A 54,961-nucleotide genomic window follows, 5' to 3' on the forward strand; every position below is an offset into this window, starting at 1 on the left:
GCTGGACACGACCCCGTTCTACGCCGAAAGCGGCGGCCAAGTGGGTGACGAAGGTGTGATCACCAGCGGCTCTGCCCGCTTTGCGGTGGGCGATACGCTCAAGATCAAGGCCGATGTGTACGGCCACCACGGCACCCTGGAAGAGGGCACGCTGAACGTGGGCGACACGGTACAGGCCCAGGTGAACACCGCAGTGCGCGCTGCCACCATGCGCAACCACTCGGTCACGCACATCATGCACAAGGCCCTGCGCGAAGTGCTGGGCAGTCACGTGCAGCAAAAGGGTAGCTTGGTCAATGCCGACCGCACCCGTTTCGACTTTGCCCACAACGCACCCGTGACCGCTGCTGAGATCCGTGAGATCGAGCGCCGCGTGAACGAGGAAATCCTGGCCAACACGGCCACCGACGCGCGCGTGATGGACATCGAATCGGCCCAGAAGACCGGCGCCATGATGCTGTTCGGCGAAAAGTATGGCGAAACCGTGCGCGTGCTCGACATCGGTACCAGCCGCGAACTGTGCGGCGGCACCCATGTACAGCGCACGGGCGACATTGGCCTGTTCAAGGTGGTGGGCGAAGGCGGCGTGGCCGCAGGCGTGCGCCGTATCGAAGCGGTGACGGGCGCCAACGCGCTGGCCTATCTGCAGAACCTGGAAGACACCGTGAACCAGGCCGCCAGCACCCTCAAGGCGCCGGTGGCCGAGCTCAACGGCCGCATCAGCCAGGCGCTGGACAATGCGCGCGCTCTGGAGAAGGAAGTCGCTGCGCTCAAGGGCAAGCTGGCCTCCAGCCAGGGCGACGAGCTGGTGAACCAGGCGGTGGAAGTCAAGGGCCTGAAGGTGTTGGCTGCCGCGCTGCCCGGTGCCGACGCCAAGACCCTGCGCGACACCATGGACAAGCTCAAGGACAAGCTCAAGACTGCCGCCATCGTGCTGGCCGCGGTGGATGGCGACAAGGTGCAGATTGCTGCGGGCGTGACGGCCGACAGCGTGGGCAAGCTCAAGGCCGGCGAACTGGTCAACTTTGTGGCCCAGCAAGTGGGCGGCAAGGGCGGCGGCAAGCCTGACATGGCCATGGCCGGTGGCACCGACGCGGCCAAGCTGCCTGCAGCGCTGGCCTCGGTGACGGGCTGGGTCACGCAGCAACTGGGCTGATGTCCCGGGCCACCACAGCGGCACCGGCCGCTGTGGTGTGGCAGCCATGGCTGCCAAAAAGAGGGTGACGGAACGCGGGCTTTCACCCTAAAGTGCAGCGCATGGACACCCTGCGCGACAGCCCCCAAGACCCGCCGCCGTCCGCTGTGCTGCGCGGCACTGGTGCTGCTTTGGCGGGCCAAGGCGGCCACCTGCCGTGGTGGCGCCGTATCACCATCCCCTTTGAGGTCCTGATCGCCACCGTGGTGGTCACCGCCATGCTGTTGCTGACAGCGTTGTTGGTGTACCAGGTCAGCACCAGCGCGCGCCAGGCCATCATTGCGGCGTCGGACGAGAGCGCGCAGCGCATCAGCCAGTTGATCGCCGAACGGGTACACCGCATCGTGGACCCGGCCGATGCCACCATCCGCCTGCTGGCGTTCGACCCGGTCGCCTCGGCGTCCACCCTGCCAGCACGGCTGCGGCGTCTGCCTGTGCTGGCGCGGCTGCTGGAGCAGAACCAGCTGCTGTCGGCAGTGTTCATCGGTTACCCGGACGGGCAGTTTCTGCTGGTGCGACCGGTGCGCAACGAGGCCTTGCGGGTGCGGCTGGATGCACCGCCCAAAACGGCGTACCTGGTGCAGTCCATGGCGCGGGAGCGCGGCTTGGCGGGCATGGTGGGGCGCTGGAGCTATTACGACGCGGACTTGCGGCTGATCGACTCCGCCGTCCGCCCGGAATACCGCTATGACCCCCGTACCCGTCCCTGGTATGCCGAGGCGCTGGAGCAGAACACCCAGATCCTCACATCGCCCTATGTGTTCTTCACCACGCAGGAAGTCGGCATCACCCTGAGCCAGCCCAGCGAGGACGGGCGTGCGGTGATTGGCCTGGACGTGGCCCTGACCGACCTGGGGCATGAAATCAGTGGCCTGCGCCTGATGCCCCGCACCGAGATTGCGGTGGTGGACAAAGACCGCCGCGTGCTGGCCTACCCCGACATGTCGCGCGTGCTGCTGCGCGATGGCAACACGCCCGGCCTTCGGCTGCGTGCGCTGGACGACCTGGGCGTGCCCAGCCTGCAAGCGCTACAGGCGCTCGGCCTGAAAGATGGCGAGTCGCGCCGTCTGCAGGCCGATGGCGAGGAATGGCTGGGCCGCTCGCTGCCGCTGGCGTCGATGCGCTGGCAGGGGCTGCAGATTCTGATGGTGATTCCCACCAAGGAGCTGCTGGCCGACGTGAACAACAATTTGCGCCAGCAGGTGTGGCTGTCGGTGTCGCTCATCGGTCTGATGCTGCCGTTGGGCTGGCTCGCTGGCCGACGGGTGGGACGCAGCCTGTTCGGGCTCGCGTTGCAGGCCAGGGCGCTGGCGCGGTTTGATTTCCGGCGGCCCGAACGGCGGGTGTCGCCAGTGCGCGAGGTGCGCGACCTGGGGCAGGTGATGGACCGCATGTCCGACACCATCCAGGAGTTCCTGCACATCACCCACCACATCAGCGCCGAATCGCGCACTGACCTGATGCTGTCGAGTGTGCTGTACGAGCTGGTGCGCGCCACCAGTTGCACCGGCGGTGCGGTGTACCTGGTGGACCCGCAACGCACCGGCTTGCTGCGCGCGGCCCGCCATTGCGAGGACCCGGAGCAGCAGTCCCGCTACCCCGAGCACCTGGCCATGGTGCATTTCATCAACCACACCGAGCCCCAGCCCGGCGACCTGCACGAAGACGACGATGACACCGAGCCCGCCCGCGTGCTGCGCGTGCAGCTGCGCACCCGCGACGGACAACCGTTGGGCCTGCTGGTGCTGCGCTACATCGCGGACCAGACGCAGGACGACGCGCATTTCCGGGCCTTTGTCGAAAAGCTGTCGGGCACGCTATCGGTAGCCATTGAGACCCGCAGCCTGATCGAAGGCCAAAAGAAGCTGCTGGACGCCGTCATCCGCCTGCTGGCCGACGCCATCGACGCCAAAAGCCCCTACACCGGCGGCCACTGTGAGCGGGTGCCCGAGCTGGCCGAAGCACTCATGGATCGCATGTGCGCAGCCAAAGACGGCCCGTTTGCCCAGGTCACCATGACCGACGCCGAGCGCTACGAGTTCCGCCTGGGGGCCTGGCTGCACGACTGCGGCAAGGTCACCAGCCCTGAGCACATCATCGACAAGGCCACCAAGCTGGAAACGCTCTACAACCGCATTCATGAGGTGCGCATGCGCTTTGAGGTGTTGTGGCGGGACGCAGAGCTGGACTACTGGAAGCAGCATGTGTCGGGCGTGGACCCGGTGCGCCTGCAGCGCGAGCTGCTGCAGCGGCGCGAACAACTGCAGGACGACTTTGCCTTTGTGGCCCGCTGCAACGTGGGGGGTGAATTCATGGCCGAGGCGGACATCGCCCGCCTCAAGGCCATTGGCCGCCAGATCTGGCAGCGGCATTTTGACGACCGCCTGGGCCTGTCGGCGGCCGAGATGCTGCGGCTTTCGACCGTGCCGGTGCGCCCCTTGCCCGCCAACGAGCCGCTGCTGGCCGACCGGCCGGAGCACATCGTGCCCTGGGGCACCCGCAAGCCGCCGGTGGAGGCGGGCAACCCCGCCAACCGCTGGGGCTTCGACATGGTGTTGCCGCCGTACGAGGCCCACCTGGGTGAGCTGCACAACCTGTCCATACAGCGGGGCACGCTCACCGCCGAAGACCGCTTCAAGATCAACGACCACATCGTGCAGACCATCATCATGCTCAGCGGTCTGCCGTTTCCGCCGCACCTGGCGCGCGTGCCGGCGATTGCCGGGTCACACCATGAAAAGCTGGACGGCACCGGCTACCCTCGGCGGCTGAAGGCGCCAGAGCTGACCTTGGCCGACCGCGTAATGACCCTGGCCGATATCTTTGAGGCGCTGACTGCGGCCGACCGGCCCTACAAGCCACCCAAGACGCTGTCCGAGTCGCTCAAGATCATGACCCACATGGTGCGCGAGCGGCACATCGATGCCGAGGTGTTCCGCTTCTTCCTGACCAGTGGTGTGTGGCGTGACTACGCAGAGCGCTTCCTGACGCCCGCGCAGCGCGATGAGGTGAACGTGGAGGCGATCCTGGCATCGCTGGGCTGACAGGGGGCACGCAGTGCGCACTGCACGGTGGCCGATGGAATCCGGCTTGGTCAGTGCCCGCCTTTGCGTAGCGGATAGTAGAAAGCGGGGGGGCTACGGAGGGCGCAGCCCGCTCAGAACAATTCGACGTCGTCGTTGGCGACCTTGGTCGCCAGGTGCCCGCTGGCCACCAGATCGTCGTAGAAGCAGACCTGGTTGCGGCCATGTTCCTTGGCGTAGTACAGCGCCTGATCGGCCTGGCCCAGGATTTCGACGGGCGAACCGCGCGTGGTACTCACAAAACCCAGGCTCACCGTCACCTGGCCCACCTGCGGGAAGTGGTACTCCTGCACGGCCAGCCGGAAGCGGTTGAACACCTTGTGGGCAGTGCTCAGCGTGGTGGAGCGCAGCAGCACCACAAACTCTTCGCCGCCAAATCGGAAGATGCGGTCGTGGCTGCGGAATGAGCTGCGCAGGATGTTGGCGATCAGGATCAGCACTTCGTCACCATAGAGGTGGCCAAAGCGGTCGTTGACCTGCTTGAAGTGGTCGATATCCACCACCGCCAGCCATTGCTGCACGGGCTCGTTGTCGCTGGCCACGGCGGTTTCTTCGGCCGCAAAGGACTCGGTGACTGCACCAGACCGGCTGGCCAGCCCGCTCATGGTGTAGCGGGAGAATTGCTCGTCAAACGTCTTGCGGTTGAACAGGCCGGTGAGCGCATCGCGCTCGCTGTAGTCGAGCAGGCTCTGGTAGTTCTGGTACACCTGAAACACGCCCATGAGCACGTCGAGCTTGTGGGCCGAGAACGGGCGCGACTGGGTGATCTCCAGGCAGGTACTGACCTTGTCGTGCATCCACACCGGCAGCCAGAGCACATGGCGGCCCCGGCGGGGTGAGGCCAGGGCGCGCTCGCCCCGGTTGTCCACGCAGTCCCGCAGGGCGGGGTACTGGTCCAGCGGCTCCCGGCGAGGGTCGGCTGCGGCTTCGGAGTCGGTGGACACCAGCTGGCCGTTGTCCACCCAAGTGCGGGGGCGCACATGGGGCACGCCGCCCTCCGTGAACAGTTCCAGGGCCCGCACCTCGATGATGCTGCTGAGTTTTTGCAGCGTGGACAGCACCGACACTTCCAGCCGCAGGTGGTCGCGGTGGCCAGTCATCTCCACCAGGTTTTGCAGGATGGGTTTCATAGGCGGTGTGCTGCGGGCCGATCGGGGCATGTCGTTGGGTCAGTTACGGCGCACAAACACCACGTCCCACACCCCATGGCCCAGTCGCAGGCCTCGGTTTTCGAACTTGGTCAGCGGGCGGTAGTCGGGTTGCGGTGCAAAGCCGTCTGCGGTGTTTTGCAGCAGGGGCTCGGCGCTCAGCACCTGCAGCATCTGCTCTGCGTAGGGTTGCCAGTCGGTGGCGCAATGCAGGTAGCCGCCGGGCTTGAGGCGTGCAGCCAGCTTGGCCACCAGCGGGGGCTGGATCAGGCGGCGCTTGTTGTGCTTTTTCTTGTGCCAGGGATCGGGGAAGAAGATGTGCACGCCGTCGAGGACGCCGGGCGGCAGCATGTGGTCGATCACCTCCACGGCGTCGTGCTGCAAGATGCGGATGTTGGTCAGCCCTTGTTCGCCAATGCGCTTGAGCAGGGCGCCCACGCCGGGTTCATGCACCTCGCAGCACAGAAAGTTGTCGTCAGGCCGCACGCGGGCAATATGGGCCGTGGCCTCGCCCATGCCAAAACCGATCTCCAGCACCAGCGGCGCGCTGCGGCCAAAGGCGGCGGTGGCGTCCAGCGGGGCAGCGGTGTAGGGCAGCACAAAACGCGGGCCGAAGTCTTCAAAGGCCTTGGCCTGGCCCGTGGTGGTGCGGCCGGCGCGGCGCACAAAGCTCTTGATAGTTTTGGGGTAGGTCACACCGGCGGGGGCAGATCCCGGTGCGGTGGGCGCTGCGGGGACGGTGGAGGCTGCGGGCGCAGCACTGGCGGGGGCGGAGGCTGTGGTCAATTCGGTCACGGTGGGCCATTGTAGTTTCGTCGCCACGCCGCGACCCACTGTGCCAGTGCGTCGGGTATGCAAATGTTGTGCAGATTTGCCACAGCGGGCAAGCCCAAGGCCAGCGCGGCGTGCGACAAAGCCAGTAACGGGTTGTCCAGGTCCAGCGCGCGCGCGCCGTTTTGTTTGGAGAGCTTTTCACCGTTGTCGCCGCACACCAGCGGGGTGTGCAGATAGCCCGGCGTGGGCAGCCCCAGCGCCTGCTGCAGCAGGATCTGGCGCGGGGTGTTGTCTGCCAGGTCCTCTCCCCGGACCACGTCGGTGATGCCCTGGTCGGCATCGTCCACCACCACGGCCAGCTGGTAAGCCCACAGCCCGTCTGCGCGGCGCAGCACAAAGTCGCCTACGGCGTTAGCCACCTGTTGCTGCTGGCGCCCCAGGCGGCGGTCGCGCCACTGCAGCATGCCATCTGCTACTGAATAGATAGCGATCCAGGCATGATCCACGAGCGCAATAGGCTGTTTTGGCTTGAAGTCTGTGACATTGAATCGCCAGGAGCGTCCCGTGCGGCCGTGCAGCCCCTGCCGGCAGGTGCCGGGGTAGGGCAGCGCGGCATGTCGCTCGCGGGCATGGCCCTGGGCGGCATGGGCGTCTTCGATGTCCTTGCGTGAGCACGCGCAGGGGTAGGCATCGCCCTGCGCCACCAGCTGGTCCAGGGCGCGCTGGTAAAGACTGCTGCGCGCAGACTGCCACTGGGGCGGGGCATCGGGGTGCAGGCCACAGGTGGCCAGTTGCTGCAGGATGAAGGTGTCCGCCCCCGGCACGCAGCGGGGCTGGTCCACATCCTCGATGCGCACCAGCCACCGGCCGTTGTGTGCGCGTGCATCCAGCCAGCTGGCCAGCGCGGCCACCAGAGAACCCGCGTGCAGCGGGCCCGTGGGGGAGGGGGCAAACCGCCCCACATAGCGCCCCACATTGCGCTCCTCTGGGCGTGCTGCGGGGCTGCCCCCGTTGTGCGGCGTTGCTCCTACGCCCCCCGTCATGCCACGGCAAGTGCCAGTTCCAGGCCCGACACAAAGGCATCTTCCAGCCGGTGCCCCAGGCACCAGTCTCCGCAGGCGCCCAGGCCGGCCTTGGCGTCCCACAGGTGGCTCTTGCCCAGCGGGTGGGTGGTCTGCGCATAGCGCCAGCGGCGGGTGTCGGCATGCGCAGGCTCGGCCCGGATACCAGTGACCTCGGCAAATGCCTTGAGCAGCTTGGCCTGCACGCGGGCTTCGTCGTCTTCGAGGTGTTCTGCCGACCAGGCGGGGCTGGCCTGCACCGTCCAGCGCTCCACCACGTTGCGGCCCGGCTTGGACGACTCGCGCGCCAGCCAGGCAATGCGGTGGTGGGTGCTGCGCGCGGCGTTCCATTGCGGGCCGAGCGTGGTCAGGCCGGGGCGCACGGCCTGGGGGTAGGCAAGCATCAGGGTCCAGCAGGGCGCGATGGCGACCTTGCACATGGCGTCGGCCAGCGGGGAGTCGAGCCCGGAGCCGGAAATCAAGGCCTGTGCGGGCACCGAGGGCTGGGCCAGCAGTACCGCGTCAAAGCCCGCATACACATGCTGCTCGCCGCCCGCGCCTTCGGTGCGCAGTTGCCACCCGGGTGCGTTCACGGCGTCGGGTTCGATGCGGGTGACGCGGGTGTGGGTGACCAGCTGGCCTGCCTGGGCCAAGGGTTCCGCCCAGGTGGTCACCAGCGACTGCATGCCCGGGGTGGCGACCCAGTGGGCTTCGCGGTGGGGCAGGCCCACGGCGGCCACCCGGCCTGCGGCGTCCAGCACCTGGACCGAATTGGCGCTCCAGCGCTTGCAGATGCCGGGCACGGTGTCGATGGCTCGGGCAAAGCGGGGGTCGCGCACGGTGAAATACTGGGCACCGGCATCAAAGTTGCCAAAGGGGCTGTCGATGGTGGCGGTGCGGCCGCCAGCCTGGTGGGACTTTTCGAACACTGTCACCCGGTGGCCGGCCTGGACCAGGGTTCGGGCACAGACAATGCCCGCCATGCCCGCGCCAATGATGGCGAAGTGGCGCTGCGGTTTGCCGGAGGGGGTGATAGGGGTGGCGGGCGCTGCGGAAGCTGCAGGGGCCGGGGCGCTGGTGCGTCGGAGCCGTTTGGCGGGGAGAGGATCAGGTTTGCTCATGGGAGGCCTTTCGGTGACGGTCGGCAAAAGAAATGCGATGCAAAACCAACAGCAACCACTCTACACGCGGTGCCGGCCTGTGCGCACTTGATCAGGGTCACAAATGATGGTGGTTTTCCAGCAGAGCGCGGCGTGTGGCGGGGCTTTGCAGCTGGTTCAGCCACCACTGCAGCGCGCGGCCGGGGGCGGTGAAGCCAGGGCCGCCCCAGGCGTAGTGCACGCGCACGTTGCGCTCCGGCCGGGCCACGCGGCGCGCCACCAGGCGGCCGGCCTCCAGGTAGGGGCGCACCATGGGTTCGGGCAGAAAGCCGCCGCCCAGGCCGCGCAACTGCACGCGCACCTTGGCCTGCATGGTGTCCACCGTCAACACGTCCTGTCCGCCCAGCAGGCCCATGGTGGCGCCGCCACGGGTGGCCGAGTCGGCCACGGCCACGGCGCGGTGCTCCAGCAGCGTGGCGTCGGAGATCGGCTCGGGCGCGGTGGCCAGCGGGTGGTGGGGCGCCACCACGTAGATGAAGAGCACATCGCCCAGCAGCCCTTGCTGCAGGCCGGCCACGTTGTTGCTGGCGACCGATACGCCAATGGCCAGGTCGGCGCGGCCGGAGGTCAGCGCCTCCAGCGTGCCAGTCATGATGCCGTCGCGCAGCTTGAGGCGCGTGGGGGGCTTCATGGCGTAGAACGCGTCCACCAGCTCCAGCAGGGTGTGGGGCGAGATGATGCCGTCCACCGACAGCGTGAGCTGCGGCTCCCAGCCCGTGGCCACGCGGCGCACGCGGTGGGCCACGGCGTCGATGTCCTGCAGCAGGCGCGCGCCTTCGCGCAGCAGCTCTACCCCGGCCTCGGTGGGGCGGGCCTGGCGCGCGCTGCGGTCGAACAGCAGCACGTCCAGTGCGTCTTCGATCTGGCGCACGCGATAGGTGAGGGCGCTGGGCACCAGGCCCAGTTGCCGTGCGGCGGCGGCAAAGCTGCCGGCCTCGGCAATCACCTGCAGCATGGTCAGCGCATCGGGGGTGAGGACATCGCGGGCGTTTTGCATGGTGGCGTCATGTTAATTCAGATTATTTGAACATTGCCATCAATCCGTCTGTGCCCGCAGCGGGTGTGGCAGTCCTACAGTCGAGTCTTGAAAGGAGCACTCACATGCTGACTGTTCGTAAATCGCAAGACCGGGGCCACGCCGACCATGGCTGGCTCAATTCCTTCCACAGCTTCTCGTTCGCCGGGTACTACGACCCCGCCCACATGGGCTTTGGCAACCTGCGCGTCATCAACGAAGACCGCATTGCGCCGGGCACCGGGTTTGGAACCCATGGCCACCGCGACATGGAAATCATCAGCTACGTGCTGTCGGGCGAACTGGCCCACAAGGACAGCATGGGCAACGTCAAGGGCATCCCGCCCGGTGACGTGCAGCGCATGAGCGCAGGCACTGGCGTGCAGCACAGCGAGTTCAACCACGCTGCGGGCCAGACCACGCACTTCCTGCAGATCTGGATTGAGCCCAACGTACGCGGCATTCCGCCCAGCTACGAGCAAAAGACCTTTGCCGAGGCGGAAAAGCGCGGCGCCCTGCGCCTGGTGGCGTCGCCCGATGGCGCGCAGGGCTCGGTCAAGATCCATGCCGATGCGGCCTTGTATGCGGGTTTGCTGGATGGGGACGAGTCCGTCACTCTGGCGCTGAACCCCGCCCGCAAGACCTATGTGCACCTGGTGCGCGGCGCGCTGACCGCCAACGGCCAGACCCTATCGGGCGGCGATGCGCTGCTGATGGAAAAGGAAACCACCTTGTCTTTGACCCATGGACACGACGCCGAGGTGCTGGTGTTTGACCTGGCCGCCTGATTTTTACTTCGTAACCACTTTCACTCAGGAGTTCTTCACCATGTTCACATCACTGCAAAACCCCTTGGCCCTGGCATCGCGCCTGCTGCTGGCCGCCCTGTTCCTGCCTGCGGGCATTGGCAAGCTGACCGGCTTTGCCGGTACCGTGGGCTATATCACGTCGGTGGGCCTGCCCATGCCCACGGTGGCCGCAGCCATTGCGGCGGCGGTTGAAGTGCTGGGCAGCCTGGCGCTGATCTTTGGCGTGGGCACCCGGTTCGCCGCGCTGGCGCTGGCCTTCTTCACGCTGGTGGCCAGCTTCTTCTTCCATGCCTACTGGAACCTGCCCGCTGACAAGCAAATGATGCAGCAGCTCATGTTCTTCAAGAACGTGGGCGTGACCGGCGGCCTGCTGGCCCTGGCAGCATTTGGCGCCGGTGCGTGGAGCCTGGACGCACGCCGCTCGGACCGCTGATCCGGTCTGTCGATAAAGGGCCTGCAGCCCGCAGGGGTGCAGGTTCTGGCATTCAATCGCGTGGTTGTTTGTTGTTCTGTAGGCAGTTCGTCGGTCGTTTTTTTGGTTTTTCCCCTGGTCTCGTTCCCTCATCGTTTCAACAGGAGTTATCTCATGGCACACATCGCAGTTGTTTACCACTCGGGTTATGGTCACACGCAGCGTCTGGCACAGGCGGTGGCGGAGGGCGCAGGCGCCCAGCTGGTCGCCATTGACGCAGAAGGCAATCTGCCCGAAGGTGGCTGGGAAACGCTGGCCGCAGCCAGTGCCATCATTTTTGGCTCGCCCACGTACATGGCTGGCCCGAGCTGGCAGTTCAAGAAGTTTGCCGACGCCTCGTCCAAGCCCTGGTTCAGCCAGGCCTGGAAGGACAAGCTGTTCGCTGGCTTTACCAACAGCGCTAGCACCAACGGCGACAAGCAGATCACGCTGGACTACATGTTCCACCTGGCCATGCAGCACGGTGGCATCTGGGTGGGCAACGGCATGATGCCCGCCAACTCCAAGGCGGCCACGCGCAACGATGTGAACTGGATCGGCTCGTTCAGCGGCGCCATGTCCCAGTCGCCGTCCGACGCCTCGGCTGCCGAGATGTTCCCTGGCGACCTGGAGACGGGCAAGCAGTTTGGCCAGCGTGTGGCCGACGTGGCCCGCCGCCTCTCTCGTTAAGGCGCAGCCGCCTTTTGGCGCTACAGTGGCGCGCCCCAATACAACCAGGAGAACACCCCATGGCAGTTGAATTGCGGCGCGTCCCCGGCGCGCCCATGGCCCAGACCGTGCACATCCGTGCGCACGATCTCGTGGCCGATGGCAGTGTGGAAGAGGGCGGCACCGACAGCGGCCCGAGCCCGCACGATCTGTATGACGCTGCCCTGGGGGCCTGCAAGGCGCTCACGGTGTTGTGGTACGCGCGCCGCAAGGGCCTTCCGGTGGACGATGTGCAGACCGTGGTCGAGCGCGACGCCTCGGCCGAGCGTGCGGGCGTCTACCGCCTCGCGACCCGGCTGCAGGTCAGCGGCGACCTCACCGATGCCCAGATCGCCGAGCTGGAAAACGTGGCGCAGAAATGCCCGGTGCACAAGTTGATGACCACGGTGACGACCGAGATCAGCACCGTGGTGGAGCGTGCGGCATGAGCGATACCCCCAGCACTTCTTTTCTGCCCCTCACGGGCCATGCCAAGGACCTGGGCGGCGGTTTCACCGTGCGCCGCCTGCTGCCCGCTGTGCAGCGCAAGGCCGTGGGGCCCTTCCTGTTTTTCGACCACTTCGGTCCGGTGACCGTCGCTCCGGGCGATAGCCACGACGTGCGGCCCCATCCGCACATTGGCCTGGCGACGGTGACCTACCTGTTCTCGGGCGCCATCATGCACCGCGACAGTCTGGGCTATGTGCAGCAGATCGAACCCGGCGCCATCAACTGGATGACGGCGGGGCGGGGCATCGTGCACTCCGAGCGCCGCCCGGAGAGCCTGGCAAACCAGCCGTATGTGAACCACGGCATCCAGCTGTGGGCTGCGCTGCCACTGGCCCACGAAGAAGCCGACCCCTCGTTTGTGCACACGCCTGCTCCGGCCATCCCGCAGGTGCAGGTGGATGGGGCCAGCGTGCGGGTGCTAGTCGGCGAGGCATTTGGTCAGACCTCGCCGGTGGCCACCTACTCGCGCACCTTGTACCTGGACGTGCAGCTGCCCGCTGGCGCCACCCTGGAGATCCCGGCACTGGCGCCCGAGCTGGCGGTGTACACCGTGGATGCTCCGGTGTCATTGAACGGCGGTGAGGTACCTGCGCACATTCTGGCCGTGGCGGAGCCCGGCCAGTCCCTGCGTTTGACGGCAGGTGAGAGCGCCGTGCGCCTGATGGTGATCGGCGGCGAGCCGCTGGATGCGCCACGCCACATGTGGTGGAACTTTGTCTCCAGCCGCAAGGAGCGCATCGTGCAGGCCGCCAGCGACTGGGAGGCACAGGCGATGGGCCAGGTGCCGGGCGAGGTGGAATGGATTCCCCTGCCGGAACACCGCTTCAAGGCGTGATCAAAGCGTGATGTTTAGATAAAAATGGGCTGTAGCGCTAGTGCGTCAAGCGCTGGCAGCTCATGATTTGATAGCGTTTTCTGCGGTCGCTACGACCGCAGAGGGAGCGTCGATGGCAAGCCCCGTGTCCAGCACGCGGCGCTCGTCAAACACAAAGCACCCGCCGTGGTAGTGCGCGCCATCCGTCAGTTCAAAGTACTTCAGGATGCCGCCCTCCAGCTGGTAGACATGGGGCAGGCCTTCCTCGCGCATGAGGATGGCGGCTTTTTCGCAGCGGATGCCGCCGGTGCAGAAGCTCACCACGGTCTTGTCCTGCAGCTCGGCCTTGTGGGCGCGCAGCGCGGGCGGAAACTCGGTGAACTTGTCGATGCGCCAGTCGATGGCGTTGTCGAACGTGCCTGCGTCCACCTCGAAGGCGTTGCGGGTGTCTAGCGTGACCACTTCACGGCCTTCGTCGTCGTGCCCCTGGTCCAGCCAGCGGCGCAGCGTGGCCGGGTCTACCGAGGGCGCGCGGCCTGCGGCAGGGCGGATAGTGGGGTGGTCCATGCGGATGATCTCGCGCTTGACCTTGACCAGCATCTTGCGAAACGGCACCGTGGCCGACCAGCTCTCCTTGGGCTCCAGGTCGGCAAAGCGGGCATCGGTGCGCAGCTGAGCGACAAACCCCCGCACGGCATCGGCCGGGCCCGCCAGAAAGAAGTTGATGCCTTCCTCCGCCAGCAGGATGGTGCCCTTGAGCTGGGCGGCCACCGCACGCTCATGCAGCACATCGCGCAGTGTGGCGGCATCGGGCAGCGGCACAAACTTGTAGCAGGAGATGTTGAGGACGGTGTCGGTAGGGTTCACGGCAGTAAAAAAGCACAAAGGCCCGCTGGCGGGCCTGTGGGTCACAGTGGCCGGGCTGCGCATTGCGCTGCCGGGCGTTTTCGGGTCATGCCGCCGGTGACAGCAGCGTGGACTCGATCTTGTTGGCCAGCTGCGCAATGGCCAGCGCCGCTGGGCAGCCGGGGGTTTGCAGCAGCAACAACTGGCGGCGCATCACGGCATCGCGCACCGAGGGGTCGGCCGGGATGTCGCCCATGTGGATCAGGCGCATGGGTCGGCCGGACTCGGTGCTCACAAAGCGGTCGAGCACCTGCTGCAGCTGGCTGGTGATGGCGCGGCCATCGCCAGGACGCGCGGCCTGGTTGATGACCATGCGCACATGCTGGCGCTTTTGCTGCATGGCCAGTACCTTGATGGCGGCGTAGGCATCGGTGAGTGAGGTGGGTTCGGGCGTGGCCACAATCAGCACCTCGGACGCCAACGACACCGAGAACAGCACCACGTCGGAGATGCCGGCACCGGTATCGAGCAGCACCACGTCGTAGCGCGGCGTGAGCGCCTGGATCACGTTCAGGAACTGGTTGCGCACCTCGGGCGTGAGGCGCGAATACTCCACCATGCCCGAGCCGGCCAGCAGCACGTCAAAGCCTCCAGGCGCGGCGATCACGGCGTCGTCCAGCGCGGCTTTGCCGGTGAACACGTCGTGCAGGGTGATCTTGGGGTGCAGGTTCAGCACCACGTCCAGGTTGGCCAGGCCCAGGTCGGCGTCGAGCACCAGCACGCGCTGGCCTCGGCGGGTGAGGGCTGCGGCCAGGTTGGCCGATACGAAAGTCTTGCCCACACCACCTTTGCCGCTGGTCACCGCAATGATGCGGGCACCAGAAGCGGCCGAGGCCAGGGGGGCGGCAGGGCCTGCAGGGGCTGCAGGCGTGGTGGGTTGGGGGGACAGCGCGTCGCTCATCATCTAACTTTCAGTAGGCGCTGCCTGTTGGGTTGGGGTCCAGTGGAGGCAGATCGCCCCAACCCGAAGGGGTGTAGAGCGGGCCAAACAACAGGCTTTTCTCTTCGGCACTGACGGTGCTGTCGGGTTGTTCCTCGATGCTGACACGGTTGCGGCCCGACGCCTTGGCCTGGTAGAGCTGGTGGTCGGCACGGTCGGTCCACAGCAGGGTGGTGGAGCGGATCCACTGCATGGCGAACGCGCCACCAATGCTCACCGTCACGTTCAGTTCGACTGTCGGGGAGATGCGGATCGGCGTGTTGGCCACTGCGCGCCGAATGCGTTCTGCCACCACCCGGCCAAAGGCGGCCTGGCAGGCGGGCAGCACCACCGCAAATTCTTCGCCGCCATAGCGGGCCAGGGTGTCCATGGGGCGCACACAGGCGCTGAGCGTGCGAGCTACCGACTGGAGCACCACATCGCCAGCCAGATGGCCGTGGGTGTCATTCACCCTTTTGAAGTGGTCGATGTCCAGCATCAGCAGCAGGGCTGCCTCGCCGGAGCGGGTGACGCGATCGATTTCACGTTCCAGCACGGCACGGAAATGTCTGCGGTTCGCCAGTCCCGTGAGCGGGTCTTTGAGCGACAGCTCGCACAGGCCGTCGATCAGGCCCTGCAAATAAAGGGAAGGCACCTCGCGGTGCAGTGCTGCCTCGCTGCCGCCGGCCTGAGCCACCAGTGCGTGGGCAGTATCCAGGCGAAGGTCGCGCAGATCTACCAGATGAGAGGCCGCTGAGTCAGACACAAATTGGAACAAAGAGAGTTGGGCAAGTGTACCAGCGCGTCAGTAAGAACAAGGCCGTGGCACAGCGGTCGCAGCGTAGGTAAAACCCGGCTCACGCCCGCTCCACGGGCGCGGGAAGCTGCTGCAGTGCCACCAGCGCCTCGGCGTCGGTCCGGTACATGGCCAGCCCGGGACGCAGGTCCAGCAGGCCGGCCTGGCGCAGCACCTGCTCCACCGGCAGCTTCAGGCCACTCAGATGCAAGGTGCCGCCCCGCAGTTCCATCTGCGCCAGCAGTTGGGCAAAGGTTTCGACGCCTGTCACATCGATGCGGTTGATGGGCTGGGCCAGCAGGCACAGGTGCACCACGTCGGGGTGGGCGGCCAGGTGCTCGGTCACGCGCCGCTCCAGCGCGCTGGCGGAGGCAAAGTCCAGCTCCGCGTCCATGCGCAACGCCAGCAACCGGGGGGCGAGGGGTGGCAGCTGCCACAGGTGCCGGTCGCGCAGGCTGCCGTCTGGGTGCAGGCCCACCTCGATGATGCGCGGGTGCAGGCGCTGGTACAGGAAGTGGCTCAGGTTCATCAACAAACCCACCAGCACGCCCCAGTACATGCGCGGCGCGGTGGCCAGGGTCAGGGCAAAGGTTACGCCACCGATCACGGCTTCCACGCGCGATACCCGCCACAGCCGCAGCAGGGTGCCCGGCTTGATGAGGCTGGTGACGGCCGTGACCACGACCGCCGCCAGCACCGACTGCGGGACGTGGTACAGCGCGGGCGTCAGCCACAGTAGAACGACCAGCACCAGGCTGATTGCAAACAGCGTGGCCCAGCCCGTCTTGGCGCCGGCGTAGAGGTTGATGGCCGAGCGCGAGAAGGATGCGCTGGTGGCAAAACTGCCGCACAGGCCGCTGCTGATCTTGGCCAGGCCCTGGCCGATGAGGTCCTGGTTTTCGTTCCACTGCTCCTTGGAGCGCTGGCTTTCCACCTTGGCGCTGGACGCGGTCTCCAAAAAGCTCACCAGCGTCACGACCAGCACGGGCATGACCAGTGCGCTGAAGCTGGACCAGTGCAGGGCGCCCGGCCAGTAGGGGGCGGGCAAGCCCGAGGGCAAGGCGCCCACTACGGCACCCCCTGCGTCTGCGTAGCCCAGGGCCCAGCTCAAGGCGCCTGCCGCGCCCACTACCACAATCGCGGCCGGAAACTGCGGCAGCCAGCGGCGCGCCAGCATCAGCAAGCCCAGGCTGCCCAGGCCAAAGCCCGCGGCCGTCAGGTCAAACAGGCCGGGTGAAGGCGTGGAGAGCAGTGCGCCCCAGTCGGCTGCGCGCAACCCGGTCAGCGCCGCCAGTTGCGACCCCAGGATCAGCAGTGCTGCCGCCTGCGTAAAACCATTGAGCACGGGCGAGGTCACGAGGTTGAGCAACCAGCCAAAGCGCGCGATACCCATCACCATTTGCAGCAGCCCCGACAGCAGGGCCATCCACGCGGCCAGGGCCACCCACTGCGCACTACCGGGTTCGGCCAGGCCGGTGAGTGAGGCACCGATCAGCAGGCTGGTCAGCGCGGTAGGGCCCACCCCCAGTCGGGTGGAGGAGCTGAACAGCACTGCGACCAGCGCCGGAATCAGGGATGCGTAAATGCCGGTGACCAGGGGCATGCCCGCCAGCGCTGCGTAGGCCACGCCCTGGGGTACCAACATCAACCCTACCGTCATGCCTGCCCAGAACTCGCCTTTGAGCAGTTGCCGATCCGGGCGGGGCCATTTCAAAAAAGGAAGCCAGCGTGCGAGCGAATGCAGGGTCATGCCCTCGATTGTCGCGCGCCCGGGACCTCGGCGCCCCGGCTCTTCCCAATAGGCAAGGTCAGCGGTGGTGGCGGACCGCAGGCTCCTTCGTCCTACAGGCACTTCGGCCCTGTCCGACCCGCAGGCCTCGACCGGTTGCCTACAGTCTGCCCATGTCTTAACCGCAAGGAGTCAAAGCATGAATTCCCAAAACCTGATGGATCGTCCCGCCCACCGCATCGCCAGCATCTTGGCCGTCAGCGCCCTGGCCTTGGGTCTCGCCGCATGTGGCAAAACCGAAGAGCCCACCGTTGGCCAGCGTCTGGACTCTGCGGTCGAAAAGACCGAGCAGGCCGCTGCCGACGCCCGAGTGAAGGCCGAGAGCGCCATGCAGAGCGCAGAAACCAAGATGGAGCAGGGCGCCGCCAATGCAGAAGCTACCGCCAAGGACGCCGCCAACACCGCCAAGGGCGCGATTGACGACGCCACCATCACCGCCCAGGTGAATGCGGGCTTGGCCAAGGACCCCGATCTGAGCGCGCTCAAGATCAACGTCGACACCGTGAACGGCAAGGTCACCCTGAACGGCCCCGCGCCCTCTACCGTAGCCCGTGACCGCGCGGAAACCATCGCGAAAAGCGTGACGGGCGTGACCTCGGTCAACAACCAGCTGGTCGTCACCGCCAGCTAATGTCGGACCACAGGGCGGGCGGCGTATGCCGCACAGCCCTGATTACCGCACCCACGCGCCGCCCGGTTCACCACCGGCCGGCGCGCTACCATGGCTGGCATGAAAGACCACGACCTTGATCTTGCCACCCACCTCGTCCACCACGACTACCAGCCTCCGGACGGCTTTGTAGCCCCCCAGCCCGGAGTGTTCAAGGCCTCCACGGTCATCTTCCCCAACGTCGCGGCCATGCGCTCGCGGGAGTGGAAGGACAAGAGCGGCTACACCTACGGCCTGCACGGTACGCCCACCACCTTCATCCTCGAAGAACGCCTGTGCGCGCTGGAAGGTGGCCTGCAGTGTGTGCTGGTGCCCAGCGGCCTCGCCGCCATCGCCAACGTGGGGATGGCCTTGCTCAAGTCCGGCGACGAGGTGCTGATTCCCGACAACGCCTACGGTCCCGGCAAGGACTTTGCCAACGGCGAGCTGGCCCGTTTCGGCATCACCCATGCGTTTTACGACCCGCTGGACCCTGCCGACCTGGCTGCGCGCATCACGTCCGCCACCCGGCTGGTGTGGCTGGAGGCTCCCGGCTCGGTGAGCATGGAGTTCCCCGACCTGTGCGAGCAGGTGCGCATCTGCCGCGCACGCGGCGTGACGACTGCGCTGGACAACACCTGGGGTGCGGGCCTGGCGTTTGCGCCGTTTGACCTGACGGGCGACGGCAGCCTGGGGGTGGACATTTCTGCCCATGCGCTGACCAAGTACCCCAGCGGAGGGGGCGATGTGCTGATGGGCAGTGTGATCACACGCGAGCAGGGCCTGCACATGAAGATCAAGCTCACGCACATGCGGCTGGGCCTGGGCGTGGGCGCCAACGACGCTGAGGCGATCTTGCGTGCGTTGCCCAGTATCGGCCTGCGCTACCGCGCCCACGACGAAGCCGCGCGCCAGCTGGCGCATTGGTTGCAAGAGCAGCCAGCCATCGCGCAGGTGCTGCACCCTGCGCTGGAGGGCGCCCCCGGCCATGCCCACTGGAAGGCGCTGTGCGGCGCTGTCGAGGGCGGCCAGGGCGCGGCGGCCGGCCTGTTCAGCGTGATGATTGATACGCGCTACACCCAGCAGCAAGTGGATTTGTTCTGCGACAGCCTGCGCCTGTTCAAGCTGGGCTACAGCTGGGGTGGCCCCATGAGCCTGGTGGTGCCCTACACCATCGCCAGCATGCGCAGCCGCCCGTCGCCCCACCTGAAGCCGGGCACGCTGGTGCGTTTTTCCATCGGGCTGGAGGCGGTGGAGGACCTGCGGCGTGATCTGCAGCAGGCGATGGAGCGGGCCTTCGCCGCCTGAGCTGCTGTTTGGCCCCTTGCCCAGGGTGCAGATGTGGGTCGGGCTACGGGCTTTCCTCAGTGGCGCAGCCGAACGCGCGGGCTTAGTGTGGCGGCATGAACGCGACATCTTCCAAGCCCGGGCCGGACACCGTTGGTACTCCAGACACCTCCGAGGCCCGGCAGGCCGAGGCCATCGCCGACCGCGTAAAGGCCCAGACGGCGCAACCTGTGCAGCTGCAGCCGTTGCATCTGGCCGACCCTTTTCGGTGGCTGATGCGGGGGCTGGACGACGTACGAGCAGCGCCTGGCATTGCGGTGTTTTACGGCGTGTGCTTTTGGGCCATGGCCGTGGTGCTGGGCTGGGTGTTCCGCACGCGACCGGAGTACACCATGTCCATGGCCAGCGGTTGCCTGCTGCTGGGGCCGTTTCTGGCCATGGGGCTGTATGACACCAGCCGTCGGCGTGAGGCCGGCCTCCAGCCGCAGCTGAGCGAATCCCTGACGTGCTGGGACAGCCACATGGGCAGCATGGGCATGCTGGTGCTGGTGCTCGTGGTGCTGGAACTGCTCTGGGGGCGTGCGTCGCTGGTGGTGTTTGCGGTGTTCTTCAACACCGGCATGCCGTCCACCACGGGCGTGCTGCAGGCTGTGTTCAACCCGCAGAACTGGAGCTTTGTGGCGGTGTACACGGTGGTGGGCGGCGTGTTTGCGGCACTGGTGTTTTCCACCTCGGTGGTGTCCATCCCCATGATTCTGGACCGCGATACCGACGCGCTGACTGCGGGCATCACCAGCATGCGTGTGGTGGTCGAAAACCCCGGCGTGATGCTGCTGTGGGGGGCATTGATCACCCTCATCGTGGCTGTCTCGCTGTGGTTCTGGGGCGTGGGCCTGCTGCTGGCGGGGCCTGTGCTGGGTTTTGCCAGCTGGCACGCCTACCGGGCTGCCGTCATCCCGCTGCAGCGCACTGCGGCGATGGGCTAAGAGCCCAGCCTGTTACAGTGGGTCTCAACTTCAGGAAGCAACTACCTTGGCAACACCCAACTACGGATACGAAAAGCGCCAGCGCGAACTCGCCAAAAAGCAGAAAAAAGAAGACAAGCTGAGGGCCAAAGCGCAGCGCAAGCCAAACGATCCGCAGGGGGATGACCTGCCCGCTGACGAGCAGCCAGAGGGCGACGCGGGCCACCCCGAACAGCCTGCGGGTTGAATGACCCGCCTGCGTGGCGGCTAGCGCAGCAGTTTTTTCAACTCTGGCCACACATTGGCCAGCATTTGCGGATGCGCCTCGGCGCGAGGGTGGATGCGGTCGGACTGGAACAGGCGCGTGGGGTCTGGCCCATCTGCCACCCCTTTCAGGAAAAACGGCACCACCGCCGCCTTGTGGGCCTGCGCCACGCTGGTGAACAGGCCCGCAAACTTGTTGGCGTAGTCGGTGCCGTAGTTGGGCGGCACCTGCATGCCCACCAGCAGCACCTTGGCCCCGGCCTTTTGCGCCGTCTGGGTCATCCAGGTCAGGTTCTCCTCGGTGTTCTTCAGCGGCAGCCCGCGCAGGGCGTCGTTGCCGCCTAGCTCGATCACCACATGGCTGGGCTTGTGCTGGGCCAGCAACGCCGCCAGGCGCGAGCGGCCGCCCGAGGTGGTCTCACCACTCACGCTGGCATTGACTACAGTGGCTGTGAGCTTGTCTTGTGCCAACTGCTTTTCCAGCAGCGCCACCCAGCCGGTGCCCCGCGCCAGGCCGTATTCGGCACTGAGTGAGTCCCCCAGCACCAGGATCACGGGCGTGCGCCCCGCAGCCCCCGGCTTGGTGGGGGCTTGCGCAAAGGCCATGGGGGCACAAAGCCCCACCACCAGGCCGATAGATGCGCTCAGGATAAAGTGGCGCCGTTGCTGCAGATTGCGAATCAAAGTAAAGAGCCTTTCATGTCCGAATCCTCCCCACTGCCCCAAACACCGCCAGCCACCCCCATCATTGCCGTGGAGCATGTGTTCAAGTCGGTGACGGATTCCACCGGAACCCTCGACATTCTGCGGGATATCGATTTCCGCCTGGCGGCCAGGGAAACGGCGGCCATCGTTGGTGCCTCGGGCTCGGGCAAGAGCACGCTGCTGTCCATCATCGCGGGGCTCGATACGCCCACCCGCGGCACGGTCCGCCTCGACGGCCATGACCTGTTCGCCATCGACGAAGATGCGCGGGCCGCGCTGCGAGCCCAGAAGGTAGGCTTTGTGTTCCAGAGCTTCCAGCTCATGGGCAACCTGACGGCGCTGGAGAACGTGATGCTGCCGCTGGAGCTGGCCGAGCGCCGCGATGCGCGCAAGGCCGCCACCGAGATGCTGGCGCGCGTGGGGTTGGGCCAGCGCTTGTCGCACTACCCCAAAGTGCTGTCGGGCGGCGAGCAGCAGCGGGTGGCCCTGGCTCGGGCGTTTGTGGTGCAACCGGCCGTGCTGCTGGCTGACGAACCCACAGGCAGCCTGGACTTTGCGACGGGCGAAACCATCATGAAGCTCATGTTCGAGCTCAACCGCGAGCTGGGCACGACCCTGGTGCTGGTGACCCACGACCGCGCGATTGCCGCCCAGTGCGAGCGGCGCATCACCATCGACGCAGGGCGTGTTGTGTAAGGGGTTAGCGGGATTATTCGAGCTTTTTAGGCCGCAGGCGCTAGTGAAGCATACGCTAACAGCTATGAAATTGATAGTGTCCTAATGGATAGTGTCGCGCCCAGCGGATAATCCCCCCATGTCCAGCCCCAAAGTTCTCTTCGGCTTTCACGCCGTGGGCGTGCGTCTGAAGACCGCGCCGCAATCCATCATCGAGATTTACTACGAAGCCACGCGCCGCGATGCGCGCATGCGCCAGTTTCTCGACCGCGCCCGCGAGGCCGGTGCCCGCCTCATCGAAGCCGACAGCGTGCGCATCGCCAAGCTGGCAGGCAGCCATGGCCACCAGGGCGTGGCCGCGCGGGTAGAGCCCGTGAAGGAGGCCACCTCGCTGGATGAACTGCTGGAAGATTTGGAAGCCGTCGGCGTCGAGCAGCCCCTGCTGCTGGTGCTGGACGGCGTGACCGACCCGCACAACCTGGGCGCCTGCCTGCGTGTGGCCGATGGCGCAGGGGTCCATGCCGTCATCGCCCCCAAGGACCATGCCGTGGGCATCAACGCCACCGTGGCCAAGGTGGCCAGCGGCGCGGCCGAGACCATGCCGTACTTTATGGTCACCAACCTGGCGCGCACCCTGAATGAACTCAAGGAGCGCAACATCTGGTGCATCGGCACCAGCGACGATGCGCCCAAGACCATTTACCAGGTGGATTTGAAAGGCCCTGTGGCCCTGGTGCTGGGCGCCGAGGGCGATGGCATGCGCCAGCTCACGCGCAAGACCTGCGACGAGCTGGTCAGCATCCCCATGAAGGGCGCGGTGGAAAGCCTGAACGTGTCGGTGGCCAGCGGCGTGTGCCTGTACGAGGCGCTGCGCCAGCGGACCTGATCCCTGGCCTGCTGCACGCATCAACGAGGGTTCCATGCTGGACACCGTGAAAGCCTGGGTCCGGCAAAGCCAGCGCATCGCCGTGCTGACGGGCGCCGGGGTCAGTGCCGAGTCGGGCGTGCCTACCTTCCGCGATGCGCAGACGGGGTACTGGGCACAGTTCCGCCCCGAAGACATGGCGACGGAGGCAGGCTTTCGCGCCCATCCCCAGCGCGTGTGGGACTGGTACCAGTATCGGCGCGACCTGCTGGCCGGGGTATCGCCCAACGCCGGGCACCGGGCGCTGGCGGACTTTCAGAGCCGCCACCCCGACCGCATCACCCTGATCACCCAGAACGTGGACGGCCTGCACCACCGCGCGGGCAGCACCGGCGTGCTGTGCCTGCACGGCGACATCTTTCAGGACCGCTGGCTCAACACCCCGCGCAACTGCTGCTTCGTCGACCACGCAGTGGCCGGCCACCCGCCGTACTGCGACCGCTGCGGCAACCTGCTGCGCCCGGGCGTGGTGTGGTTTGGCGAGCCTTTGCCGCTGGCGACCTTGGAGGACGCCGAGCAGGCGGCCAAGCAGTGCGACCTGATGCTGGTGGTGGGTACGGCCGGTGCGGTGTACCCCGCCGCAGGCCTGGCCCACCAGGCACGGGCCGCCGGTGCCAGGGTGGTGGTGCTCAACCCAGCGCCCAGTGCGCTGGATGAGGTGGCCCACCAGGTGCTGACGGGCACGGCGGCCACGCTGCTACCCCAGTTGCTGGACGACTGACCGTACGCGGGGCAGAACGTCTTGGTGGGGAGCGCCGCCTCTGGTGTTTCTCAGGGCTCGTGTCTCGGTAGAAACCCTGATTTGATGTGCTGCCGCCACCCTTTGTCGCCCATTGGACAGGTGGAGGGGCGCGGAGCCCGGTAGCCTCCGCCCCTTTGTTTTACCCGCCTTGCACACCATGAGCCGTCGCCAATTTCTTTTGCGTGCCACCCAGGCCGTCGCCGCCACTGGCCTGCCCGCATGGGCCCACACCGCGATGGCGGCCGAAGAGGCGCTGACCGCGCGCTCCGTCACCCTGGGCTGCTCCATCGCGCTGACGGGCCCGCTGGGGCAGGCGGGCATCGAGCAGGTGGCGGGCATGAAGGCCGCGTTTGCCGAGGTGAATGCCGCCGGTGGCGTGCTGGGCCGCGAGATCCGCATGGAGGTCAAGGACGACGGCTACGTGGCTGCACGCACCCTCAAGAACGTGACCGAGATGGTGGAGGCGCAGTCGGTGTTCGCACTGATCTCGCCGCTGGGCACGGCCAACACCGCGTCCATCCTGCCGCTCATCGAGTCCAAGGGCATCCCCACCGTGGGCCCGGTGACCGGCGCTACATCGCTGCGTGCAGCGGCCAACAAGCACGTGTTCTTCCTGCGCCCCAGCTACCGCGAAGAAACCCAGCGCCTGGTCAAGCAGATCGTGGAGATGGGCCTCAAGCGCATTGCGGTGGTGTACCTGGACAACCCGTTTGGCAAAGAGGTGCTCAAGGACATGTCCACCGCGCTGGACGAGATCAAGGTCGAGCGCGGCGGCGAGTTTGCGCTGGCCGTGGACGGCAAGAACGGTGCCGAGCTGGCCGACAAGGTGGCGGCCGAGCGCCCCGGCGCCGTGCTGCTGGCCACCACGGGCACGGCCAACACCGCGTTTGTGCAGGCCTTCCGTGCCAAGGCGCAAGGCGTGCCGCTGGCGGGCCTTTCCGTCACCGTGATCTCGTCGGAGCTGCCCAAGCTGGCGGCCTCCACGCGCGGCCTGGCGCTGGTGCAGGTGTTCCCCGATGCCAATTCGCAAAAGTCGGTGGCGGTGCGCAAGTTCCAGGCCACGATGAAGGCCACGGGTGGGGACCCGGCGTTCCTGAACAGCAACAGCGCGCTGGAGGGCTGGCTCAACGCGCAAATCATGATCGAAGGCCTGAAGAACGCGGGCAAGGAGCCCACACGCGAGCGCCTGCGCGCCGGGCTGACCGCCATCCGCTCGCTGTCGTTTGGCGACTTCAACGTGGGCTTTGGCAACAAGGCGCCCTACATCGGCTCGGACGCCATCTACCTGGCGATCTACGCGGAGAACGGTCGCCGGATCAGCTGATGGGTTGATGGGCTGAGGGGCGTCATTCCGTTCACCCCGCAACCCGTCAAGCCATGCGCCAAGGGCCCGCGCACGCGCGGGCCCTTTTGTTTGGATTCAGCCTTGGGCGCTGGCAGCGTCCAGCTGGGCCAGCGCATCACTGTCCAGTTGCAGCTGGGTGGCCTTGACCAGCTCGTGCAGCTGGGCTACTGACGTGGCGCTGGCAATGGGCGCGGTGATGCCCGGTTGCATCATCTGCCAGGCGACGGCCACCTGGCCGGGCGTGGCGTTGTAGCGTTGTGCCACGGCGTCCAGCGCCGCCAGAATGCGCAGCCCCCGGTCGTTGAGGTACTTGGCCGTGGTGTTGGCGCCGCGTGCGCTCTTGGCGGCGTCGGCCGCGGTGCGGTACTTGCCGGTGAGAAACCCGGCGGCCAGCGCATAAAAGTTGATCACGCCGACCTGCTGCTGTACGCACAGCGGCTGCAGCGCGTCTTCAAACACGGCGCGGTCGTACAGGTTGAACAGCGGCTGCAGGCTTTCGTAGCGCGGTAGGCCCAGGCGTTCGCTGGTCTGCAGGGCCTCCTGCAAGCGCGCGGCGCTGTAGTTGGAGGCGCCAATGGCACGCACCTTGCCGGCCCGGATCAGATCGGCATACGCGCCCAGCGTGTCGGCCAGCGGCACGGTGGTGTCGTCGTCGTGTGACTGGTACAGGTCGATGTGGTCGGTCTGCAGGCGCTGCAGCGATGCCTCTACCGCCTGGCGGATGTAGGCAGGGCGCAGGCCCACCTTGCCGTCCCCCATGTCCTTGCCCACCTTGGTGGCCAGTACGACGTGGTGGCGCTTGCCGCTGCGCTTGAGCCAGCGGCCGATCACCGATTCGGATTCACCCCCTGTGTGCCCTGGCGCCCAGCGCGAGTACACATCGGCGGTGTCGATGAAGTTGAAGCCTGCGTCCACCCAGGCGTCGAGCAGTGCGAAGGAGGTGGCTTCGTCGGCCGTCCAGCCAAACACATTGCCGCCAAAACACAAGGGCGAGACCTGCAGGCCCGAGCGGCCGAGGGAACGGAGTTGCATGGATGTACCTTTCAAAAAAGAGAAAGAAATCGCGCCAGTTGCCGGGGTTGCGCAGCGCACCCCGGCCACCCAAGGCCTCAGACCAGCCCCAGCGCACCCAGCAGTGCACCGGCGCCCAGCATCCACAGCAGGTGCAGCTTGGTGCGCCAGACCAGCACCGTGGCTGTGGCGGTCAGCAGCCACAGGGGCCAGTCGGTGGTCCATTCGCCATGGGCGCGCGCCAGCACCCAGGACGTAGCCACCAGCAGGCCGATCACGACCGGGGCCATGCCCTGCTTGAAGGCGCGCACGCCGCGTCGCTCGCGGTTGCGGTGGCCCCAGCGTGTGGCCGTCCAGGTCAGCAGGCTGCTGGGCAGCATCACGCCCAGCATGCACACCGCCATGCCCAGGGCGCCCAGCAGCCAGCCCATCACGCCCGGGCCGCCGGCGTTGATGCCGACGTTCCAGCCCAGCAGGGCAATGAACAGCACGTTCGGGCCCGGGGCCGCCTGGGCGATGGCGATGGAGGCGTTGAACTGCGGGTCGGTCAGCCACGCCTGGCGTTCGACCAGGAACCGGTGCATGTCGGGCGCGGTGGCAATGGCGCCGCCCACGGCCAGCAGCGACAGCGAGAGGTAGTACAGGAACAGGTTGAACCAGTCGCCGATGCTCAGGGCCATCAGCGGCGCGGTGAGGGGCGCGGCGGTGCTCATGGCGCGAGCTTTCTCCAAGTCAGCAGGCAGGCAGCCCCGCCGATCACCGGCAGGATCCAGAACAGCGGCCAGCGCAGCCAGGCCATGGCGATGATGGTCAGCGCCGTGATGGCCAGGCACAGGGGGCGGCCCAGCGGGTGGTTGCGGATGGAGACAAACAGCTTGATGCCCACCCCCGCAATCAGGCCCGCCGCCACAGCCCCCATGCCACGCAACGCGCCGGCCACGGCCGGTTGGGCTGAGAACTGTGCGTACACCACCGCCAGTGCCAGCACCAGCATGAGCGGAAAGGTCAGCATGCCCGCCAGCGCCGCAAAAGCGCCCCGCAGGCCAAAGTAGCGGTCACCGATCATGATGCTGAGGTTGACCACATTGGGCCCCGGCATGATCTGCGCCACGGCCCAGTCTTCGACGAACTCCTCGTTTGTCATCCAGCGTTTTTTCTCCACCAGCTCGCGCTGCACGACCGCCAGAACACCGCCAAAACCCTGCAGCGCCAGCCAGGTGAAAGACCAGAACAGGTCGGTCGGGTTGCGGGGCTGGGGGCGCGCGGGCGTTTCGGGGGAAGGATGCGAGGCGGTGGCGGGTGCCATGGGTGCAAGATGGAGTGAAAGGTGGCTGATGCGCCGGTAATTCATGCCTCGATAGCTATCATTGTGATAGCTGCTGGGTGAAGCGGCGGCCCCCGTGATGTTACGCGCGCGCCGGGCTGTGTGCTGGCAGCGGGGCGTCGCCATCGGGCAAGTCTGGGGCGGCCAATGGTGCACACGCGCAAGGCGGCGTGCCGCTATGCTGGTGGGTGGTCTAAGAGACACATTCATCCCAAGAGACAAGGACACCCCATGAAACTCATCCGCTACGGCCAGCTTGGTGCAGAATGCCCCGGCCTGGTAGACGCCCAGGGCACGCTGCGCGACCTGTCCATGCTGTTGCCCGATATCGGCCCCGCACAGCTCAACCCCCGCACCTTGTCCGCGCTGGCCGCCATCGACGCCAGCCGCCTGCCTGCGGTGTATGGCTCGCCCCGCCTGGGCAGCCCGGTGGGCGGTGTGGGCAAGATCGTGTGTGTGGGCCTCAACTATGCCGACCACGCCAAAGAAGCGGGCATGCAGCCGCCCGCCGAGCCGGTGCTGTTCATGAAAGCCGTGACCGCTTTGAGCGGCCCCAACGACGATGTGCGTATTCCCCCCGGCGCCACCAAGACCGACTGGGAGGTGGAGCTGGGCATCGTCATCGGCACCCGCGCCCGCCATGTGGCCGAGGCCGATGCCTTGAGCCATGTCGCCGGTTATGTACTGGCCAACGATGTGTCCGAACGCGCCTGGCAGATCGAGCGCGGCGGCCAGTGGGACAAGGGCAAGAGCTACGACACCTTTGCGCCCATTGGCCCCTGGCTGGTGACGGCCGACGAGGTGGCCGACCCCCACGCCATCGACCTGTGGCTGGAAGTGAACGGCCAGCGTGTGCAAAACGGCAGCACGCGCAATTTCATTTTTGGTGTGCCCACCGTGGTGTCGTACATCAGCCAGTTCCTGACCCTGGAGCCGGGCGACCTTATCCTGACTGGCACCCCTGCTGGCGTGGGCCTGGGGCAAAAGCCCGCACCGTGGTTCCTCAAGCCCGGCGATGTGGTGCGCTTGGGCGCCACGGGGCTGGGCGAGCAACTGCAAAAGTACATCGGTGGTTGAGGTCTCCCACAACGGCTCCTGACTTGGCGGAGGAAGTTGGCGGGGGCTGTACACCCGTGCAACCATGCATCCGCATGGCCGGAGGGCTTGGTGGCCGCTTCAGGCGTGTTCGGCGTCGTCAGGCCAATTTGCCCTTGAGCGTATGCCCCAGCGTGCGCCAGCCGGCTTGCTCTGCATGCGCCACCTTGAAGATCCTGAGATCGGCCTGGCTCTCGCGTTTGACCTTGAAAATCTTGAAGCTGGCCTGGTTCTCGTAGTTCACAAAGAACCACAGCGCATCGCCTGTGGCCTGTGTGGCGTAGCCCACCTCGTGCCAGCACAGGTCGGCCTGGCTCTCATAGGCCACTTCGCACACGCGTGCATCGGCCTGGTTCTCGTACTTCACTTCCAGAATCTTGGCCATGGGCGTCCTTTTCGGGGTGTGGGCGGATGATCTTGAAACTGACGGTGTTCAACACGGAGCTTTCAACGCCAGGAACCTGCGTGGCGCTGCCTTGCGAGGTTATCCAAAACTGTGGAGATCGGACAGCCTGCGGTGCAAGAGGATGTAAACAAACTTCAACCAGCAGCGGCGTCCTGGGTGGCTTGGCGTGCCGGGCAGCGGTAAGGTAGGGGCCTGTACACCTCCACCGCGAAAGCCGCTATGCCCCACACCCCGCGCCGTGCCCACACCGAAGGCCACCGTTCTGACCGCATTGGCTGGCTCCGCGCGGCCGTGCTGGGGGCCAACGACGGCATTGTCTCCACCGCCAGCCTGGTGGTGGGCGTGGCTGCTGCGCAGTCCAGCCAGTCCACCATCGTGATGACGGCAGTGGCCGGGCTGGTGGCGGGTGCCATGTCGATGGCGGCGGGCGAATATGTGTCGGTGCACTCGCAGGCCGACACCGAAAAGGCGGACCTGGACCGAGAGCGGGCCGAGCTGGCTGCTGACCCGGCGGCCGAGGCGCGCGAACTGACCGCCATCTACGTCGCCCGAGGCCTGACGCCTGAACTGGCTCAGCAGGTGTCGGTGCAACTCATGGCGCACGATGCGCTGGGCGCCCATGCGCGGGACGAGCTGCAGGTGTCCACGGCACTCGCTGCCCGTCCGGTGCAGGCGGCCCTGACTTCGGCGGCCAGCTTCGCGGTAGGGGCCGCACTGCCACTGGCTGTTGCCGTGGTGTCGCCCGCCAGCAGCCTGCTGTATGCGGTGGCAGGTTCTGCGCTGGTATTTTTGGCATTGCTCGGGGCCTTGGCTGCACACACAGGCGGCGCGGGGATGGTTGTGGGTGCCTGGCGTGTGACCTTTTGGGGTGCACTGGCCATGGCGATCACGGCGGGGGTGGGCGCGTGGTTTGGGGCGCCGGTGTAAGGGCGCCGGAAGAGGCCACCAATGATCCAAAGCCTCAGCGCAAGCACCTTCCGCACTGGGCACGAGTATTTGAACCAGATATTGGAGCCAAATCGGTGTGTAGCGCTAGTGAAATATGCGCTGACAGCTATAAAATTGTGAGCAATCAGCCCCCGCCTGCCGTACCCGGACGGGTGCCCTGGCTGATGCGGACGGCACCGGACAGCCGCTGCTGCACGGTGGTGCGCACTGCAGGTGGCGCATCGTGCAGCAGCAAGGGCCAGTCGGCCTGGGCCTGTTTCACCACATCGCGCAGCAGCGCCAGGTGCCGGGGCACCCGCAGCAGCCCGGCCGATTTCATCAGGCCTTCCATGTCGTCCCAGGTCAGTGCCCGCAGGGTTTTGTCGATGGCGCGGTTCACCGCGTATTGCTGGTCGGGCACGCCTTCAAAAAACGCGGCCACGCACACGGGGTCGTACACCGGGGCCAGTTGGGGCACGCGGCCGTCGGGGTAGACCAGGGCCCAGTTCTTCAGGTGCGCGTCGGTGTTGCCCATCAGGATGAACGCGACCATGCGCGTCAGAAACTCACGCGTGTCCTGCACGGGTTGGCGGCTCAGGCGGTTGAGCACGCGCAGCATGGTGGCCCAGTCGTGCAGCACACCCTTGCCGTGCAATTTTCCGCCTGATTTGCCGTATTTTTGGCGCGGCGTGTAGCCCAGCACCTGGTTGAACTCCTCCATGTGCACGCGGGCGCCGCCGGGCAGGTGGTCAAACCGCTGTACGGCCAATATTTCGTTGAAGGGCACGGCGTCAGGCAGGTCGGCCTCGGCACGGGTGATGACTTGCACATCGGCGCAATGCAGGCCCAGCGCCTTGCACAGCTGGTAGCCCGTGTACTCGTTGGCCACCAAGTCGGGGTGGGCGGTGGTGGGCAGCTTCAGGATGACGCTGCCCGCCGCGCCTCGGCGGTGCACGGTGTAGCGGCGGCCGTCCGGCACCGCGCTGAACTTGGTCACCACGCCCGGCAGCGAGGCCGCGTCTTCCACCGGGAACTCCACAAACCCCGGTTCCAGCACATCCAGCCCCTGGGTGGTGTGCCAGTAGCGCACCACGTCCGGGATGCCGTCTTGCGCGGGCACGGGTTCCACCTCCAGCGCGCCCATCAGGTCGTGGCCTGCTGCAGCCAGCAGCTCGAACTCGTCGTCGGGGCTGCAGCCCCGCTCGCGCGCCAGCCGCTCGCGGTTGTGGCCCTCGGGCAGCAGATTCTGAAAGTACACCGGCCAGCGCCCATCGGTGCGCACCAGCCGCGCATCGCGCGCCGACGCCAGGATCTGCTGCGTGGCCGCCTCGTCCGCGCCCTGGTAGCTGAGCGACAGGGTGGGGCGCTGCGGGTTGCGGATGTAGCTTTCGTCAAACGACACCCGCAGGATGTCGCCGTACTGCGAGAGGTAACCAATCGCTTCACGACGGCTTGCTGTCGTACCCGACTCGCTCGCGCTGCCGTCCGCCTGCGGGGGGCGGTGCAGGTACAGGCGCAGGTAGCGGATGGAGGTGCTCATGGGGCTTGGGTCAGGCAGTACGCTCGGGCGTCGCCAGGCTCAGCGGCGCAGGCTGTCCACGACCGAGGGGGGCGCATCCACCCCCTCGGGCTGGCCCAGAAACTTGCCGCCGGACTGAATGAATGCTTCCAGGCTGGGCCGCAGGCCGCTGGGCACGGCAATGATGTCCATGCCCAGCACCCGCGCCATTTCGGCCAGGGTGGAATAGCGGGGGTCCAGGTCGCCGCCTTCGGTGCGCTGCACCGTCATGCGGGAGAGGCCTGCGCGCTCGGCCAGCTGGGCCTGGGTCATCTGGTGGGCTTTGCGGGCGGCGGCGAGGGTGGGGATGAGATCGGTTAACATGATGCTATTTATACTCTTTTTATAATTAAAGAGTAGAAAAATGCACAAATTATTTGCGCCATGCTCGGTTTAGGGCCAAGCCAATGGAGGCAATACCTCGCTGCGCTCTGCGCAAAACCGCTGCGCTTCCTGTACCAGCCACTCCCGCACCAGCTCCATCGCCGGGCTCGGGTGGGTGGTGGTCACAAACGAATAGGCCGCGCGCGATGGCACGCTGCGCCCCAGCAGCGGCACCAGTCGCCCGGCCTTCACGTCCTGCAGCACCAGCGCGGCGCGGCCCATGGCAATGCCCTGGCCGGCCAATGCGGCGCCCAGGGCCAGTTGCGACAGGTTGAACTGCTGGCCGCCCGCCCAGGGCGGGGGCGGGGCGCCCCTTTGCGCAAACCAGTGCTGCCACTCCTCATAGGTGTCTGCGCCGTCCCAGGCGCTGCCGTCGTGCAGCAGCCAGTCGCCGTGCAGATCCTCGGGCGTAGTGATGGGCGAGTGCCGGGCCAGGAACTCGGGGCTGGCCACGGGGATGAGCCATTCGTCGAGGAACACGGTGGCGTTCAGGTCGCGGTAGCCGCCCAAGTCAAAGCGCACGGCGGCCTCCACGCCGTCGCGCACCATGCGGGTGCGGTCCAGCGTGTGGAACTCGCCAAACACGCGCAGCCCGGTGTGCGGGTGCTGGCGGAAGAAGTCGCCCAGCCGGGGCGTGAGCCAGCTCATGGCGAAGGAGGGCGAGCAGCTCAGCGTGGCCGTGGCGGCTTCTGCCGGTTGGCGCATCTGGGCCAGGGTGCTTTCGATGGCATCAAAACTCTCGCGCAGCACCACGGCCAGCCATTTGCCCTCGGGCGTAGGCACCAGCGCGCGCGGGGTGCGCAAGAAGAGGGGGCGGCGCAGCCAGTCTTCGAGCTGCTTGACCTGCTGGCTCACCGCCCCCTGGGTGATACACAGCTCGGCCGCCGCCTTGGTGAAGCTGCCGTGGCGGGCCGCTGCATCAAAACTGCGCAGCCAGGCGAGCAGGGAGGGGGAGAGGCGAATATCCATTATTAATACTAATGTTTCGCTCAATATAAATGGTTTGTGATGGTGGCGTGACAGGCGAAGAATGGGGGCAACACTCTTCGAGACACAGATGCCATGACGACTGCCCAGACCCAACCTGCCGTGGATGCCTTGCTGGCTGCCCGCTTACGCAATGCCCAGCCTGCTTTGTGGACCAACGCAGCCCGGGAGGCGCAGCCTGCCGCAGCGATGTCCGCATTGGGCAGGACTATTAGTCTGGATGATACGAAGGCAGCGGCGGCGCGTTTGGCGCGTTTTGCCGGGCTGCTGGCCCAGGTGTTCCCCGAGCTGGCCGCAACAGGTGGCGTGGTGGAGTCGCCCCTGCTGCCCGCTACGGCGCTGCAGCTCGCATTGGGCATGGCCGAGGGGCAAGGCCGACTGTTCATCAAGGCCGACCACAGCCTGCCCGTCGCCGGCTCCATCAAGGCCCGGGGTGGCATGCACGAGGTGCTGGAGTTTGCCGAGGGGCTGGCGCTGCAGCATGGGCTGGTGCAGCCCGGCGGTGACTACCGCGCGCTGGCGACGCCGCAGGCGCGCGAGGTGCTGGGTCGCTACCAGGTGGCGGTGGGCTCCACGGGCAACCTCGGCATGAGCATCGGTGTGGTGGCGTCGGCCCTGGGTTTCCAGGCCACGGTGCACATGTCGGCCGATGCCAAGGAGTGGAAGAAAGACCGTCTGCGAACGCGTGGTGTGTTGGTGGTGGAACACGCGGGCGACTACGAGCGTGCCGTGGCCGCAGGCCGCGCCGAGGCGGCCAGCAATCCGATGTGCCACTTTGTGGACGACGAGCAATCGTTCTCGCTGCTGCTGGGCTACAGCGCGGCGGCGCTGCATCTACAAAAGCAACTGGCAGAGCAAGGTGTGGCGGTGGATGCCGAGCACCCGCTCATCGTCTACCTGCCGTGTGGTGTGGGCGGCGCGCCCGCAGGCATCACCTTTGGCCTGCGGCAGGTGCTGGGGCCGCATGTGTACTGCTTCTTTGCGGAGCCGGTGCAGTCGCCGTGCTTCATGGTGCAAATGATGGCCGATGCAACGCAAGGTGTGGGGCAGCACCCCTCGGTCTATGACTGGGGCCTGACCAACCGCACCGAGGCCGACGGCCTGGCCGTGCCGCGTGCATCGCTGCTGGCGGCAGAGCTCATGCGGCCGCTGCTGTCGGGCGTGTTCACCGTGGCCGACGACACCCTGTTTGCGCACCTGGTGCGGGTGCTGGACGCCTTGGGCGAGCGCATCGAGCCCTCGGCTGCCGCAGGCTTCAGCGGCCCGGCGATGTTGACGGGTACCACGGCAGGGCAGGCCTGGCTGCGCAGCACGGGCATTGAGGCCGTGTTGCACCAGGCCACCCACCTGGTGTGGACCACGGGCGGCCTGCTGGTGCCCGATGCGCAGTACCAGGGCTTTGTGCAGCGCGGGCGGGCCGTGCTGGCTGCGCAGGCCTGATGGCCCACCACCTTCTTTCCTCTTTTTTCTTTTCACTTTTTTATCTGGAGCCACGCCATGAACCGCAAGCAACTGCTTTTGTCTGCCGTCCTCTGTGCCGCCCTGGGGGCCACTGCGTGGACTCCGGCCATGGCGCAGGAGGCTGCGTTCCCCACCAAGCCGATCACGCTGGTGATTCCGTTCCCGCCCGGTGGCGCCACCGATGTGCTGGGGCGGCTGATTGGCAAGAAGCTGGGTGACAAGCTGGGCCAGAGCGTGGTGATCGACAACCGCGCGGGTGCGGGCACGGTGATCGGTGCGACGTCGGTGGCGCGGGCGGCGCCGGATGGCTACACGCTGCTCATGAGTTCGGGCACCACCTTCACCGTCAACCCCGCCGTGCGCGCCAAGCTGCCGTACGACCCGGTCAAGAGCTTTGAGCCCATCGGCATCACGGGCCGCACTGGGTTGATCCTGCTCGCCAACAAGGATTTGCCTGCCAACGACCTGAAGCAGTTTGTGGCCCTGGTGAAGGCTGCCCCCGACAAGTATTCGTATGGCTCGTTCGGCACGGGCACCACGTCGCAGTTTGCGGGCGAAATGTTCTTCCACGCGGCGGGCCTCAAGATTCAGCATGTGCCGTACAAAGGCAGCGCGCCAGCCATGACCGACCTGCTCGGCGGGCAGATCCCGTTCACCGTTGATACCGTGTCGGCCGCGCTGCCGCAGCTCAAGGACGGCAAGATCAAGGCGATTGCGGTGACGTCTGGCAAGCGCTCGGCCCTGCTGCCCAAGGTGCCCACGCTGGCCGAGAGCGGTTACCCCGGCCTGGAGATGGACACCTGGCTGGCCATGGTGGCGCCGCGTGGGCTGCCACCGGCGGTGAAGTCGCGGCTTGAGCTGGCGCTGGCCCAGGTGGTGTCAGACCCCGAGACGCGTGACAAGATGATCGCGGTGGGGTTCGAGCCGTCCTATGCTTCGTCCAAGGTGTTGGCCGAGCTGATCGACAAGGAACTGCCGTTGATGCGCGCCATTGCACAGCGTGCCGCCATCACCGCAGACTGAACCCGTGGGACCAGAACAAGGAGACAAGCCCGAGATGACCACCACAAACCCCCAAGCCCTGGTTGAACTGACGGCCAACGAACTGCTCCACCGCATCGGCACGCGCGAGATTTCGCCGGTGGAGCTGCTCGACGCGTGCATTGAACGCATCGAGGCCGTGAACCCGCATGTGAATGCCGTCACCGCCACCTGCTACGACCGCGCCCGCACCGAGGCCAAGGCGGCCGAGCAGGCGGTGCTGCGCGGCGAACCGTTGGGCCTGCTGCATGGCCTGCCCATGGGCGTGAAGGATCTGGAGGCCACGGCGGGCTTGCTGACCACCTATGGCTCGCAGATCTACCGCGAGCACATTCCGGCCGAGGACAACGTGCTGGTGGCACGCCTGCGCGCGGCGGGCGCCATCGTGGCGGGCAAGACCAACATCCCCGAAATGGGCGCGGGTGCCAATTCGCGCAACACCGTGTGGGGTGCCACGGGCAATCCTTTCAACCCCAACCTGAACGCCGGGGGCTCGTCGGGCGGCTCGGCCGCTGCGCTGGCTTGCGACATGCTGCCGGTGTGCACGGGCTCGGACACGGGCGGGTCGCTGCGCATTCCGGCGTCCATTTGTGGTGTGGTGGGCTTTCGACCCTCCCCCGGCGTGGTGCCCAGCTCGCGCAAGCTGCTGGGCTGGACGCCGATTTCGGTGGTGGGCCCCATGGGCCGGACGGTGGAAGAGGCCTGCCTGCAACTGGCCGCATCGGCGGGCATGTCACCCGGCGACCCGCTGAGCTATCCGCTGGACCCAATGAGTTTCCTCCTGCCCGACTCGGTGGACCTGGGCCGCCTGCGTGTGGCCTACACTGAGGACTTTGGCGCCTGCGCTGTGGACAACGGCATTCGCGCCGTGTTCCGCAACAAGGTGCAAGCCATGAAGCACTTGTTTGCTCGTTGCGACGCCATCGACATCGACCTGGGCGATGTGCACCGCTGCTTTGACGTGCTGCGCGCCGAGGCCTTTGTGGCGAGCACGCGCGAGGCCTACGAGCGCGACCCCGCCAGCCTGGGCCCCAACACCCGCGCCAACTACGAAATGGGCGCCGCCATGACGCTGCTGGACAGCGCCTGGGCGCAGGCAGAGCAAACACGCATCCTGGCGCGGTTCCAGAAGCTGTACGAGGACTACGACGTGATCCTGGCGCCCACCACGCCCGTATCGCCCTTTGCCTGGACCGAGCTGTTCGCCAGCCACATCAACGGCGAGCCGCAGGCCAACTACTACCGCTGGTTGGCGCTCACCTATGTGACCACGCTCACCACCCACCCGGCGCTGAGCCTGCCATGTGGGCTGGACGACGCCGGGATGCCGTTTGGCCTGCAGATCGTGGGGCGCTTCCGCGCCGACCGCCACACGCTGGGCGTGGGACATGCGCTGGAGCATGCGTTCAAGGGCATTGCAGGGCTGGCACGGCCCCGGCCCGACATCGCCAAGCTGATGCAGACGCGCGCCGAACCTGCGCTGACCTCCATCGTGACGGTGGCACCGGACCCCCGCGACGCCCGCACCCTGCCGCGCGACGACCGTGCGGCATCGGCTGCGCAGGTGTCGGCGGTTTGAACAGGAGACACCGACCATGCAAACCGTAGACACCATCGTGATTGGCGCGGGCATTGCCGGGGCCTCCGTGGCCTGGCAACTGGTACAGCCCGGCGCCGCAGGGCAGGGCGCCAGCGTGCTGCTGCTGGAGCGTGAATCGCAGCCCGGTTATCACACCACCGGCCGCTCGGCCGCGCTCTACATGGCGACCTATGGCACGCCCAATATTCAGGCGCTGACCCGGGCCAGCCGCGCGTTCTACGATGCGCCGCCGCCTGAATTTGGCGCCGACCCCATCCTCTCGCCCCGGGGCGTGGTCTATGTGGCTGGGCCGGATCAGCTGGACTTGCTGGAACAGACCTACGAGGAAGCGCGCTCCACCTCGCCCAATGTGCAGTGGGTGGAGCAGGCCGAGCTGCTGGCGATGCTGCCCTGCCTGAAGCCCGAGGCCGTGGCCGCCGGCATGAGCGAGCCCGAGGCGGCCGATATTGATGTGAACGCCCTGCACCAGGGCTACCTGCGCGGCCTGCGCCAGCGCGGCGGCCAGGTGCTGACCCACGCCGAGGTGACGGCCGTGCGCCGTGACGGCGACGTGTGGCAGGTGACGCTGGCCGACGGGCGGGTGTTTGCCGCCCCCACCATCGTCAACGCTGCGGGTGCCTGGGCCGATGTAGTGGCAGGCCTTGCGGGTGTGCCGCCGATCGGACTGGAGCCACGCCGCCGCACGGCGTTCACCTTCCCGGTGCCCGAGGGCATGGACGCTACCCATTGGCCCGCCGTGATCGGCATTGACGAAAGCTTCTACTTCAAGCCCGACGCAGGGCAACTGCTGGGCTCACCGGCCAATGCCGACCCCACGCACCCGCACGATGTGGTGCCCGAGGAGCTGGACGTGGCCACCGGGATTTATCACATCGAGGAAATGACCCGGTTCCAGATACGCCGCCCATCGCACACCTGGGCCGGGTTGCGCTCGTTTGTGCGGGATGGCGACATGGTGATTGGCTGGGACAACCATGTGCCCGGCTTCTTCTGGCTGGCCGGGCAGGGCGGATATGGGATTCAGAGCGCGGCGGGCGCCTCGTTGCTGGCGCGGCAGCTGCTGCGCGGCGAGCCGCTGGCCGGGGAGTTGGTGCGCGAGGGCGTGGGGGTGGAAGGGCTGTCGCCCGCGCGTTTGCGCTGAGCCGCCAGGGCCGAGAGAGAGGGGGGGCTCAGCCCCTCAGGCGAACGTGTTGACGTTGGTCCCCAGCGTACCGCTGGTGGCCAGCTGAGGCTGGGGCATGGACTGCTGCATGGCGTCGATCATGGTGGCGGCCGACACGGCCTGCATGTCCAGCGCCTTTTTCAGCACCACCATGTTCAGGGCGTCGGACGTCTTGGCGCTGGCCAGGCTGGTAGCGGTGTTGACGATGCTGTTGGTCAGGGCGACGTCCATGGTGACTCCTTGAGGCAATGGTGGTTTATCGGCACTACAAAAGCGAGCTTGAGGGTTGTTACATGTGCAGGGGGCGGTGAAGCTGCGCTGTTCTGCGTTGCCTTAGTCCAGCGCAGGCACCCCCAGGGCCGGGCAGGCGGCCAAGTCGGAAGTGCGGGCGTTCGGCAACTGTCGGGCTGCGTCGCGCAAGGCGGTGCGCAGGCCTTCTTCCAGCGTGGGGTGGTAGAACGGCATGCCCAAAAGATCATGCACGGTCAGCTGCTGCTGCACGGCCAGGGCCAGCAGGTGGGCGAGGTGCTCGCCATCGGGGGCGCACAACTCGGCACCCAGCAGGCGACCACTCGCGTGGTCGGCATAAACGCACAGGCGTCCCTGGTTGCGCTGCGCGGTGCGGGCGCGGCCCTGGTTTGCGTAGCTGGCGGTGCCAGTGATGGTGCTGTGCGGGTTCATGTCGGCCACGCGCGGCCCCACCACCGCCACGTTGGGGTCGGCGAACACGATGGAGAGCAAGCTGCGGCGCCGAAATCGCGTGAGCCTTGGGGCCAGGGCGTTCAGGCCTGCAATGTGGCCTTCATCGGCCGACTCGTGCAGCAACGGGGTGTGGGTGTTGGCGTCGCCCGCCAAAAACACCGGCAGGTCGCCAATCTGTTGGGTTTGCGGGTCTACGGTGGGCAAGCCGCGCGCATCCAGCGGCACGCCCAGCGTCTCGAGGCCCAGGTGTTCGATGTTGGGCACCCGGCCCATCGCGGCGATGACCTGGTCCACCACCACGCGGTTGGCGCCACTTGCCACCTCGATGCCTCCGGGCACCTCGCGCAACTGCGCCTCGGCGCCCATGTGCAGGACCATGTCTTGTTTCAGCAGAGCGGCCAGCTCGGCATTGAGCGTGGGATCGCTCAGGCCGGCCAGCGTGCGACCGGTGGTGAACGCCGCCACCTGCAAGCCCAGCCGTGCAAGGGATTGCGACAGCTCCACCCCGATCGGTCCCATGCCAATCACTGCAACGCGGGGGCCGAGACTGGGTTGCTCGAACAAGGTGTCGGTGGTGAGCATGCGGTCGCCAAACGCCAGCCATTCATCGGGCACGCGGGGGCGTGAACCCGTGGCGATGATGATGCTGCGTGTGGCGTAAGCCGTGCCGTCGATGTCCACCGCACGTGGCCCCAGCAGCGTTGCACGCCCTGACCTCTGGGCGCTGCCCAGCCCGTTGGTGGCCTGGGTGGCTCCTGCCACGAAGTCATCTCGCAGTGCGCGCACGCGCTGCAGCACGGCAGGCAGGTCAGCGGTCAGACCACTCGCGCCGCGCAGACCGAATTCTTCAAAGGTGTGGCGGCGGTGGAAGGCGTTGGCTGCCTCGATCAGCGCTTTGGACGGCATGCAGCCCACGCGCGCGCAGGTGGTGCCCCAGGGGCCTTCGTTCACGATGAGGTAGCGGTCGGTGCGCTTGCGCACTTCGCGCAAGGCGGCCAGGCCCGCCGTGCCGGCGCCGATGATGATGGTGTCGAGCGGTTGGGGCATGGGGCTCTTTCGGAGTCGGAAAAGCCGGAGTGTGTAGCGTGAACGGCCCCACCGCTGTAGGCATGCACGCCGTTTTACGAGGGCGCTGTGGGGGGGCGCTTCCCAACCCTTTGTATGAAGGCGTAGCCCGGGGTCAGGCCTCGACATCCGACCAGCCCACGCGGCCTTGCCCATGGTCGTTGACGCGTTGCACAAAGGGCGCCGCTTGTGTTTGGGGCAGGCGCAGTTGCAAGGTGACCAGGGTGCCATGCTGAACGTCCACCAGTTCGGCGCCTGCCGCCTCGATTTCTCGGCGCAGCAAGCCCTCCAGGGCATAGGGCACCTGGCATTGCAAGGTGGTCATGCGCTGCAGCGTGACCTTGGGGGCGGTGAGCAGCGCCTGGGCAATGGTGTCGGTGTAGGCGCGCACTAGGCCGCCCGCGCCCAGCTTGACCCCGCCAAAATAGCGCACCACAGTGGCCAGCACGCCTTCCAGGTCCTGGTGGCGCAGCACGTCCAGCATGGGGCGGCCAGCGGTGCCTCCGGGCTCTCCATCGTCCACCGCGGCAGACTGGCCGCCCGCCAGCAGGGCCCAGCAGATGTGGGCGGCGCCGGGGTGCTGCTTCCACAAGGCATCGACGGCGGCCTGGGCACTGGTGCGGTCGGCCATGGGTTGCACGCAGCCGATGAAGCGGCTTTTCTTGATGATGAGTTCGCTGTGCGCGGGGGCGGCCAGAGTCTGGGGCATGGGGCAGCGAGTGTACGGCGAGCATTTGGGGTGCCAGCCTGGGACGGTGTTGACAGAAGTCACAGTCCATGCCCTCAAGGGCATGGATCGACACCAATCGCGTCGCGAATGTGCGTTCTGTCACACACACGTTTGGCGTGCGTTCCTACACTGCGGACTTGTCGCTGTGGCCTACGCTGTTGCTACGCATTTGAAAGCACCCGGGCCACCAGAAAAGGAACCGCCATGTTTGCCACTTCGCTCTCTGCACCTTTGCCTACCTCTCTCGCCAGCCATCTGTTTGGCCGTTTTATTGCCCCCTCTGGCGCCCAGGCATCGAGCCCCGGTGCGATGGCATCGGCCGCCGCAATGCCCAGCGCGATGGACGAGCAGGATGACGATGCGATGCCGGACCTAGCACAGCGCGTGCGGGAAATTGGCGAGTGGTGATACGGCGCCCTGCGTGATGTGACAAACCACGCAGTGGAGCGCGTGTTTATTCGGTGTTGTCTACGCCGCCTTGTGCCTTCTCTAAGTCGCGTGCCATGAGCACGCTGGTGTAGTTGGTCAAAGGGCGCCAGTCGCACTCGCCCACCACCCGGTAACCCCAGGATTCATACATTGCTATCAAAGCGGTAGCGGGTTGTGCAGTGTCTAAAGCCATCACTCGGGCGCCTGCCTTGCGGGCATAGTCCAGGGCATAGGCGTGCAACTGTTTGCCGTAGCCCCGGCCTTTGGCGTCGGGGCTGATACAGAACTGGCACAGCGACCACACCGCAGGCTCGCGGTAAAGCGGTACGGTGGACTCGGGTTGCGGCGGTCGCAGCGTGGCGGTGCCCACATAGTCGTTTCCATCCAGCATCACCAGCCCCGTGCCAGAAGCAAATCGCTTGGCTGTGTCTTCCACGGACTGGTGGGTGCCCCAGTAGCGCAGGCCCCGCTGCGCGTGGGGTGCGTAGGCGGAGTGGATGAGGGCGGTCAGCCGTGCCAGGTCATCGGCGGCCGTGACGGGGCGAATCAAAAGCGGATCGGACAAAGTCATCGAGATGCTCTGTGGCCTCGCGTTGGGCGCTGCCGGTCATGCAGCGGATTGCGTAGCCTCATTCAAAGCTTCAGCTCCCAGGTTTCTCCCACCAATTGCTGACCAAAACCTTCGTAGGGCTCGGTCTTGACCAACTGAAAACCCCGTTGCGCATAGATACCGCGCGCCGCCGTCAGGCAGCTGTTGGTCCACAGCACCATCTTTTTGTAACCTTTTGCACGCGCAAAGGCAATGCATTCGTCGGTCAGGCGGGCGCCCAGGCCGAGGCCCCTGGCTTTGGGGCTGAGGATGAGCATGCGCAGCTGTGCGGTGGTGGGGGATTTGCGCACCACAAACACCGAGCCCACCCGCTCGCCGTCCAGCTCGGCGATCCAGGCCTTCTCCCACGCGGGCTGAAACTTGCGCAGAAACTGCGCCGCGATGTCTGCCACCAAGGCCTCAAACCGGTTGTCCCAGCCGTACTCGCGCCAATAGATCTCGCCATGCTGCTGCACCACCCAGCCCATGTCGCCGGGCAGAGGGTCGCGCAGAACGGCGATGCGCGTGCCGTCCGCGGCGTTGGAGGGGGCGGACAGCAGGGTTTCGATCCGCTCCATGGCCTCCACCACCTCTTGGCGCCGCGCCGGGTGTAGGGGCGCGAGCAGTGCGGCGGCCTCGTCGCGCGAGCGCTGCTGCAGCGGCTCGAACACCTCGCGCCCGGCAGTGGTGAGCGTGACCAGGCTTTGTCGCGCGTCCTTGGTGCTGGCGTGGCGTTCTATCCACCCTGACTGCTCAAAACGCCGCAGTATCCGGCTCATGTACCCACCGTCCAGGCCGAGCTCCCGTGCGAGTTCGCTGGCCACAGGTGCCTCGCGGTGGGCCAGTTCATACAGCACGCGCACGTCGGTCAATGACAGCTTGCTGCCCAGGTACGGGTCCAGCACGCCAATGCGGCGGGTGATGAAGCGGTTGAAGCTGCGCACGGCCTTCACCGCGCTAGGGGGAACGGGGAGGGGGCTGGGAGGGGTGAGGGCAACGTTGCTCATGAATGCCTTTGTCAGTTAATTAATTGACAAAAGCAAGTATATCCTTGATGGTCATCAAACCTGTATCAGTGAGGGGCAAGGGCCACCAAGGGGACAAAAACCGTCTGCCAACGTAAAATCGCGGGTTATCCACCACAGACGCGCCCTACAAAGGCCCCCATCGCACCGGGGGCGGCCGCGACCCCCTTTGCATGAACGCCCCCGTTGACGTCTCCTTTTTTGCGCGCGCCGCAAAGCCCTTGACCAGCTACCGTCCGTACTGGGCCAAGCGCTTTGGCACGGCCCCGTTCCTGCCAATGAGCCGCGCCGAGATGGAGAAACTGGGCTGGGACAGCTGCGACATCATCCTGGTGACGGGCGACGCGTATGTGGACCACCCCAGCTTCGGCATGGCCGTGATCGGCCGCACGCTGGAAGCCCAGGGCTTTCGCGTGGGGATCATCGCCCAGCCTGACTGGCAGAGCGCCGAGCCCTTCAAGGTGCTGGGCAAGCCCAACCTGTTCTGGGGCGTGACGGCGGGCAACATGGATTCGATGATCAACCGGTACACCGCCGACCGGAAGATCCGCAGCGATGACGCCTACACCCCCGGCGACGTGGGCGGCAAGCGCCCCGACCGCGCAGCCATCGTCTACAGCCAGCGCTGCCGCGAGGCCTACAAGGACGTGCCCATCATCCTGGGCGGCATTGAAGGTAGCCTGCGCCGCATTGCCCACTACGATTATTGGAGCGACAAGGTGCGCCGCTCCATCGTGGTGGACAGCAAGTGCGACCTGCTGCTGTACGGCAATGCCGAGCGTGCGCTGGTCGAGGTGGCCCACCGCATTGCTGCGCGCGAGCCGGTCGAGAAAATCACCGATGTGCGCGGCACGGCTTTTGTGCGCCGCCCGGACGACGAAAGCGGCAAGGGTTGGTTCGAGATCGACTCCACCACGGTGGACGAGCCCGGCCGTGTGGAAGCCCACATCAACCCCTACATGACCACCAGCGAGCAGGCCGCCGCGCAAGGCAGTACCTGCAGCAAAGACGGCGGAAGTGCTACTGATTCTGTAGCGGTTGCCGCAGATAGCACTAGCGCTACCGACCAAAACAGCCCTAATCCCGCCATCCAGCCGATCCAGTTCGTTCCCAACCCCGCGCTCAAGGTCAAGCTCAAGGTCCCTCCTCGCGAGAAGACCGTGATCCGCCTGCCCAGCTACGAGCAGGTGAAAAGCGATCCCGTGCTCTATGCCCACGCCAACCGTGTGCTGCATCTGGAGACCAACCCGGGCAACGCCCGCGCCTTGGTGCAAGCCCACGGTGAGGGCGCCACGGCGCGCGATGTGTGGATCAACCCGCCGCCCATCCCGCTGACCACGGCGGAGATGGACCATGTGTTCGATCTGCCCTACGCGCGTGGCCCGCACCCCAGCTACGCCGATGAGAACGGCAGCCACGACGGCGCGACGAAGATCCCGGCCTGGGAGATGATTCGTTTTTCGATCAACATCATGCGCGGCTGCTTTGGGGGCTGCACGTTCTGCTCCATCACCGAGCACGAGGGGCGCATCATCCAGAGCCGCTCCGAGGATTCGATCATTCAGGAGATCGAGGACATCCGCGACAAGGTCAAGGGCTTCACCGGCACCATTTCCGACCTGGGCGGCCCCACGGCCAACATGTACCGCCTGGGTTGCCGCTCGCCCGAGATCGAGGCCGCCTGCCGCAAACCTAGCTGCGTGTACCCCGGCATCTGCCAGAACCTCACCACCGACCACGGCCCGCTCATCAAGATTTACCGCCGGGGCCGTGCGCTCAAGGGCATCAAGAAGATCCTCATCGGTTCGGGCCTGCGCTACGACCTGGCCGTGAAGTCGCCTGAGTACGTGAAGGAGCTGGTGCAGCACCACGTCGGTGGCTACCTCAAGATCGCGCCGGAGCACACCGAGCAGGGTCCGCTGACCAAGATGATGAAGCCGGGCATCGGCAGCTATGACAAGTTCAAGCAGATGTTCGAGAAGTTCAGCGAAGAGGCGGGCAAAAAGCAGTTCCTGATCCCGTACTTCATCGCTGCCCACCCGGGCACGAGCGACGAGGACATGATGAACCTCGCCATCTGGCTGAAAAAGAACGGCTTCCGCGCCGACCAGGTGCAGACCTTCTACCCCAGCCCCATGGCCACCGCCACGGCCATGTACCACTCGGGCCGCAACACGCTCACCCGCGTGCGCCGCCAGATGCGCGACGAGGCCGAAGAGTCGGTGGACATCGTGCGCGGTGAGAAGCGCCGGCGCCTGCACAAGGCCTTCCTGCGCTACCACGACCCCAACAACTGGCCGCTGCTGCGCGACGCGCTCAAGGCCATGGGTCGGGCGGACTTGATCGGCAATGGCAAGCACCACTTGATCCCTACCTTCCAGCCCTTGACGGACGGCGGGTACCAGAGCGCGCGTCGCAAGAACTCCACGCCCACAGGCGCGAAGGCCGCAACGGCTGCACCCGTCAAGCAGGTCAAGCCCATGAAGCCCGGTCAACCGCAGAAGGGCCGCATCCTGACACAGCACACCGGCTTGCCACCGCGCGTCACCGGTGCCGCCAAGCCGTCCGCACGCAAGCCGCGCTGAGATCGGTGGCGGCAGCCGCGGTCCACTGACAGTGGGCGCGGTGGATGAGACGCCGAAAGGCTCCTGGCGCAGTTACGCAGCCGCCACGACCCTGCCTCTCAGAGTGCAGGGCGATTTTGTGGAGCCTTAACCTTCTGCCGCGTGGGTGCCCACCACCACCGACTGCGGGCCAGCGCTGGCGGGCTGCGAGATCAGGTCTTCGATGATGAAGGTGCGGTAGTAGAACGCCGTGACTGCACCTTCGGGCGCAATGGCGTTCACCACGCTGTCGGCCTCGTCTTTGTCCGCCATGGCGATCAGCAGGCCGTGGTGCCCGGTGCCCGCCAGGTCGGCAATGCGCCGCACCATGTCGCCTTCGGCGCCCACAGACGGGAGCGGCGCGTCTGCCGTACCCAGCGTGTGCACAATTTCTTGCAGGATGACCTCGGGGCTGGCGTACGCAATATCGCCCTGGTGGCTTGCCGCTTGCAGCGCGAGCGCTGCCTGGCGCGTGCAGTCTTCATCGGGGAACAGGGCGAACACCTGGCCGGTGGGGTAGAAGATGCCGCCCATGTTGGTCATGGACGAATCAAGGACGAAGGGTTTCATGGACATCTCCCAAGGTGTTTCAGACCTTGGGATTGAAACCGGGTGCCTGTGAACACTGTGTAGGTCTGCGGGCTGTCTTTGCGTCAGCCTACGGTGCGCTGCGGTAGATTAAGGCTTGATGATGTGCAAAAAGTGCCTGTTGCGTTAGTACTTCAAGGCTTCTTTGCTATCAAGTTTGATAGCAACGGCGGCACTACAACCCGCGCAACCATCCGCCCAGCCAAGCAACCACGGCCGCGCAGTGCAACACCACGGTGGCCCAATACACCGCGCGGAACTCTGCCTTGCGCGATTTGTGCCGCAGCCATTGCTGGGCAAACCACGCGCTAGGCCAGCCACCTGCCAAGCTCAGCAGGTGCAGATGGCTCTCTTTAGTGCGCCACTGGCCGTTTTGCGCGGCGCTTTTGTCCATGGCGTAGACCAGGAAGGTCAGAAGGTTGACGCCTATGGCGGCGCCCAGCACCCACCAGGGCAGCCGGCCTGCCCAGAGCCCCCAGGCCAGCAGACCCACCCAGCCCAGCATCAGCAGGTGTATCAGCGCTGAACCGGTAGCGGTGGGCGGCTGGCTGGCCGCTCTAGGGCGTTTGCGTGGGGTGGGCTGTGCCTGACCTGCTCGCTGCGCAGGCGTACGCCGTGTTGGGTGCGGAGATGTTGACAGCGTGCGCGTTGGGCTCTGGGGCTGAAAGGCTCCCACAGCTTGCGCCACAGGCGACACAGCCATGGCCCGAGGACCCTTGCCGCCCACGTGGATCTCTTCGTACACGACGGCAAGCCCTTCACGCGGGGGGGTGCTGCCCCGGTAGTCCCGCAAATGAAAAAACACATCGGCAGACGTGTCCGGGCTGCAGATAAAGCCAAAGGCGCGGCTGGTGTCCCAGCGGACGACGGTGCCCTGCTTCTGCATCGGTCAGCGCGCCCGTCTTCAAGCCAGGGTGTGCAGCGGGATGTCCTGCGCCACCGCCAAAGCATCGAGTTGTGCACGGGTCTGAGTCCGCAGAAAAGCCGCCACAGCCGCATGGGTGTTGGGGGCGCGCAGCACCTTCGGTTCACCCGTAGCAGGCAGACCTGCAGCAGCGCACAGGCTGGCGGCAAAGTGCGGCTCCAGCGCGGCCACGGCCACGCGACCGTCGGCGCAGGGGTAGATGCGGTAGCCCGCGTGGTGGCCGCCCACGTCGCCGTCGGGCGTGGTCAGGCCCCAGTGGCGCGGCTGGGCCAGCCAGGCGGCGGCGTCGGCCAGGGCCACTTCGATGCACACGCCGCTGCCGGTGTGGGCGCGCTCCAGCAGGGCCTGCAGCACGGCTTCGCTGGCCATCAGGGCGCCCCCCATGTCGGCGTAGAGCGTGGGCGGCATCTCGGTGCCCGTCACCAGGCCGGCGTCGGCCAGATAGGTGAGGTCATGGCCCGGTTCTTCGGCCCGCTCTGCCGCGGCGCCCACGATGCGCACCAGCGACAGGCGCGGGTATTTGGCCTGCAACGCGTCCCAGCCTAAGCCCAGCTTGGTGAGCGCCGAGGGGCGGAAGGAGGTGATCAGCACATCGGTGCGGGCCAGCTCGTCATGCAACGCGGCCTGGCCTTCGGGCGTCTTGAGGTGGGCATGCACCACGCGCACGCCATCGTGCAGCGTGGCATAGGCTGCAGGGCTGTAGATGCCCATGGGGTCGGCGCTGGGATAGCCAGGCGCGGGAGGAGGTTCGAGCTTGGTGCATTCGGCCCCCATGCGCGCGCAGCGCATCAGGGCGGCGGGGCCGGGCAGGTTGAGCGCAAGGCTCAGAACACGGGTGTTGCGCAAGGGCTGGGGCAGGGTGGTGGGCATGGGGGGAGGTTGTCTCGGGTTGTGATTTTTGGAAGGAGAGGACGGCGCCGGAACTTCATGGTGCGCCCCGGCTCACTCCCTGCGTTATACATAATTTGTTACGCTCCCTGACCCATGCAACGCAGAACCTCTTTGGCCGCCCTCACTGGCCTGGCCGCCTTTCCGGGAGCTTTCATGACCACGTCCCTGAGCAGTGCTGCCACAGCGCCCGCGCTGCAGGCGCTCAAGCCTTCGCCCCGCATGCCGGTGATGTTTGTGGGCCATGGCAGCCCCATGAACGCCATCGAGGACAACGCCTGGCGCCGCAGCTGGCAGGCCATGGGCGCGGAGCTGATGGCGCGCGCGGTGCAGCCACAGCTCATCCTGTGCGTGTCGGCCCACTGGCTCACGCGCGGTGGCTGGCAGCTGACGGGCATGGCCAACCCCAAAACCATCCACGACTTTGGCGGCTTCCCCCAGGCGCTGTTTGACCAGCAGTACCCCGTGCCGGGCGCCCCGGCGGTGGCACGCAGCCTGGCCAAGGAGCTGAAATCCCCGGCCACGGGCGCTGCGCTGGGTGTGGACGAGGGCGAATGGGGACTGGATCACGGCACGTGGTCGGTGCTCAAGCCCATGTTCCCCCAGGCGCGCATCCCCGTGATGCAGCTCAGCATGGACTTCAGCCGCGCCCCGGCCGAGCACTATGCGCTGGGCCAGCAGCTCAAGGCCCTGCGCGAGCGTGGTGTGCTGATTGTGGGCAGCGGCAACATCGTGCATAACCTGCGCGCATCCCGCCGTGGCGCGGCCGCCAACGAAGCGTATGACTGGGCCACGGAGTTCGACACCGTGGTGCAGGAGCAGATCAAAAAGGGCCAGCTGGGCTCCTTGCAGGACTTCCAGAAGCTGGGTGCCGTCGCCCAGCAGGCGCACCCCACTCACGAGCACTATCTGCCGCTGCTCTACGCAGCCGGGGCCGTCTTGCCCAGCGAGATGCCACGCTTCTTCAACACGGGCTACCAGTCAGCATCGATCTCGATGCGGTCGGTGCTGTGGGGCTGATCATCGCGCTCTGAGGTTGATTGCTTCTCTTTTGATAGCTGTCAGCGCATGTTTTTCTAGCGCTTGAGGCCAAAAACGCTTGAAATCGCCGCGTCGTCGTTGTAAAACGGCCCTCCGGCCGCCACGTGACCTGCGGCCTGGATCGTCAGCCACGGCCAGCGCTCACGGTAGCTTTGTGCCTTGGCCTCAAACAACGGCAAGTGCGGGCAGGCTGGGTTGGGTTTGAGCAGCCCGGCGTACAGCTCTTCCAGCCCGTACGGCGCGTACAGCGTGGGTTGAGCAATGCTGGGGGCGTTGGAAGGTTGCAGACCCACGCAGGTGCAGGGCACCAGAAAACGCTCGATCCCGTTGCGGGCGGATTGCAGCGGTGAATACGGATAACCAAACCAGCGCTCGTACCAGAGGTGCACCCGGGCCTGGTTCTTGGCTTCGACGGTGATCGGCAGGTCGGCGAAGAGGGCAGTGGCGCGGTCCTGAACGGCCTGTTCTGCTGCTTCGGACAGATCCGATGCATCGAAGTAAAACAGGTCGTAGTCCTTGATGTGCGCCGTGGGCGCCAGACCAGAGCGCAGGTTCCACACCGTCTGGAACAAGCAGCCCGCCACCAGCCACGCATCGGGCAGGCCCAGAAACGGCAAACGCTCCAGAAGGGCCGCGTTGTGCGGGTTCTGGAGCGCTTCGCTCACAAAGCGGCGCGTGAGCGCCGCCTGCTCATCGTGCTCAGACAACCTTGGCGATCGCCTGGCAGACGTAGTCGATGTTCTTGCTGTTCAGGGCAGCGACGCACATGCGGCCGGTGTCCGTGCCGTACACGCCGAACTCATTGCGCAGGCGCACCATCTGGTCCTTGGACAGGCCGGAGTAGCTGAACATGCCGATCTGGGTGGTGATGAAGCTCATGTCCTGCTTCACACCGGCGGCCTTCAGGCCATCGACCAGCTTCTGGCGCATGGCCTTGATGCGCACGCGCATTTCGGCCAGTTCCTTTTCCCACATCGCGCGCAGCTCGGGGCTGTTCAGCACGGCAGCCACCACCGCACCGCCGTGTGTGGGCGGGTTGGAGTAGTTGGTGCGGATCACGATCTTGAGCTGGGACAGCACGCGGCTGGCTTCTTCCTTGTCCGTGCACAGCACCGACAGGCCGCCCACGCGCTCGCCGTACAGGCTGAAGCTCTTGGAGAACGAGGTGGACACAAAGAAGTTCAGGCCAGCGGCGACGAACTTCTGAATGACGGCGCCGTCTTCGGCGATGCCGTGGCCGAAGCCCTGGTAGGCCATGTCCAGGAAAGGTGTCAGGCCCTTGGCCTTGACAGCAGCAATGACCTGGTCCCACTGCTCGGGGGTGATGTCATAGCCGGTGGGGTTGTGGCAGCAGGCGTGCAGAACGACGATGGTGCCGGGAGCGGCAGCGTTCAGGCTGGCCAGGAAACCTTCGAAGTTCACGCCGCGCTTTTCGGCGTCGTAGTACGCGTACGTGTCCACTTCAAAACCAGCGTTAGTGAACAGCGCGCGGTGGTTTTCCCAGCTGGGGTCGGAGATCAGCACCTTGGCATTGGGGCTTACCTTCTTCAGGAAGTCAGCACCGATCTTCAGGCCGCCGGTGCCGCCAATGGCCTGCACGGTGGCCACGCGGCCGGACTTCACGGGTTCGCTGTCGGCGCCGAACACCAGGCCCTTGACGGCGTTGTCATAAGCCACGATGCCGTCGATGGGCAGGTAGCCACGGGCCGTGGGCTTTTCCATCATGGTCTTTTCAGCAGCCTGCACGCACTGCAGCAGGGGCAGCTTGCCGTTGTCGTCGAAATAAACGCCGACACCCAGATTGACCTTGTTGGGGTTGGTGTCGGCGTTGAATTGCTCGTTGAGGCCCAGGATGGGGTCGCGGGGGGCCATTTCGACGGCGGTGAACAGAGACATGAAAATCCTTGAAAGGTTGTCAGTAGCGAAGAATCCGGGCGTGGTGTACTGTGCCGGGTTCCGCCGATTTTAACGGGCGGCCTGCTCCACCCGTTGACCACGCCCCATGCCAGATATCACCGAAGTCATAACTGAAAAGCAAGACGGCGAGTTCGTCCGCTTCCCTGATTCCCCCTTCGAACTGTTCCAGCCCTATCCCCCCGCAGGTGACCAGCCCGAAGCCATTGCCAAGCTGGTGGAGGGTCTGCATGACGGCGAAACCTTCCAGACTTTGCTGGGCGTGACGGGCTCGGGCAAGACCTTCACCATGGCCAACGTAATCGCGCGCATGGGCCGCCCGGCCATCATCTTTGCGCCCAACAAGACGCTGGCCGCGCAGCTGTACAGCGAATTCCGCGAGTTCTTCCCCAAGAACGCCGTGGAGTACTTTGTGAGCTACTACGACTACTACCAGCCCGAGGCCTATGTGCCGCAGCGCGACCTGTTCATCGAAAAGGACAGCGCGATCAACGAGCACATCGAGCAGATGCGGCTCTCGTGCACCAAGAGTCTGATGGAGCGGCGCGATGTGGTGATCGTGGCCACTGTGTCGGCCATCTACGGCATTGGCGAGCCCGAGAGCTACCACCGCATGGTGATGACGCTGCGGGTGGGCGACAAGGTGGGGCAGCGCGATGTGATTGCCCAGCTGATCCGCATGCAGTATCAGCGCAACGAGGCGGATTTCAGCCGGGGCAAGTTCCGCGTGCGCGGCGACACCATCGATGTGTTCCCGGCTGAACACTCCGAGCTGGCGATCCGCATCGAGCTGTTTGACGACGAGATAGAGAGCCTGCAGTTGTTCGACCCGCTTACTGGGCGCGTCAAGCAGAAGATGCCGCGTTTTACCGTCTACCCAAGCAGCCACTACGTGACGCCACGCGACAAGGTGCTGGCCGCCGTCGAGACCATCAAGCTGGAACTGGCGGAGCGCCTGCAGCAGCTGGTGGCCGACGGCAAGCTGGTCGAAGCGCAGCGGTTGGAGCAGCGCACGCGGTTTGATCTGGAAATGCTCAGCGAGGTGGGCCACTGCAAGGGCATCGAGAACTACACGCGCCACCTGTCGGGCGCCGCGCCGGGCGATCCGCCCAGCACGCTGACGGACTACATGCCCAAGGACGCGCTCATGTTCCTGGACGAGAGCCACCAGATGATCGGCCAGCTCAGCGCCATGTACAACGGCGACCGTGCGCGCAAGACCACGCTGGTCGAATATGGGTTTCGACTGCCGTCGGCACTGGACAACCGCCCGCTCAAGTTCGAAGAGTTTGAGCAGCGCATGCGGCAGGTGATCTTTGTCTCGGCCACACCCGCTGATTACGAAAAGACCCATTCAGGGCAGGTGGTGGACCAGGTGGTTCGCCCCACGGGCCTGGTGGACCCGGTGGTGGAGGTGCGACCTGCAACCCACCAAGTGGATGATGTGCTGCAAGAAATACGCATTCGTGTCGAAAAGCACGAACGCGTACTCATTACCACGCTGACCAAGCGCATGGCCGAGCAGCTGACCGACTATTTGACGGACAACGGTGTGAAGGTGCGCTACCTGCACAGCGATGTGGACACCGTGGAACGCGTGGAGATCATTCGGGACCTGCGGCTGGGCGCGTTTGACGTGCTGGTGGGCATCAACCTGCTGCGTGAAGGGCTGGACATCCCCGAGGTGTCGCTGGTGGCGATCTTGGACGCCGACAAGGAAGGCTTCTTGCGCGCAGAGCGCAGCCTGATCCAGACGATTGGCCGTGCTGCGCGCAACTTGAGCGGCCACGCCATCCTGTACGCCGACCGCATCACCGACTCCATGAAAAAAGCCATGGGCGAGACGGAACGCCGGCGCATCAAGCAGATCGCATACAACGAGGCCAACGGGATCACGCCGCGCAGCATTGTCAAGCGGGTAAGAGACCTGATTGACGGCGTGTACAGCGAAAAAGCGGGCAAGGATGCCGAGCGTTTGGAGCAGGAAGCCCTGCAGCGCGCGCAGGTGGAGGACATGTCCGAGAAGGACGTGGCGCGCGAGATCAAGCGCTTGGAAAAGCTCATGCTGGAACATGCGCGCAACCTGGAGTTCGAGCAAGCGGCCCGGGTGCGCGACCAGCTGACGCGGCTCAAGGACCAAGCCTTTGGAGCCCATGGCAGCGATTCCGTAGCCTTGTAGAAAGGATTGCGGCTGGGTGTGTGATGAGAAATTACTATTGAGTCGATTAATAACTATTTGGTTTTTTAACCCGACAGAATCAATAGGGATTTGTGCTATACTCGCACAAAACACTCAACAAAACAGCCCAACGATGAAGGGCTCCGTGGCAGGTGACTGTGCGGAGTAAGGGGCGGAGACGGTGCCACGCTGGCAAACAGTCAGCGCTGGCGGTTTCTTCAACGAACAAGCCTTAGCACAAGGAGCTTGCGATGCGTCTCACAACCAAAGGCCGTTTTGCGGTCACCGCCATGATTGACCTGGCCCTGCGCCAGAACAACGGCCCCGTCACGCTGGCTGCCATCAGCCAGCGCCAGCAGATTTCGCTGTCGTATCTGGAGCAACTCTTTGGCAAGCTGCGCCGCCATGAGCTGGTGGAGTCCACCCGTGGCCCCGGCGGCGGTTACACGCTGGCCCGCAAGGCAGGTGACATCACCGTGGCAGACATCATCGTGTCGGTAGATGAGCCCATCGACGCCACTCAATGCGGTGGCAAGGAAAACTGCCTGGGTGAAGCCGGTCGTTGCATGACGCACGAGCTGTGGGCTTCGCTGAACCAGCGCATGGTCGAATTCCTGGATTCCGTCACCCTGCAAAAGCTGGTGGACGAGCAGCTCGCCAAGGGCGTGCAGATCGAAGACAAGCCCGTGGTGCGCCGTGCCATCTCCACCACCCCTGTGGTTAAACCCATTCGCGTGAATGCCCCGAACTCGGTGTTTGCGCTTGGCAACGTCTTCGCTAAATCCTGACCCCTGATGCGTGGTGCTGGCCCTGGGGTCGGCACTGCCCTGACCGCGTTTTATTCGTTTTCTTGTTTGTTCTGCCTCTTCTGTTTGCCAGCCAGAACCTTTTACTGAGCCAGCCATGGACATGACCCCGCACTTTCCCATTTACCTCGACTATGGCGCCACGACCCCGGTAGACCCCCGTGTGGTGGACGCCATGATTCCCTGGTTGCGTGAGCACTTTGGCAACCCGGCATCGCGCAGCCACGCCTGGGGCTGGGAGGCCGAAGAGGCGGTGGAAAAAGCGCGTGTCCAGGTGGCAGACCTGATCGGTGCCGACCCGCGCGAAATCGTCTGGACCAGTGGTGCGACCGAGTCGATCAACTTGGCCCTGAAGGGCGCCGCGCATTTCTACAAAGGCAAGGGCAAGCACCTCATCACGCTCAAGACCGAGCACAAGGCCGTGCTGGACACCATGCGTGAGCTGGAGCGCCAGGGTTTTGAAGCTACTTACCTGGACGTGCAGGAAGACGGCTTGGTCAACATGGACGTGCTCAAGGCGGCCATCCGCCCCGACACCGTGCTGATCAGCATCCTCTTCGTGAACAACGAAATCGGCGTGATCCAGGACATCCCCGCCATCGGCGCGCTGTGCCGCGAAAAGGGAATCCTGCTGCATGTGGATGCTGCCCAAGCCACCGGCCGTGTCGAGATCGACATGAACGTGCTTCCCATCGACCTGATGAGCATGACCGCCCACAAGACCTATGGCCCCAAGGGCATTGGTGCGCTTTACGTGCGCCGCAAGCCCCGCGTGCGGCTGGAAGCCCAGATGCACGGTGGCGGCCATGAACGCGGCATGCGTTCGGGCACCTTGCCCACGCACCAGATCGTGGGCATGGGGGAGGCTTTCCGTATCGCCAAGGAAGAAATGGCAGAGAGCAACGCCAAGGCCAAGGCCCTGCAGCAGCGCCTGCTCGACGGCCTCAAGGACATCGAACAGGTCTACATCAACGGCAGCCTGGAGCGCCGTGTGCCGCAGAACCTGAACATGAGCTTCAACTTTGTCGAAGGTGAATCGCTCATCATGGGCATCAAAGGCTTGGCGGTGTCGTCGGGCTCGGCGTGCACGTCCGCCAGCCTGGAGCCGAGCTATGTGCTGCGCGCTTTGGGCCGCAGCGACGAGCTGGCGCACAGCAGCCTGCGCATGACCATTGGCCGTTTCACGACCGAAGAAGAGATCGACTACGCCATCTCCACCATCCGCGAGAACGTGGCCCGCCTGCGCGAGTTGAGCCCGCTGTGGGAGATGTACAAGGACGGCATCGACATCAGCACCATCCAATGGGCTGCGCACTGATTCCGCACAAATTCTGGACGTATTGAAGAGGTACACATCATGGCTTACTCAGACAAAGTGGTTGACCATTACGAAAACCCCCGCAACGTGGGTTCGTTCGACAAGGGTGACGATTCGGTGGGCACCGGCATGGTGGGCGCGCCCGCCTGCGGCGACGTGATGAAGCTGCAGATCAAGGTGAACCCCGAAACCGGCGTGATCGAAGACGCCCGCTTCAAGACCTACGGCTGCGGCTCGGCCATTGCCTCGTCGTCGCTGGTGACCGAGTGGGTCAAGGGCAAGACGCTGGATGAAGCTGCCGCGCTCAAGAACAGCGAGATCGCCGAAGAACTGGCTTTGCCGCCCGTCAAGATCCACTGCTCCATCCTGGCCGAAGATGCGATCAAGGCTGCCGTGCTGGACTACAAGACCAAGCACGCCGCCACGACCACCGCCGCCTGATTGTTTGACAGATAGATCGAGAGACATGGCCATTACGCTGACCGAAGCCGCCGCCCGGCACGTCAAC

General features: G+C 65.8%; 56 protein-coding genes (2 of these 56 only partly in view). 29 read left to right on the forward strand and 27 right to left on the reverse strand.

Annotation, left to right across the window (positions count from 1 at the left end):
* Nucleotides 1-1,156: the end of an alanine--tRNA ligase gene (gene alaS / locus DNK89_RS01020; RefSeq protein WP_110958551.1), read on the forward strand. The gene continues 1,472 nt to the left of window position 1, outside the view; only the last 1,156 of its 2,628 coding nucleotides appear in the window; its start codon lies off the left edge, out of view; it ends in the stop codon at nt 1,154-1,156.
* A 101-nt stretch (nt 1,157-1,257) separates the two neighbouring features.
* A complete protein-coding gene (locus DNK89_RS01025) occupies nt 1,258-4,239 on the forward strand; it encodes an HD domain-containing phosphohydrolase (protein ID WP_110958552.1) in 2,982 nt (993 codons plus the stop codon).
* Nucleotides 4,240-4,352: 113 nt separating this feature from the next.
* Here the strand turns inward: DNK89_RS01025 and DNK89_RS01030 are convergent, their stop codons facing one another.
* The 5 genes from DNK89_RS01030 to DNK89_RS01050 all read right to left on the reverse strand — a co-directional run bounded on the left by DNK89_RS01030 (nt 4,353) and on the right by DNK89_RS01050 (nt 9,418).
* The gene (locus DNK89_RS01030; protein ID WP_015013931.1) at nt 4,353-5,408 is read right to left on the reverse strand and encodes a GGDEF domain-containing protein; all 1,056 of its coding nucleotides are present in this window, start codon (nt 5,406-5,408) and stop codon (nt 4,353-4,355) included.
* A gap of 39 nt (nt 5,409-5,447) precedes the next feature.
* Nucleotides 5,448-6,212, reverse strand: coding sequence for a tRNA (guanosine(46)-N7)-methyltransferase TrmB (trmB, locus tag DNK89_RS01035; RefSeq protein WP_370220863.1), 765 nt, complete (start codon nt 6,210-6,212; stop codon nt 5,448-5,450).
* Nucleotides 6,213-6,217: 5 nt separating this feature from the next.
* On the reverse strand, nt 6,218-7,243 hold the full coding sequence (gluQRS, locus tag DNK89_RS01040; RefSeq protein ID WP_370220745.1) for a tRNA glutamyl-Q(34) synthetase GluQRS: 1,026 nt from the start codon (nt 7,241-7,243) through the stop codon (nt 6,218-6,220).
* Complete coding sequence (locus DNK89_RS01045; protein ID WP_238990650.1) at nt 7,240-8,382, reverse strand: NAD(P)/FAD-dependent oxidoreductase; 1,143 nt, start codon at nt 8,380-8,382, stop codon at nt 7,240-7,242. The genes gluQRS and DNK89_RS01045 overlap by 4 nt, the downstream gene beginning before the upstream one ends.
* A gap of 97 nt (nt 8,383-8,479) precedes the next feature.
* Nucleotides 8,480-9,418, reverse strand: a complete 939-nt coding sequence (locus tag DNK89_RS01050) for a LysR family transcriptional regulator (protein WP_056744595.1) — start codon at nt 9,416-9,418, stop codon at nt 8,480-8,482.
* Nucleotides 9,419-9,522: 104 nt separating this feature from the next.
* On the opposite strand from DNK89_RS01050, the gene DNK89_RS01055 reads away from it, so the two are divergent.
* The 5 genes from DNK89_RS01055 (at nt 9,523) to DNK89_RS01075 (ending at nt 12,749) form a co-directional block, all read left to right on the forward strand.
* A complete protein-coding gene (locus tag DNK89_RS01055; protein ID WP_110958555.1) occupies nt 9,523-10,224 on the forward strand; it encodes a pirin family protein in 702 nt (233 codons plus the stop codon).
* A gap of 40 nt (nt 10,225-10,264) precedes the next feature.
* Nucleotides 10,265-10,678 (forward strand): DoxX family protein, encoded by a 414-nt coding sequence (locus DNK89_RS01060; protein ID WP_015013937.1) that lies wholly within the window; start codon nt 10,265-10,267, stop codon nt 10,676-10,678.
* Between the two features lie 153 nt (nt 10,679-10,831).
* Nucleotides 10,832-11,386 carry a flavodoxin family protein gene (locus DNK89_RS01065; protein WP_060987534.1) on the forward strand — a complete coding sequence of 185 codons (555 nt, stop codon included), beginning with the start codon at nt 10,832-10,834 and terminating at the stop codon, nt 11,384-11,386.
* A 59-nt stretch (nt 11,387-11,445) separates the two neighbouring features.
* Nucleotides 11,446-11,853, forward strand: coding sequence for an OsmC family protein (locus tag DNK89_RS01070; protein WP_110958556.1), 408 nt, complete (start codon nt 11,446-11,448; stop codon nt 11,851-11,853).
* On the forward strand, nt 11,850-12,749 hold the full coding sequence (locus tag DNK89_RS01075) for a pirin family protein (RefSeq protein ID WP_110958557.1): 900 nt from the start codon (nt 11,850-11,852) through the stop codon (nt 12,747-12,749). The genes DNK89_RS01070 and DNK89_RS01075 overlap by 4 nt, the downstream gene beginning before the upstream one ends.
* Nucleotides 12,750-12,809: 60 nt before the next feature.
* On the opposite strand, the gene DNK89_RS01080 is transcribed toward DNK89_RS01075, so the two are convergent.
* The 4 genes from DNK89_RS01080 to DNK89_RS01095 all read right to left on the reverse strand — a co-directional run bounded on the left by DNK89_RS01080 (nt 12,810) and on the right by DNK89_RS01095 (nt 17,099).
* Nucleotides 12,810-13,595: a sulfurtransferase gene (locus DNK89_RS01080; protein WP_110959138.1), complete on the reverse strand. Its 786-nt coding sequence runs from the start codon at nt 13,593-13,595 to the stop codon at nt 12,810-12,812.
* Between the two features lie 85 nt (nt 13,596-13,680).
* Nucleotides 13,681-14,535, reverse strand: a complete 855-nt coding sequence (locus DNK89_RS01085) for a MinD/ParA family protein (RefSeq protein WP_015013942.1) — start codon at nt 14,533-14,535, stop codon at nt 13,681-13,683.
* 10 nt (nt 14,536-14,545) lie between these two features.
* Nucleotides 14,546-15,319, reverse strand: coding sequence for a GGDEF domain-containing protein (locus DNK89_RS01090; protein WP_043566426.1), 774 nt, complete (start codon nt 15,317-15,319; stop codon nt 14,546-14,548).
* 91 nt (nt 15,320-15,410) lie between these two features.
* Complete coding sequence (locus DNK89_RS01095; RefSeq protein ID WP_110958558.1) at nt 15,411-17,099, reverse strand: SulP family inorganic anion transporter; 1,689 nt, start codon at nt 17,097-17,099, stop codon at nt 15,411-15,413.
* Between the two features lie 178 nt (nt 17,100-17,277).
* Between DNK89_RS01095 and DNK89_RS01100 the strand changes: the two genes are divergently transcribed.
* The 4 genes from DNK89_RS01100 to DNK89_RS01115 all read left to right on the forward strand — a co-directional run bounded on the left by DNK89_RS01100 (nt 17,278) and on the right by DNK89_RS01115 (nt 20,286).
* Nucleotides 17,278-17,769 (forward strand): BON domain-containing protein, encoded by a 492-nt coding sequence (locus DNK89_RS01100; RefSeq protein WP_015013945.1) that lies wholly within the window; start codon nt 17,278-17,280, stop codon nt 17,767-17,769.
* Nucleotides 17,770-17,859: 90 nt separating this feature from the next.
* Entirely contained in the window at nt 17,860-19,095 is a 1,236-nt protein-coding gene (locus DNK89_RS01105; RefSeq protein WP_110958559.1) for a PLP-dependent transferase, read from the forward strand.
* Between the two features lie 95 nt (nt 19,096-19,190).
* The gene (locus DNK89_RS01110; RefSeq protein WP_238990651.1) at nt 19,191-20,060 is read left to right on the forward strand and encodes a DUF2189 domain-containing protein; all 870 of its coding nucleotides are present in this window, start codon (nt 19,191-19,193) and stop codon (nt 20,058-20,060) included.
* A gap of 46 nt (nt 20,061-20,106) precedes the next feature.
* Nucleotides 20,107-20,286 (forward strand): hypothetical protein, encoded by a 180-nt coding sequence (locus DNK89_RS01115; RefSeq protein ID WP_110958560.1) that lies wholly within the window; start codon nt 20,107-20,109, stop codon nt 20,284-20,286.
* A gap of 20 nt (nt 20,287-20,306) precedes the next feature.
* Here DNK89_RS01115 and DNK89_RS01120 read toward each other — a convergent pair whose 3' ends face one another.
* A complete protein-coding gene (locus DNK89_RS01120) occupies nt 20,307-20,909 on the reverse strand; it encodes an arylesterase (protein WP_238990652.1) in 603 nt (200 codons plus the stop codon).
* Nucleotides 20,910-21,002: 93 nt separating this feature from the next.
* On the opposite strand from DNK89_RS01120, the gene DNK89_RS01125 reads away from it, so the two are divergent.
* The 4 genes from DNK89_RS01125 (at nt 21,003) to DNK89_RS01140 (ending at nt 24,674) form a co-directional block, all read left to right on the forward strand.
* Nucleotides 21,003-21,704 (forward strand): ABC transporter ATP-binding protein, encoded by a 702-nt coding sequence (locus DNK89_RS01125; protein ID WP_110958562.1) that lies wholly within the window; start codon nt 21,003-21,005, stop codon nt 21,702-21,704.
* A 118-nt stretch (nt 21,705-21,822) separates the two neighbouring features.
* Nucleotides 21,823-22,569 carry a 23S rRNA (guanosine(2251)-2'-O)-methyltransferase RlmB gene (gene rlmB, locus DNK89_RS01130; RefSeq protein ID WP_110958563.1) on the forward strand — a complete coding sequence of 249 codons (747 nt, stop codon included), beginning with the start codon at nt 21,823-21,825 and terminating at the stop codon, nt 22,567-22,569.
* A 34-nt stretch (nt 22,570-22,603) separates the two neighbouring features.
* Nucleotides 22,604-23,329 (forward strand): NAD-dependent deacylase, encoded by a 726-nt coding sequence (locus DNK89_RS01135; protein WP_110958564.1) that lies wholly within the window; start codon nt 22,604-22,606, stop codon nt 23,327-23,329.
* Nucleotides 23,330-23,507: 178 nt separating this feature from the next.
* Nucleotides 23,508-24,674, forward strand: a complete 1,167-nt coding sequence (locus DNK89_RS01140; RefSeq protein ID WP_110958565.1) for an ABC transporter substrate-binding protein — start codon at nt 23,508-23,510, stop codon at nt 24,672-24,674.
* Nucleotides 24,675-24,770: 96 nt separating this feature from the next.
* Here DNK89_RS01140 and DNK89_RS01145 read toward each other — a convergent pair whose 3' ends face one another.
* From DNK89_RS01145 to DNK89_RS01155, 3 genes are all read right to left on the reverse strand, one after another.
* Entirely contained in the window at nt 24,771-25,727 is a 957-nt protein-coding gene (locus DNK89_RS01145; RefSeq protein WP_110958566.1) for an aldo/keto reductase, read from the reverse strand.
* Between the two features lie 77 nt (nt 25,728-25,804).
* Complete coding sequence (locus DNK89_RS01150) at nt 25,805-26,419, reverse strand: chromate transporter (protein WP_110958567.1); 615 nt, start codon at nt 26,417-26,419, stop codon at nt 25,805-25,807.
* A complete protein-coding gene (locus DNK89_RS01155) occupies nt 26,416-27,012 on the reverse strand; it encodes a chromate transporter (protein WP_110958568.1) in 597 nt (198 codons plus the stop codon). The genes DNK89_RS01150 and DNK89_RS01155 overlap by 4 nt, the downstream gene beginning before the upstream one ends.
* A 249-nt stretch (nt 27,013-27,261) precedes the next feature.
* Here DNK89_RS01155 and DNK89_RS01160 point away from each other — a divergent pair, with 249 nt between their 5' ends.
* Nucleotides 27,262-28,107, forward strand: a complete 846-nt coding sequence (locus DNK89_RS01160; protein ID WP_110958569.1) for a fumarylacetoacetate hydrolase family protein — start codon at nt 27,262-27,264, stop codon at nt 28,105-28,107.
* A 118-nt stretch (nt 28,108-28,225) separates the two neighbouring features.
* On the opposite strand, the gene DNK89_RS01165 is transcribed toward DNK89_RS01160, so the two are convergent.
* A complete protein-coding gene (locus DNK89_RS01165) occupies nt 28,226-28,510 on the reverse strand; it encodes a DUF6150 family protein (protein ID WP_110958570.1) in 285 nt (94 codons plus the stop codon).
* A gap of 240 nt (nt 28,511-28,750) precedes the next feature.
* On the opposite strand from DNK89_RS01165, the gene DNK89_RS01170 reads away from it, so the two are divergent.
* The gene (locus DNK89_RS01170; protein ID WP_060987521.1) at nt 28,751-29,458 is read left to right on the forward strand and encodes a VIT family protein; all 708 of its coding nucleotides are present in this window, start codon (nt 28,751-28,753) and stop codon (nt 29,456-29,458) included.
* A 145-nt stretch (nt 29,459-29,603) separates the two neighbouring features.
* Here DNK89_RS01170 and DNK89_RS01175 read toward each other — a convergent pair whose 3' ends face one another.
* The 3 genes from DNK89_RS01175 to DNK89_RS01185 form a co-directional block, all read right to left on the reverse strand.
* Nucleotides 29,604-30,998, reverse strand: coding sequence for a type II toxin-antitoxin system HipA family toxin (locus DNK89_RS01175; protein ID WP_110958571.1), 1,395 nt, complete (start codon nt 30,996-30,998; stop codon nt 29,604-29,606).
* Nucleotides 30,999-31,037: 39 nt separating this feature from the next.
* Complete coding sequence (locus tag DNK89_RS01180) at nt 31,038-31,340, reverse strand: helix-turn-helix transcriptional regulator (protein WP_110958572.1); 303 nt, start codon at nt 31,338-31,340, stop codon at nt 31,038-31,040.
* A gap of 69 nt (nt 31,341-31,409) precedes the next feature.
* Nucleotides 31,410-32,369, reverse strand: coding sequence for a LysR substrate-binding domain-containing protein (locus tag DNK89_RS01185; RefSeq protein WP_110958573.1), 960 nt, complete (start codon nt 32,367-32,369; stop codon nt 31,410-31,412).
* Nucleotides 32,370-32,462: 93 nt separating this feature from the next.
* Here DNK89_RS01185 and DNK89_RS01190 point away from each other — a divergent pair, with 93 nt between their 5' ends.
* From DNK89_RS01190 to DNK89_RS01205, 4 genes are read left to right on the forward strand one after another with little or no spacing between them, the layout of a single operon-like run.
* The gene (locus DNK89_RS01190) at nt 32,463-33,827 is read left to right on the forward strand and encodes a D-serine ammonia-lyase (RefSeq protein ID WP_110958574.1); all 1,365 of its coding nucleotides are present in this window, start codon (nt 32,463-32,465) and stop codon (nt 33,825-33,827) included.
* 57 nt (nt 33,828-33,884) lie between these two features.
* Nucleotides 33,885-34,871, forward strand: a complete 987-nt coding sequence (locus DNK89_RS01195; RefSeq protein WP_110958575.1) for a tripartite tricarboxylate transporter substrate binding protein — start codon at nt 33,885-33,887, stop codon at nt 34,869-34,871.
* Nucleotides 34,872-34,905: 34 nt separating this feature from the next.
* Nucleotides 34,906-36,468, forward strand: a complete 1,563-nt coding sequence (locus tag DNK89_RS01200; protein ID WP_110958576.1) for an amidase — start codon at nt 34,906-34,908, stop codon at nt 36,466-36,468.
* A gap of 16 nt (nt 36,469-36,484) precedes the next feature.
* Nucleotides 36,485-37,630 carry an FAD-binding oxidoreductase gene (locus tag DNK89_RS01205; protein WP_110958577.1) on the forward strand — a complete coding sequence of 382 codons (1,146 nt, stop codon included), beginning with the start codon at nt 36,485-36,487 and terminating at the stop codon, nt 37,628-37,630.
* A 36-nt stretch (nt 37,631-37,666) separates the two neighbouring features.
* Here DNK89_RS01205 and DNK89_RS01210 read toward each other — a convergent pair whose 3' ends face one another.
* From DNK89_RS01210 to DNK89_RS01220, 3 genes are all read right to left on the reverse strand, one after another.
* Nucleotides 37,667-37,882, reverse strand: a complete 216-nt coding sequence (locus DNK89_RS01210) for a YjfB family protein (RefSeq protein ID WP_015013966.1) — start codon at nt 37,880-37,882, stop codon at nt 37,667-37,669.
* A gap of 102 nt (nt 37,883-37,984) precedes the next feature.
* Complete coding sequence (locus tag DNK89_RS01215) at nt 37,985-39,400, reverse strand: dihydrolipoyl dehydrogenase (RefSeq protein ID WP_110958578.1); 1,416 nt, start codon at nt 39,398-39,400, stop codon at nt 37,985-37,987.
* A 133-nt stretch (nt 39,401-39,533) separates the two neighbouring features.
* The gene (locus DNK89_RS01220) at nt 39,534-40,127 is read right to left on the reverse strand and encodes a YigZ family protein (protein ID WP_110958579.1); all 594 of its coding nucleotides are present in this window, start codon (nt 40,125-40,127) and stop codon (nt 39,534-39,536) included.
* 225 nt (nt 40,128-40,352) lie between these two features.
* Here DNK89_RS01220 and DNK89_RS01225 point away from each other — a divergent pair, with 225 nt between their 5' ends.
* Nucleotides 40,353-40,556 carry a hypothetical protein gene (locus DNK89_RS01225; protein ID WP_110958580.1) on the forward strand — a complete coding sequence of 68 codons (204 nt, stop codon included), beginning with the start codon at nt 40,353-40,355 and terminating at the stop codon, nt 40,554-40,556.
* A gap of 46 nt (nt 40,557-40,602) precedes the next feature.
* Here DNK89_RS01225 and DNK89_RS01230 read toward each other — a convergent pair whose 3' ends face one another.
* Entirely contained in the window at nt 40,603-41,148 is a 546-nt protein-coding gene (locus DNK89_RS01230; RefSeq protein WP_110958581.1) for a GNAT family N-acetyltransferase, read from the reverse strand.
* A gap of 62 nt (nt 41,149-41,210) precedes the next feature.
* On the reverse strand, nt 41,211-42,173 hold the full coding sequence (locus tag DNK89_RS01235; RefSeq protein WP_110958582.1) for a helix-turn-helix domain-containing GNAT family N-acetyltransferase: 963 nt from the start codon (nt 42,171-42,173) through the stop codon (nt 41,211-41,213).
* Nucleotides 42,174-42,364: 191 nt separating this feature from the next.
* Between DNK89_RS01235 and DNK89_RS01240 the strand changes: the two genes are divergently transcribed.
* Complete coding sequence (locus DNK89_RS01240) at nt 42,365-44,776, forward strand: YgiQ family radical SAM protein (protein WP_110958583.1); 2,412 nt, start codon at nt 42,365-42,367, stop codon at nt 44,774-44,776.
* A gap of 126 nt (nt 44,777-44,902) precedes the next feature.
* Here the strand turns inward: DNK89_RS01240 and DNK89_RS01245 are convergent, their stop codons facing one another.
* The 3 genes from DNK89_RS01245 to DNK89_RS01255 all read right to left on the reverse strand — a co-directional run bounded on the left by DNK89_RS01245 (nt 44,903) and on the right by DNK89_RS01255 (nt 47,177).
* Nucleotides 44,903-45,364, reverse strand: coding sequence for a hypothetical protein (locus DNK89_RS01245; protein WP_110959140.1), 462 nt, complete (start codon nt 45,362-45,364; stop codon nt 44,903-44,905).
* Between the two features lie 193 nt (nt 45,365-45,557).
* Nucleotides 45,558-46,268 carry a cold shock and DUF1294 domain-containing protein gene (locus DNK89_RS01250; RefSeq protein ID WP_110958584.1) on the reverse strand — a complete coding sequence of 237 codons (711 nt, stop codon included), beginning with the start codon at nt 46,266-46,268 and terminating at the stop codon, nt 45,558-45,560.
* 18 nt (nt 46,269-46,286) lie between these two features.
* Nucleotides 46,287-47,177, reverse strand: coding sequence for a CoA transferase (locus tag DNK89_RS01255; protein WP_110958585.1), 891 nt, complete (start codon nt 47,175-47,177; stop codon nt 46,287-46,289).
* Between the two features lie 132 nt (nt 47,178-47,309).
* On the opposite strand from DNK89_RS01255, the gene ygiD reads away from it, so the two are divergent.
* Nucleotides 47,310-48,215, forward strand: coding sequence for a 4,5-DOPA dioxygenase extradiol (ygiD, locus tag DNK89_RS01260; protein ID WP_110958586.1), 906 nt, complete (start codon nt 47,310-47,312; stop codon nt 48,213-48,215).
* Nucleotides 48,216-48,271: 56 nt separating this feature from the next.
* Here the strand turns inward: ygiD and DNK89_RS01265 are convergent, their stop codons facing one another.
* Nucleotides 48,272-48,943 carry a nucleotidyltransferase family protein gene (locus tag DNK89_RS01265; protein WP_110958587.1) on the reverse strand — a complete coding sequence of 224 codons (672 nt, stop codon included), beginning with the start codon at nt 48,941-48,943 and terminating at the stop codon, nt 48,272-48,274.
* Complete coding sequence (locus DNK89_RS01270) at nt 48,936-50,132, reverse strand: amino acid aminotransferase (RefSeq protein WP_110958588.1); 1,197 nt, start codon at nt 50,130-50,132, stop codon at nt 48,936-48,938. The genes DNK89_RS01265 and DNK89_RS01270 overlap by 8 nt, the downstream gene beginning before the upstream one ends.
* Before the next feature lie 106 nt (nt 50,133-50,238).
* On the opposite strand from DNK89_RS01270, the gene uvrB reads away from it, so the two are divergent.
* From uvrB to iscA, 5 genes are all read left to right on the forward strand, one after another.
* Nucleotides 50,239-52,329: an excinuclease ABC subunit UvrB gene (gene uvrB, locus DNK89_RS01275; protein ID WP_110958589.1), complete on the forward strand. Its 2,091-nt coding sequence runs from the start codon at nt 50,239-50,241 to the stop codon at nt 52,327-52,329.
* 251 nt (nt 52,330-52,580) lie between these two features.
* Nucleotides 52,581-53,117, forward strand: coding sequence for a Fe-S cluster assembly transcriptional regulator IscR (gene iscR, locus DNK89_RS01280; protein ID WP_015013980.1), 537 nt, complete (start codon nt 52,581-52,583; stop codon nt 53,115-53,117).
* Between the two features lie 115 nt (nt 53,118-53,232).
* Nucleotides 53,233-54,453, forward strand: coding sequence for an IscS subfamily cysteine desulfurase (locus tag DNK89_RS01285; RefSeq protein WP_015013981.1), 1,221 nt, complete (start codon nt 53,233-53,235; stop codon nt 54,451-54,453).
* A gap of 39 nt (nt 54,454-54,492) precedes the next feature.
* Nucleotides 54,493-54,894 (forward strand): Fe-S cluster assembly scaffold IscU, encoded by a 402-nt coding sequence (iscU, locus tag DNK89_RS01290; RefSeq protein ID WP_015013982.1) that lies wholly within the window; start codon nt 54,493-54,495, stop codon nt 54,892-54,894.
* Nucleotides 54,895-54,919: 25 nt separating this feature from the next.
* Nucleotides 54,920-54,961, forward strand: partial view of an iron-sulfur cluster assembly protein IscA gene (iscA, locus tag DNK89_RS01295; protein WP_015013983.1) — the 5' end (the start) only. It continues 282 nt past the right edge of the window; only the first 42 of its 324 coding nucleotides appear in the window; it begins with the start codon at nt 54,920-54,922; its stop codon lies beyond the right edge, outside the window.

Source organism: Acidovorax sp. ST3 (genome assembly GCF_003231145.1).
Lineage (GTDB): Bacteria > Pseudomonadota > Gammaproteobacteria > Burkholderiales > Burkholderiaceae_C > Acidovorax.

Bases quoted from the DNA above. Each gene is read 5' to 3' on its own strand.
- DNK89_RS01025 (WP_110958552.1), top strand. From the start codon at position 1,258: ATGGACACCCTGCGCGACAGCCCCCAAGACCCGCCGCCGTCCGCTGTG.
- DNK89_RS01030 (WP_015013931.1), bottom strand. From the start codon at position 5,408: ATGAAACCCATCCTGCAAAACCTGGTGGAGATGACTGGCCACCGCGAC.
- gluQRS (WP_370220745.1), bottom strand. From the start codon at position 7,243: ATGACGGGGGGCGTAGGAGCAACGCCGCACAACGGGGGCAGCCCCGCA.
- DNK89_RS01045 (WP_238990650.1), bottom strand. From the start codon at position 8,382: ATGAGCAAACCTGATCCTCTCCCCGCCAAACGGCTCCGACGCACCAGC.
- DNK89_RS01050 (WP_056744595.1), bottom strand. From the start codon at position 9,418: ATGCAAAACGCCCGCGATGTCCTCACCCCCGATGCGCTGACCATGCTG.
- DNK89_RS01055 (WP_110958555.1), top strand. From the start codon at position 9,523: ATGCTGACTGTTCGTAAATCGCAAGACCGGGGCCACGCCGACCATGGC.
- DNK89_RS01060 (WP_015013937.1), top strand. From the start codon at position 10,265: ATGTTCACATCACTGCAAAACCCCTTGGCCCTGGCATCGCGCCTGCTG.
- DNK89_RS01065 (WP_060987534.1), top strand. From the start codon at position 10,832: ATGGCACACATCGCAGTTGTTTACCACTCGGGTTATGGTCACACGCAG.
- DNK89_RS01070 (WP_110958556.1), top strand. From the start codon at position 11,446: ATGGCAGTTGAATTGCGGCGCGTCCCCGGCGCGCCCATGGCCCAGACC.
- DNK89_RS01075 (WP_110958557.1), top strand. From the start codon at position 11,850: ATGAGCGATACCCCCAGCACTTCTTTTCTGCCCCTCACGGGCCATGCC.
- DNK89_RS01085 (WP_015013942.1), bottom strand. From the start codon at position 14,535: ATGAGCGACGCGCTGTCCCCCCAACCCACCACGCCTGCAGCCCCTGCA.
- DNK89_RS01095 (WP_110958558.1), bottom strand. From the start codon at position 17,099: ATGACCCTGCATTCGCTCGCACGCTGGCTTCCTTTTTTGAAATGGCCC.
- DNK89_RS01100 (WP_015013945.1), top strand. From the start codon at position 17,278: ATGAATTCCCAAAACCTGATGGATCGTCCCGCCCACCGCATCGCCAGC.
- DNK89_RS01105 (WP_110958559.1), top strand. From the start codon at position 17,860: ATGGCTGGCATGAAAGACCACGACCTTGATCTTGCCACCCACCTCGTC.
- DNK89_RS01110 (WP_238990651.1), top strand. From the start codon at position 19,191: ATGAACGCGACATCTTCCAAGCCCGGGCCGGACACCGTTGGTACTCCA.
- DNK89_RS01120 (WP_238990652.1), bottom strand. From the start codon at position 20,909: ATGGCCTTTGCGCAAGCCCCCACCAAGCCGGGGGCTGCGGGGCGCACG.
- DNK89_RS01125 (WP_110958562.1), top strand. From the start codon at position 21,003: ATGTCCGAATCCTCCCCACTGCCCCAAACACCGCCAGCCACCCCCATC.
- rlmB (WP_110958563.1), top strand. From the start codon at position 21,823: ATGTCCAGCCCCAAAGTTCTCTTCGGCTTTCACGCCGTGGGCGTGCGT.
- DNK89_RS01135 (WP_110958564.1), top strand. From the start codon at position 22,604: ATGCTGGACACCGTGAAAGCCTGGGTCCGGCAAAGCCAGCGCATCGCC.
- DNK89_RS01140 (WP_110958565.1), top strand. From the start codon at position 23,508: ATGAGCCGTCGCCAATTTCTTTTGCGTGCCACCCAGGCCGTCGCCGCC.
- DNK89_RS01145 (WP_110958566.1), bottom strand. From the start codon at position 25,727: ATGCAACTCCGTTCCCTCGGCCGCTCGGGCCTGCAGGTCTCGCCCTTG.
- DNK89_RS01150 (WP_110958567.1), bottom strand. From the start codon at position 26,419: ATGAGCACCGCCGCGCCCCTCACCGCGCCGCTGATGGCCCTGAGCATC.
- DNK89_RS01155 (WP_110958568.1), bottom strand. From the start codon at position 27,012: ATGGCACCCGCCACCGCCTCGCATCCTTCCCCCGAAACGCCCGCGCGC.
- DNK89_RS01160 (WP_110958569.1), top strand. From the start codon at position 27,262: ATGAAACTCATCCGCTACGGCCAGCTTGGTGCAGAATGCCCCGGCCTG.
- DNK89_RS01165 (WP_110958570.1), bottom strand. From the start codon at position 28,510: ATGGCCAAGATTCTGGAAGTGAAGTACGAGAACCAGGCCGATGCACGC.
- DNK89_RS01170 (WP_060987521.1), top strand. From the start codon at position 28,751: ATGCCCCACACCCCGCGCCGTGCCCACACCGAAGGCCACCGTTCTGAC.
- DNK89_RS01175 (WP_110958571.1), bottom strand. From the start codon at position 30,998: ATGAGCACCTCCATCCGCTACCTGCGCCTGTACCTGCACCGCCCCCCG.
- DNK89_RS01180 (WP_110958572.1), bottom strand. From the start codon at position 31,340: ATGTTAACCGATCTCATCCCCACCCTCGCCGCCGCCCGCAAAGCCCAC.
- DNK89_RS01185 (WP_110958573.1), bottom strand. From the start codon at position 32,369: ATGGATATTCGCCTCTCCCCCTCCCTGCTCGCCTGGCTGCGCAGTTTT.
- DNK89_RS01190 (WP_110958574.1), top strand. From the start codon at position 32,463: ATGACGACTGCCCAGACCCAACCTGCCGTGGATGCCTTGCTGGCTGCC.
- DNK89_RS01195 (WP_110958575.1), top strand. From the start codon at position 33,885: ATGAACCGCAAGCAACTGCTTTTGTCTGCCGTCCTCTGTGCCGCCCTG.
- DNK89_RS01200 (WP_110958576.1), top strand. From the start codon at position 34,906: ATGACCACCACAAACCCCCAAGCCCTGGTTGAACTGACGGCCAACGAA.
- DNK89_RS01205 (WP_110958577.1), top strand. From the start codon at position 36,485: ATGCAAACCGTAGACACCATCGTGATTGGCGCGGGCATTGCCGGGGCC.
- DNK89_RS01210 (WP_015013966.1), bottom strand. From the start codon at position 37,882: ATGGACGTCGCCCTGACCAACAGCATCGTCAACACCGCTACCAGCCTG.
- DNK89_RS01215 (WP_110958578.1), bottom strand. From the start codon at position 39,400: ATGCCCCAACCGCTCGACACCATCATCATCGGCGCCGGCACGGCGGGC.
- DNK89_RS01220 (WP_110958579.1), bottom strand. From the start codon at position 40,127: ATGCCCCAGACTCTGGCCGCCCCCGCGCACAGCGAACTCATCATCAAG.
- DNK89_RS01225 (WP_110958580.1), top strand. From the start codon at position 40,353: ATGTTTGCCACTTCGCTCTCTGCACCTTTGCCTACCTCTCTCGCCAGC.
- DNK89_RS01230 (WP_110958581.1), bottom strand. From the start codon at position 41,148: ATGACTTTGTCCGATCCGCTTTTGATTCGCCCCGTCACGGCCGCCGAT.
- DNK89_RS01235 (WP_110958582.1), bottom strand. From the start codon at position 42,173: ATGAGCAACGTTGCCCTCACCCCTCCCAGCCCCCTCCCCGTTCCCCCT.
- DNK89_RS01240 (WP_110958583.1), top strand. From the start codon at position 42,365: ATGAACGCCCCCGTTGACGTCTCCTTTTTTGCGCGCGCCGCAAAGCCC.
- DNK89_RS01245 (WP_110959140.1), bottom strand. From the start codon at position 45,364: ATGAAACCCTTCGTCCTTGATTCGTCCATGACCAACATGGGCGGCATC.
- DNK89_RS01250 (WP_110958584.1), bottom strand. From the start codon at position 46,268: ATGCAGAAGCAGGGCACCGTCGTCCGCTGGGACACCAGCCGCGCCTTT.
- DNK89_RS01255 (WP_110958585.1), bottom strand. From the start codon at position 47,177: ATGCCCACCACCCTGCCCCAGCCCTTGCGCAACACCCGTGTTCTGAGC.
- DNK89_RS01270 (WP_110958588.1), bottom strand. From the start codon at position 50,132: ATGTCTCTGTTCACCGCCGTCGAAATGGCCCCCCGCGACCCCATCCTG.
- uvrB (WP_110958589.1), top strand. From the start codon at position 50,239: ATGCCAGATATCACCGAAGTCATAACTGAAAAGCAAGACGGCGAGTTC.
- iscR (WP_015013980.1), top strand. From the start codon at position 52,581: ATGCGTCTCACAACCAAAGGCCGTTTTGCGGTCACCGCCATGATTGAC.
- DNK89_RS01285 (WP_015013981.1), top strand. From the start codon at position 53,233: ATGGACATGACCCCGCACTTTCCCATTTACCTCGACTATGGCGCCACG.
- iscU (WP_015013982.1), top strand. From the start codon at position 54,493: ATGGCTTACTCAGACAAAGTGGTTGACCATTACGAAAACCCCCGCAAC.